Annotated in this window: 44 protein-coding genes (1 of these 44 running past the window's edge); 20 read left to right on the top strand and 24 right to left on the bottom strand. The window is 40.0% G+C overall.

The annotated features are described in order from the left end of the window. On the bottom strand, nucleotides 1-1,795 hold the 5' portion of the coding sequence (gene typA / locus HC728_RS16440; protein WP_026029355.1) for a translational GTPase TypA. It extends 38 nt beyond the left edge of the window; only the first 1,795 of its 1,833 coding nucleotides appear in the window; it begins with the start codon at nucleotides 1,793-1,795; the stop codon falls past the left edge of the window. A 537-nt stretch (nucleotides 1,796-2,332) separates the two neighbouring features. On the opposite strand from typA, the gene glnA reads away from it, so the two are divergent. From glnA to HC728_RS16405, 7 genes are all read left to right on the top strand, one after another. Then, complete coding sequence (gene glnA / locus HC728_RS16435; RefSeq protein WP_011260968.1) at nucleotides 2,333-3,742, top strand: glutamate--ammonia ligase; 1,410 nt, start codon at nucleotides 2,333-2,335, stop codon at nucleotides 3,740-3,742. A 249-nt stretch (nucleotides 3,743-3,991) separates the two neighbouring features. After that, nucleotides 3,992-4,528, top strand: a complete 537-nt coding sequence (locus HC728_RS16430; RefSeq protein ID WP_017019537.1) for a DUF4124 domain-containing protein — start codon at nucleotides 3,992-3,994, stop codon at nucleotides 4,526-4,528. Nucleotides 4,529-4,607: 79 nt separating this feature from the next. Further along, nucleotides 4,608-5,663 carry a nitrogen regulation protein NR(II) gene (gene glnL, locus HC728_RS16425; protein ID WP_041941289.1) on the top strand — a complete coding sequence of 352 codons (1,056 nt, stop codon included), beginning with the start codon at nucleotides 4,608-4,610 and terminating at the stop codon, nucleotides 5,661-5,663. Nucleotides 5,664-5,701: 38 nt separating this feature from the next. Further along, nucleotides 5,702-7,102: a nitrogen regulation protein NR(I) gene (glnG, locus tag HC728_RS16420; RefSeq protein ID WP_012532770.1), complete on the top strand. Its 1,401-nt coding sequence runs from the start codon at nucleotides 5,702-5,704 to the stop codon at nucleotides 7,100-7,102. A gap of 116 nt (nucleotides 7,103-7,218) precedes the next feature. After that, nucleotides 7,219-9,774 (top strand): EAL domain-containing protein, encoded by a 2,556-nt coding sequence (locus HC728_RS16415; RefSeq protein WP_017019539.1) that lies wholly within the window; start codon nucleotides 7,219-7,221, stop codon nucleotides 9,772-9,774. 164 nt (nucleotides 9,775-9,938) lie between these two features. Continuing rightward, the gene (add, locus tag HC728_RS16410; protein WP_017019540.1) at nucleotides 9,939-10,940 is read left to right on the top strand and encodes an adenosine deaminase; all 1,002 of its coding nucleotides are present in this window, start codon (nucleotides 9,939-9,941) and stop codon (nucleotides 10,938-10,940) included. 303 nt (nucleotides 10,941-11,243) lie between these two features. Continuing rightward, the gene (locus tag HC728_RS16405) at nucleotides 11,244-13,736 is read left to right on the top strand and encodes an EAL domain-containing protein (RefSeq protein WP_238933819.1); all 2,493 of its coding nucleotides are present in this window, start codon (nucleotides 11,244-11,246) and stop codon (nucleotides 13,734-13,736) included. A 15-nt stretch (nucleotides 13,737-13,751) separates the two neighbouring features. On the opposite strand, the gene HC728_RS16400 is transcribed toward HC728_RS16405, so the two are convergent. Then, entirely contained in the window at nucleotides 13,752-14,387 is a 636-nt protein-coding gene (locus HC728_RS16400) for a bifunctional 4-hydroxy-2-oxoglutarate aldolase/2-dehydro-3-deoxy-phosphogluconate aldolase (protein ID WP_005416953.1), read from the bottom strand. Between the two features lie 155 nt (nucleotides 14,388-14,542). On the opposite strand from HC728_RS16400, the gene HC728_RS16395 reads away from it, so the two are divergent. Both HC728_RS16395 and HC728_RS16390 read left to right on the top strand, forming a co-directional pair. Beyond that, on the top strand, nucleotides 14,543-15,553 hold the full coding sequence (locus HC728_RS16395; RefSeq protein WP_190395763.1) for a hypothetical protein: 1,011 nt from the start codon (nucleotides 14,543-14,545) through the stop codon (nucleotides 15,551-15,553). 11 nt (nucleotides 15,554-15,564) lie between these two features. Continuing rightward, nucleotides 15,565-16,152: a tRNA-uridine aminocarboxypropyltransferase gene (locus HC728_RS16390; RefSeq protein ID WP_017019544.1), complete on the top strand. Its 588-nt coding sequence runs from the start codon at nucleotides 15,565-15,567 to the stop codon at nucleotides 16,150-16,152. Here HC728_RS16390 and HC728_RS16385 read toward each other — a convergent pair. The 4 genes from HC728_RS16385 to ftnA form a co-directional block, all read right to left on the bottom strand. Then, entirely contained in the window at nucleotides 16,142-18,637 is a 2,496-nt protein-coding gene (locus HC728_RS16385) for an EAL domain-containing protein (protein ID WP_026029356.1), read from the bottom strand. The two genes, HC728_RS16390 and HC728_RS16385, sit on opposite strands and share 11 nt — an antisense overlap. Before the next feature lie 116 nt (nucleotides 18,638-18,753). Next, a complete protein-coding gene (locus HC728_RS16380; protein ID WP_190395762.1) occupies nucleotides 18,754-19,938 on the bottom strand; it encodes an NAD(P)/FAD-dependent oxidoreductase in 1,185 nt (394 codons plus the stop codon). A gap of 48 nt (nucleotides 19,939-19,986) precedes the next feature. After that, a complete protein-coding gene (gene uspB / locus HC728_RS16375; protein WP_190395761.1) occupies nucleotides 19,987-20,325 on the bottom strand; it encodes a universal stress protein UspB in 339 nt (112 codons plus the stop codon). A gap of 106 nt (nucleotides 20,326-20,431) precedes the next feature. Continuing rightward, the gene (gene ftnA / locus HC728_RS16370; protein ID WP_012532788.1) at nucleotides 20,432-20,959 is read right to left on the bottom strand and encodes a non-heme ferritin; all 528 of its coding nucleotides are present in this window, start codon (nucleotides 20,957-20,959) and stop codon (nucleotides 20,432-20,434) included. Between the two features lie 182 nt (nucleotides 20,960-21,141). Here ftnA and HC728_RS16365 point away from each other — a divergent pair, with 182 nt between their 5' ends. Next, a complete protein-coding gene (locus tag HC728_RS16365) occupies nucleotides 21,142-21,567 on the top strand; it encodes a universal stress protein (RefSeq protein WP_190395760.1) in 426 nt (141 codons plus the stop codon). Here the strand turns inward: HC728_RS16365 and HC728_RS16360 are convergent. Further along, entirely contained in the window at nucleotides 21,564-22,343 is a 780-nt protein-coding gene (locus HC728_RS16360; protein WP_012532851.1) for a class I SAM-dependent methyltransferase, read from the bottom strand. The two genes, HC728_RS16365 and HC728_RS16360, sit on opposite strands and share 4 nt — an antisense overlap. Nucleotides 22,344-22,483: 140 nt before the next feature. Here HC728_RS16360 and asnC point away from each other — a divergent pair, with 140 nt between their 5' ends. After that, the gene (gene asnC / locus HC728_RS16355; RefSeq protein WP_012532760.1) at nucleotides 22,484-22,945 is read left to right on the top strand and encodes a transcriptional regulator AsnC; all 462 of its coding nucleotides are present in this window, start codon (nucleotides 22,484-22,486) and stop codon (nucleotides 22,943-22,945) included. Nucleotides 22,946-23,903: 958 nt separating this feature from the next. Here the strand turns inward: asnC and hemN are convergent. The 5 genes from hemN to HC728_RS16330 all read right to left on the bottom strand — a co-directional run bounded on the left by hemN (nucleotide 23,904) and on the right by HC728_RS16330 (nucleotide 27,838). Further along, nucleotides 23,904-25,277 carry an oxygen-independent coproporphyrinogen III oxidase gene (gene hemN / locus HC728_RS16350; RefSeq protein ID WP_017018902.1) on the bottom strand — a complete coding sequence of 458 codons (1,374 nt, stop codon included), beginning with the start codon at nucleotides 25,275-25,277 and terminating at the stop codon, nucleotides 23,904-23,906. A 108-nt stretch (nucleotides 25,278-25,385) separates the two neighbouring features. After that, nucleotides 25,386-25,877: a DUF2489 domain-containing protein gene (locus HC728_RS16345; protein WP_012532708.1), complete on the bottom strand. Its 492-nt coding sequence runs from the start codon at nucleotides 25,875-25,877 to the stop codon at nucleotides 25,386-25,388. A 2-nt stretch (nucleotides 25,878-25,879) separates the two neighbouring features. Then, nucleotides 25,880-26,425 (bottom strand): Der GTPase-activating protein YihI, encoded by a 546-nt coding sequence (gene yihI, locus HC728_RS16340; RefSeq protein WP_005416931.1) that lies wholly within the window; start codon nucleotides 26,423-26,425, stop codon nucleotides 25,880-25,882. After that, nucleotides 26,425-27,066 (bottom strand): class I SAM-dependent methyltransferase, encoded by a 642-nt coding sequence (locus HC728_RS16335; protein WP_011260949.1) that lies wholly within the window; start codon nucleotides 27,064-27,066, stop codon nucleotides 26,425-26,427. The genes yihI and HC728_RS16335 overlap by 1 nt, the downstream gene beginning before the upstream one ends. 154 nt (nucleotides 27,067-27,220) lie before the next feature. Next, nucleotides 27,221-27,838 (bottom strand): cytochrome c, encoded by a 618-nt coding sequence (locus tag HC728_RS16330; protein ID WP_011260948.1) that lies wholly within the window; start codon nucleotides 27,836-27,838, stop codon nucleotides 27,221-27,223. Nucleotides 27,839-28,126: 288 nt separating this feature from the next. On the opposite strand from HC728_RS16330, the gene yihA reads away from it, so the two are divergent. Next, complete coding sequence (gene yihA, locus HC728_RS16325) at nucleotides 28,127-28,774, top strand: ribosome biogenesis GTP-binding protein YihA/YsxC (RefSeq protein WP_190395759.1); 648 nt, start codon at nucleotides 28,127-28,129, stop codon at nucleotides 28,772-28,774. A gap of 719 nt (nucleotides 28,775-29,493) precedes the next feature. On the opposite strand, the gene polA is transcribed toward yihA, so the two are convergent. After that, nucleotides 29,494-32,292: a DNA polymerase I gene (gene polA, locus HC728_RS16320; protein ID WP_017018903.1), complete on the bottom strand. Its 2,799-nt coding sequence runs from the start codon at nucleotides 32,290-32,292 to the stop codon at nucleotides 29,494-29,496. A 700-nt stretch (nucleotides 32,293-32,992) separates the two neighbouring features. Continuing rightward, nucleotides 32,993-33,664 (bottom strand): 7-cyano-7-deazaguanine/7-aminomethyl-7-deazaguanine transporter, encoded by a 672-nt coding sequence (locus tag HC728_RS16315; protein WP_017018904.1) that lies wholly within the window; start codon nucleotides 33,662-33,664, stop codon nucleotides 32,993-32,995. A gap of 343 nt (nucleotides 33,665-34,007) precedes the next feature. Between HC728_RS16315 and glpT the strand changes: the two genes are divergently transcribed. Next, on the top strand, nucleotides 34,008-35,372 hold the full coding sequence (glpT, locus tag HC728_RS16310; RefSeq protein ID WP_005416914.1) for a glycerol-3-phosphate transporter: 1,365 nt from the start codon (nucleotides 34,008-34,010) through the stop codon (nucleotides 35,370-35,372). Between the two features lie 54 nt (nucleotides 35,373-35,426). Here glpT and HC728_RS16305 read toward each other — a convergent pair whose 3' ends face one another. Then, entirely contained in the window at nucleotides 35,427-35,717 is a 291-nt protein-coding gene (locus HC728_RS16305; protein WP_005416912.1) for a DUF3630 family protein, read from the bottom strand. 3 nt (nucleotides 35,718-35,720) lie between these two features. Next, a complete protein-coding gene (gene recQ, locus HC728_RS16300; protein ID WP_065597126.1) occupies nucleotides 35,721-37,556 on the bottom strand; it encodes an ATP-dependent DNA helicase RecQ in 1,836 nt (611 codons plus the stop codon). Between the two features lie 226 nt (nucleotides 37,557-37,782). On the opposite strand from recQ, the gene rarD reads away from it, so the two are divergent. Further along, nucleotides 37,783-38,688 (top strand): EamA family transporter RarD, encoded by a 906-nt coding sequence (gene rarD / locus HC728_RS16295; RefSeq protein ID WP_017018905.1) that lies wholly within the window; start codon nucleotides 37,783-37,785, stop codon nucleotides 38,686-38,688. A 418-nt stretch (nucleotides 38,689-39,106) separates the two neighbouring features. Here rarD and uvrD read toward each other — a convergent pair whose 3' ends face one another. Both uvrD and HC728_RS16285 read right to left on the bottom strand, forming a co-directional pair. Beyond that, nucleotides 39,107-41,308 (bottom strand): DNA helicase II, encoded by a 2,202-nt coding sequence (uvrD, locus tag HC728_RS16290; protein WP_011260941.1) that lies wholly within the window; start codon nucleotides 41,306-41,308, stop codon nucleotides 39,107-39,109. Nucleotides 41,309-41,392: 84 nt separating this feature from the next. Further along, nucleotides 41,393-43,918: a class I adenylate cyclase gene (locus tag HC728_RS16285; protein WP_012532668.1), complete on the bottom strand. Its 2,526-nt coding sequence runs from the start codon at nucleotides 43,916-43,918 to the stop codon at nucleotides 41,393-41,395. 257 nt (nucleotides 43,919-44,175) lie between these two features. On the opposite strand from HC728_RS16285, the gene hemC reads away from it, so the two are divergent. From hemC to HC728_RS16265, 4 genes are read left to right on the top strand one after another with little or no spacing between them, the layout of a single operon-like run. After that, on the top strand, nucleotides 44,176-45,111 hold the full coding sequence (hemC, locus tag HC728_RS16280; protein WP_190395758.1) for a hydroxymethylbilane synthase: 936 nt from the start codon (nucleotides 44,176-44,178) through the stop codon (nucleotides 45,109-45,111). A gap of 2 nt (nucleotides 45,112-45,113) precedes the next feature. Beyond that, nucleotides 45,114-45,875, top strand: coding sequence for a uroporphyrinogen-III synthase (locus tag HC728_RS16275; protein WP_065595628.1), 762 nt, complete (start codon nucleotides 45,114-45,116; stop codon nucleotides 45,873-45,875). Continuing rightward, the gene (locus HC728_RS16270; RefSeq protein WP_065595627.1) at nucleotides 45,872-47,065 is read left to right on the top strand and encodes a uroporphyrinogen-III C-methyltransferase; all 1,194 of its coding nucleotides are present in this window, start codon (nucleotides 45,872-45,874) and stop codon (nucleotides 47,063-47,065) included. Before HC728_RS16275 ends, HC728_RS16270 begins: the two co-directional genes overlap by 4 nt. Then, on the top strand, nucleotides 47,062-48,246 hold the full coding sequence (locus tag HC728_RS16265; protein WP_065597131.1) for a heme biosynthesis HemY N-terminal domain-containing protein: 1,185 nt from the start codon (nucleotides 47,062-47,064) through the stop codon (nucleotides 48,244-48,246). The genes HC728_RS16270 and HC728_RS16265 overlap by 4 nt, the downstream gene beginning before the upstream one ends. Before the next feature lie 79 nt (nucleotides 48,247-48,325). On the opposite strand, the gene fre is transcribed toward HC728_RS16265, so the two are convergent. The 6 genes from fre to trxA all read right to left on the bottom strand — a co-directional run bounded on the left by fre (nucleotide 48,326) and on the right by trxA (nucleotide 54,529). Continuing rightward, a complete protein-coding gene (gene fre, locus HC728_RS16260) occupies nucleotides 48,326-49,036 on the bottom strand; it encodes an NAD(P)H-flavin reductase (protein ID WP_012532698.1) in 711 nt (236 codons plus the stop codon). Nucleotides 49,037-49,133: 97 nt separating this feature from the next. Then, nucleotides 49,134-49,397 carry a 2Fe-2S iron-sulfur cluster-binding protein gene (locus HC728_RS16255; RefSeq protein WP_005416876.1) on the bottom strand — a complete coding sequence of 88 codons (264 nt, stop codon included), beginning with the start codon at nucleotides 49,395-49,397 and terminating at the stop codon, nucleotides 49,134-49,136. 166 nt (nucleotides 49,398-49,563) lie between these two features. After that, complete coding sequence (gene ubiD, locus HC728_RS16250) at nucleotides 49,564-51,408, bottom strand: 4-hydroxy-3-polyprenylbenzoate decarboxylase (protein ID WP_065597132.1); 1,845 nt, start codon at nucleotides 51,406-51,408, stop codon at nucleotides 49,564-49,566. 141 nt (nucleotides 51,409-51,549) lie between these two features. After that, nucleotides 51,550-52,545 carry a hypothetical protein gene (locus HC728_RS16245; RefSeq protein WP_065597133.1) on the bottom strand — a complete coding sequence of 332 codons (996 nt, stop codon included), beginning with the start codon at nucleotides 52,543-52,545 and terminating at the stop codon, nucleotides 51,550-51,552. Nucleotides 52,546-52,703: 158 nt separating this feature from the next. After that, on the bottom strand, nucleotides 52,704-53,963 hold the full coding sequence (rho, locus tag HC728_RS16240) for a transcription termination factor Rho (RefSeq protein WP_005416872.1): 1,260 nt from the start codon (nucleotides 53,961-53,963) through the stop codon (nucleotides 52,704-52,706). A gap of 239 nt (nucleotides 53,964-54,202) precedes the next feature. Continuing rightward, nucleotides 54,203-54,529: a thioredoxin TrxA gene (gene trxA, locus HC728_RS16235; protein WP_005416871.1), complete on the bottom strand. Its 327-nt coding sequence runs from the start codon at nucleotides 54,527-54,529 to the stop codon at nucleotides 54,203-54,205. Nucleotides 54,530-54,641: 112 nt separating this feature from the next. Here trxA and rhlB point away from each other — a divergent pair, with 112 nt between their 5' ends. Together rhlB and gppA are read left to right on the top strand one after the other, a co-directional pair. Next, nucleotides 54,642-55,940, top strand: coding sequence for an ATP-dependent RNA helicase RhlB (rhlB, locus tag HC728_RS16230; protein ID WP_012532773.1), 1,299 nt, complete (start codon nucleotides 54,642-54,644; stop codon nucleotides 55,938-55,940). Between the two features lie 33 nt (nucleotides 55,941-55,973). Then, on the top strand, nucleotides 55,974-57,467 hold the full coding sequence (gppA, locus tag HC728_RS16225) for a guanosine-5'-triphosphate,3'-diphosphate diphosphatase (protein ID WP_065641488.1): 1,494 nt from the start codon (nucleotides 55,974-55,976) through the stop codon (nucleotides 57,465-57,467). The last annotated feature ends 204 nt before the right edge of the window (nucleotides 57,468-57,671 follow it).

The raw sequence follows: 57,671 nt of genomic DNA, 5'->3' as shown, positions 1-57,671 counted from the left end.
CTGTAAGGTGACGCTTACGGATACGGATGCTTGCAGGTGTTACTTCTACTAGTTCGTCATCATCGATGAACTCTAGAGCTTGCTCAAGTGTGTACTTGATAGCAGGAGAAAGCGTTTGAGCTTCATCAGTACCAGATGCACGAACGTTAGTTAGTTGCTTACCTTTCAGACAGTTAACTGTAAGGTCGTTAGAGCGGTTATGAATACCGATAACTTGACCTTCGTATACTTCATCAGCGTGCTCTGTAAATAGACGACCACGTTCTTGTAGGTTAAACAGTGCATAAGTCAGTGCTTTACCTGTTGCGTTCGAAATTAGAACACCGTTGCTACGTTGACCGATAGTACCGCCTTTATGAGGACCGTAGTGATCAAACGTATGGTAAAGAAGACCAGAACCTGAAGTCAGAGTCATGAACTCAGTTTGGAAACCGATAAGACCACGAGAAGGCATCATAAAGTCCATACGAACACGGCCTTTACCATCTGGTGCCATATCAGTTAGCTCACCTTTACGGATACCGATGTTTTCCATGATACCGCCTTGGTGCTCTTCAAGAACATCGATAGTTACGGTTTCAAATGGTTCTGTTAGGTTGCCGTTTTCATCTTTTTTGATGATAACTTCTGGACGAGATACTGCTAGCTCGAAACCTTCACGACGCATGTTTTCGATCAGGATAGATAGGTGAAGTTCACCACGGCCTGATACGCGGAATTTGTCTGGATCTTCAGTTTGCTCAACACGTAGTGCTACGTTGTGAACAAGTTCTTTTTCTAGACGTTCAAGGATGTTACGTGAAGTAACGAACTTACCTTCTTTACCAGCAAACGGAGATGTGTTTACTTGGAAAGTCATTGTTACTGTTGGTTCATCAACAGAAAGTGGAGTCATCGCTTCAACGTTGTTTACGTCACAGATAGTGTCAGAGATTTTAAGCTCGCCAAGACCTGTAATTGCAATGATGTCACCAGCGTTAGCTTGTTCAACTTCGTGACGCTCAAGACCTAGGTAACCTAATACTGTACCTACTTTACCGTTACGTTTAGAACCATCAGCACCTACAACAGTTACTTGTTGGTTTGGTTTAACAGAACCACGAGTAACACGTGCAACACCGATAACACCTACGTAAGAGTTGTAATCTAGTTGAGAAACTTGCATTTGTAGTGCGCCGTCAACGTCAACGTTTGGAGCATCTACGTTATCAACGATAGCTTGGAACAGTGGTTCCATGTTTTCGCCAGTTTCACCTTCTTCTAGTGTAGCCCAACCGTTAAGAGCTGAAGCGTAAACTACTTGGAAGTCTAGTTGTTCGTCAGTTGCACCTAAGTTATCGAATAGGTCGAATACTTGGTCCATAACCCAATCAGGGCGAGCACCTGGGCGGTCAATCTTGTTGATTACAACGATTGGCTTAAGACCGTGTGCGAAAGCTTTTTGCGTAACGAAACGAGTTTGAGGCATTGGACCGTCAACTGCGTCAACGATAAGAAGAACAGAGTCAACCATTGACATGATACGTTCAACTTCACCACCGAAATCGGCGTGTCCAGGGGTATCTACGATGTTGATACGGTGATCGTTCCAGTTAATCGCTGTATTTTTTGCAAGGATCGTAATACCACGCTCTTTCTCGATGTCGTTCGAGTCCATTACGCGTTCTTCAGTCTCACCACGAGATTCTAGTGTGCCTGATTGTTGTAATAGCTTATCAACCAGTGTTGTTTTACCGTGGTCAACGTGCGCAATAATTGCGATATTTCTTAGTTTATCAATCTGTGGAGTAGACATGGATTCAAATTCACTCAGAGCGTGTAGAGCCACCATTGGCACTACTTGGTTTAAAAACGGTCAATAATTTAACAGATTTTAGAGCAAAACCCACGAAATATGTGATTAAAGACACAATTATTTTTAAATTAATTTAATACAGCACACAAAAACGATGAAAAAACAGCCAATTTACGTTCTATTTTTCCCTTCTAGGATTTTACTTCCGTCTTAAAATGAAAAAATAAAAGAACTTTAAGATCAGATAATTAAGTAAAACGAATACATTTCATTACGCTCTTTTCAAATCAATCGTATTGACAAATTTTTGATTTAACTGCTGAATAGCATCTAGAAGTAATTAATAACTTGAACTCACCTCGCACCAATATGGTGCAACTAAAGATCAAAATGGTGCAAACTGCATTGAAATACATGCACCAAATAAAACAAGTTATTGATATTAATGGATTATTACTTTTGGCATGCTTCTAGCAATGTAGTTTATAACAGCTAAGCTGACCAATATTTATATTATAACACCGGAGGTTATCCTACATGTCAGTAGAAAACGTACTAGCTCTGATTCAAGAGAACGAAGTTAAATTTATCGATTTGCGCTTTACCGATACAAAAGGTAAAGAGCAACATATCTCAATCCCTTCTCACCAAATTGATGCGGACTTCTTTGAAGAAGGCAAAATGTTTGATGGTTCTTCAGTTGCAGGTTGGAAAGGCATTAACGAATCTGACATGGTAATGATGCCAGATCCAGCAAGTGCAGTGCTTGACCCATTCACAGAAGACTCAACACTAAACATTCGTTGTGACATCCTAGAGCCAGCAACACTTCAAGGTTACGATCGCGATCCACGTTCAATCGCTAAACGTTCTGAAGAATACATGCGCTCTACTGGTATTGCTGACACGGTTCTAATCGGTCCTGAGCCAGAATTCTTCCTATTTGATGATGTACGTTTTAACACAGACATGTCTGGTTCTTTCTTCAAGATTGACGACATCGAAGCGGCTTGGAACTCAGGTACAGAATACGAAGGCGGTAACAAAGGTCACCGTCCTGGTGTTAAAGGCGGTTACTTCCCAGTAGCACCTGTTGATTCATCTCAAGACATCCGTTCAGCTATGTGTTTAATCATGGAAGAAATGGGCCTTGTTGTTGAAGCACACCACCACGAAGTTGCTACTGCGGGCCAAAATGAGATCGCAACGCGCTTCAATACGCTAACAACAAAAGCAGATGAAACTCAAATCTACAAATACGTTGTACATAACGTTGCACACGCATTTGGTAAAACAGCGACATTCATGCCTAAGCCACTTGTTGGTGATAACGGTTCTGGTATGCACGTTCACCAATCTCTAGCAAAAGATGGCGTTAACCTATTTGCTGGCGATAAGTACGGCGGCCTATCTGAACTGGCTATCTACTACATTGGCGGCATCATCAAACACGCTCGTGCAATCAACGCATTTGCTAACCCATCAACTAACTCATACAAGCGTCTTGTACCTGGTTTTGAAGCACCTGTTATGCTTGCATACTCTGCACGTAACCGTTCAGCATCTATCCGTATCCCAGTAGTACCAAGCCCGAAAGCTCGTCGTATCGAAGTTCGTTTTGGTGACCCAGCAGCGAACCCATACCTATGTTACTCAGCAATGCTAATGGCTGGTCTTGACGGTATTAAGAACAAGATCCACCCAGGTGAAGCAATGGATAAAGATCTGTATGACCTTCCAGCGGAAGAAGCAGCAGAAATCCCAACAGTTGCAGAATCTCTAGATATCGCACTTAAAGCACTAGATGAGGATCGTGAGTTCTTAACTGCTGGTGGCGTATTCTCTGATGACTTTATCGATTCTTACATCGGTCTTAAATCTCAAGATGTGGAAGCAATCAATACAGCAGTTCACCCACTTGAGTTTGAAATGTACTACTCAGTTTAATATTCACAATTTATTGCTGATTAAAGTAAAGAATTGATTAATTTTTAGGCTCGCCTCACAGGCGGGCCTTTTTTATATTGGCAAAAAAGGATTTAAAGGCAACACTCTGTTTTGGTTCGTTTTCTTTACAGAGCCGTTCGAGATTTCATCTCTGTAGTATCGTATGAAGTCATAAGATAATGGCAATCCAATTAACTGAATAACCAAGACAGTTAATTCGATCAGCAACGCATCATCCATGGTGGTAATATGTCTTATAAACAGCTTATATTTCTTATCTTATTCTCTACATCTGCCTTCGCTGGTACGGTGTACACGTGGGAAGACAGTGATGGGACAAGGCATTTCAGTGATTCTCCACCACCAACAAACATCAAATCGAAACAACTCTCTTTATCTACTAGCGTGCCTTTAGAGGAATCTTATGATGATACGGCTACATCCGTAGAACCTGTCGCAAAGAAAACCAAATCAAAAGCACCTGAGAAAAAAGACAAAAAGCTTGAGATTTCATTTAGCAATTTACAACAAGAAGAAACCATTCGAAGCTCTCGTGGACACATCACCGTACTAACGGATTTAAACCGTAAGTTATCCATCGATGAAAAACTGCAGCTTATGCTTGATGGCTCCCCTTACGGTCTACCTCAAGCATCAACTGAGTGGAAGCTAACAGGCATAGATCGAGGTACTCACCTTATTACTGTTGTTGCTATCAAAGACGGCAAGAGAATTGCATCATCACCTATTATCACCGTGTATCTACACCGACCGTCTGCAAACTAGAGGAATTCATATAGTTCCATTCTAAAAAGCAAGGTATGATGCACCATGATGGTGCATTTATTAATTTGCTATAAGGATGATGGCGTTAACGATGGATTTCTCAACTCAATTACTTGAACACCAAGTCACAGCAATTTTATTGCTCGATGATCAACGCCAAATTCATTATGCCAATCCTGCGGCTGAGCAACTGTTCTCTCAGAGTGCTCAGCGTATGGCTCAACACGCCTTTGATGATTTATTTCACTCTCCGCAATTTGATTTATCCACTCTCATGCTGCCATTAAACACTGGACAAAGTGTGACTGACAGTGATGTTCGTATCATGATTGATGAACAACCACTTTATATCGAGCTAACTTCTAGCCCAGTTGCTATCAATAAATCACTCTATTTATTAGTTGAAATTCGTCAAATAGAGCAGCAAAGACGCCTATCTCAAGAGATTAATCAACACGCACAGCAACAAGCTGCAAAGGTTCTTGTTCGTAGCTTAGCGCATGAAATTAAAAATCCATTGGGTGGATTACGTGGAGCAGCACAATTACTAGAACGCATGCTGCCTGAACGTGAACTTCATGAATATACCCAGATCATTATTGAACAAGCCGATCGTCTACGAAATTTAGTGGACCGTTTACTGGGTCCTCAAAAGCTCGGAACAAAACAGCCAGAAAACTTGCATGCTATCATTGAAAAAGTTCGCCAACTCATTGAATTGAACTCATCTTATCAAGTAAAAATCATTCGAGATTATGACCCAAGCCTGCCCGATTTTGACGTAGATGCGGAGCAAATAGAACAAGCTATTCTCAATATCGTAAGTAATGCAGCAGAAGTTCTTAAAGACCAACCTGACGGTACGATCACTTTAAAAACCAGAACCGATTTCCAAACCAACATCTATGGTCAACGTCATAAACTCGCAGCAAAAATAGACATTATTGATAATGGCCCAGGGATCCCTAGCCACATCCAAGATACGCTTTTTTATCCTATGGTTAGTGCCCGTGAAGGTGGTACAGGGTTGGGATTATCTATCTCGCAAAATTTAATTGATCAGCATAATGGGAAAATAGATGTCTCTAGCTGGCCAGGAAAAACCATTTTCACCATTTACCTCCCTCTCAAATAAAAATAACCTCACAAAAGGGATAACGGAGAAGCAAAATTATGAGTAAAGGATTTATCTGGGTTGTTGATGATGACAGCTCCATTCGCTGGGTATTAGAAAAGACCTTAACCAGCACCAATATGATGTGTGAAAGTTTTGGTGATGCTGAAAGTGTCATTCAAGCACTAGAGCGCAATGTCCCTGATGTGATTATCTCTGATATTCGTATGCCGGGAATGGATGGCTTATCGCTTCTTCATCATATCCAAGAAAATTACCCAGAGTTACCCGTGATTATCATGACGGCACACTCAGATTTAGATGCTGCGGTCAGTGCATATCAAAAAGGGGCGTTTGAATATCTACCGAAACCTTTTGATATTGATGAAACCCTAACCTTAGTGGAGCGTGCTTTAGCACATAGCCAAGAACAAAAAAAACAGAGCACCAATACCCCTAAAAAGGAGCATCATGTTCCTGAGATCATCGGTGAAGCGCCCGCTATGCAAGAAGTGTTTCGAGCTATCGGACGCTTATCTCGCTCATCAATATCCGTTTTAATTAATGGTGAATCTGGTACCGGTAAAGAATTGGTTGCCCACGCCCTACACCGACACAGCCCAAGAGCAAATAATGAGTTTATCGCTCTTAACATGGCGGCAATTCCTAAAGATTTAATTGAATCGGAACTATTTGGTCATGAGAAAGGCGCATTTACAGGCGCAAACTCCGTTCGAAAAGGTCGCTTTGAGCAAGCTAATGGCGGTACGCTATTTTTAGATGAAATTGGAGATATGCCATTAGATATTCAAACTAGATTACTGCGTGTTCTTGCTGATGGGCAATTTTATCGTGTTGGTGGGCACTCTCCTGTTCAAGTGGATGTTCGTATCATTGCAGCCACTCACCAAAACCTTGAAAAACTAGTGACTGATGGTGAATTTAGAGAAGACTTATTTCATCGCCTAAACGTAATTAGAGTTCACATTCCCGCCTTAAGAGAAAGACGTGAAGACATAAAGAAACTCGCAGAGCATTTCTTACGCTTAGCCGCAAAAGAGCTGGCAGTCGAGTGTAAAACACTAAGTCAAAGTGCCAGTGATAAATTAAGCCAGTGCGATTGGCCTGGTAATGTCCGTCAACTGGAAAATACCTGTCGTTGGCTAACAGTAATGGCAAGCAGTCAAGAAGTGTTGCCTTCTGATTTACCGTCAGAATTATTCTCAACACCAGCACCTCAACAACACCAAACCACTGATTGGCAAGAACAACTCAGTTCATGGGTAGAAAATCAATTGAATCAAGGTGAAGAAGAGATTCTAAATAAAGTGATACCTAATGTTGAACGTATCTTATTAGATAAAGCACTGCATCATACGCATGGGCATAAACAAGAGGCCGCAAAACTTCTTGGTTGGGGAAGAAATACACTCACAAGAAAGTTAAAAGAGTTGGAATAAAACTGAAGATTCTGTCATGGCTGCCGATATATCTATAATAAGCAAATTGAGTTTTTTAGATAATATCGGTCACACCATTTATCCAAAAAAACACAGAACAATGCAGTGTATAGCCCATGACAGAACCAACAAATAAAAAACAGTTTTCCTTACGAACGGCAGTAATGCTTCCATTCATTGCCGTTTTGCTGATCACGCTAAGTATTGTTTTTTACACTCAAAATAATAGCTACGAAAAGCTAGTTGGTGATGTAAGTGAGAAAGTACTCACTTCTTACACTCAAAATACCCATGCTGACCTTAACATCTTTTTGAACGCTCCGAACTTTGCAGTAAAAAGCATGGTTGATCAAATTCAGCGCTATCAAATGTATCACCCTAACGATACTAAACAGCTACAACAATTCTTAAAAGATAGCCTTGAGGGCATCTATACTAGTCTTGAACAAATGGATGTTCTCTCTTTTGGTGGAGAGCAAAAAGAGTACATAGGTTTTCGTCGAGAGCCTAATGCAGATCTATCTCTTATGCTTCAAGATAAAAGAACAGATGACGATCTCATCATTTATCGTGGAAGCGAAATCTCTGATGATATTCGCACAGTCATTGCAAACTATGACCCTCGCTCTCGCCCTTGGTATAAACCCACGGCAACAACATTAAAACCCTCTTGGTCTAAAATCTATACTAATGCTGATGAGAAAAAAGAAATCACCATTTCAACCATGCACCCTGTATTCTATGATGATGACTTTATTGGTGTTTTTGCCGCAGATGTAAAACTGGATTCATTCAACAAATTCTTATCTCAAGAAACAGAGCAGACCAAAGGCGTTATTTACTTAATTGACGAACAACAACGTTTAATCGCTCACTCAAGTGTCGGAAGTGTATTGTCCATCGGCACTCCAAATAGCCCTGTAGGCTCTCGCTTACTTGCTACTGAAAGCTGCGATGAGACCATTCAACAAAGTGCCACTTACATTAAAACCAATCAGTTAATTAATAAAAATAATCACGCTGAAGTTTTCTCTTTCTACTACAAAGGCGAGCGTTATTTCAGCCAAATCACCCCTTATGTTGATGGTAACAATTTAAATTGGTACATCGTTATTTCAATATCGGAAAGCGACTTACTTGGACACCTTCAAGAAGAACAACGTCGTGGTTTATTTTTTGGCATCGTACTCGCTGCTATTGGTTTAATTGTGGGTGTTTATCTAGTTACTCAAGTGACTAAACCCATTTTTACTACCGCAAATGCAGCACGCAATATCGCAAGTGGTAATTGGAATAATAACGTTGAGGCTCAAGGAAGCATTTACGAAACAACACTATTAATGAATGCATTTAATGACATGACCAATAAGCTCCAATCGTCATTTGATGCTATGCGTCAACAAATTACCTTTGACTCTTTAACTCAAGTGCTTAGTCGACAAGGCCTTATAGAGCAATGTCGAATCATGCTTGATAAAAAAGAGAATCATGAACAAGGATTACTTGTTATCGGTATTAATAATTTTAGAGATATCAATGACAGTTTTGGTATTTTAGAAGGCGACCAATTACTCAAGAACATCAGCGACCGCTTACAATGCAGCTTTACTCAGGACAACATTGCCATTGCTCGAGTTGGAGGAGATGAGTTCGCTCTATTCTTCTCAAAACTCAATGATGTCGAACAACTAAAACAATATGCACGAGATATGGAAGGCTGTTTTATGACTCCATTTAGAGTGGCATCAAATAACTCTCTTTTGAGTATATCAACAGGTTTGGTTTATGGTGATTTAAGCTGTGACTCCATGACACTTTGGTTAAGAAATGTCAGCATAGCTCTAGGACAAGCGAAAAAGAACAACCTTAATATGTCGCTGTACACTCCTGAAATGGCAGAAGCTTCATTACATAAAGCAAATATGACCGCTGAACTGTCTTTGGCCATTAAAAACAAAGAGCTTGTCCCTTTTTATCAGCCAATAATTGATATTAAGAGTGGAAAAACCATAGGTGCAGAAGCGTTGATTCGCTGGCTAAGTCCATTAAGAGGAATGGTTTCACCATTAGACTTTATTCCGTTAGCTGAAGAAAACGGTATGATAATTCCTATGGGGTCTCAGGTATTAACTCAAGCTTGCTTGGATACCGTTGAGCGTATTAATCAAGGTCTGTGGCCTGCTGACTTTCATATGCACGTAAACTTATCGGTTTGCCAATTAACCCAAAATAACTTTTTGGATGAACTAAAATCAGTATTACACAACACAAGAATGGCTCCAGAAAACCTCACTCTAGAAATTACGGAATCGCGCTTAGTAAATCATGATAATTCGACTATTAATACCATGCAGAAAATTCGTGATTTAGGTGTTCAAATTGCTATTGATGACTTTGGTACGGGTTACTCATCTCTTGCTTATATTCATAAACTGCCATTTGATGTATTAAAAGTCGACCGTTCGTTTATCAAAGATTTGACGGCTGAAAATATCGATTCATCCATTGCAGCGGCCGTATGCAATATGACTCAAGGATTTGATATTACTCTGGTTGCTGAAGGTATTGAAACACAAGAACAAGCGAAATTGTTGGCTTCACTCAATTACCACCACGCTCAAGGTTTCCTCTACAGTCGCCCTATTCCTTTGGAAGATTGGCCAACAGAATAAGTTAACATGACAACGCAATCGTTCAGATTGCGTTGTTTTTAACCGATTTGCTACTGACACATTCGACACTTGTCTCTATACTCTGCTGTAATATCTACTTATATTCAGTTTTATACCAATGCCGATGCACCAATGGAATTGGGACACTTTTTAGGAAAATAATAATGATCATTAAACAACTTCCTTTAACGGATCTACACCGTCACCTTGATGGAAATATTCGCATTGAAACCATTTTGGATTTAGGTCAAAAGTTCGGTTTAGATCTACCTGCGTATGATATCGAAGCACTTCGCCCTCACGTACAAATTGTGGAAGCCGAGCCAAGTCTTGTGGCTTTCTTATCGAAACTTGATTGGGGTGTTGCTGTTCTTGGTGATTTAGATGCCTGTCGTCGTGTGGCATATGAAAATGTTCAAGACGCAATGAACGCTCAAATTGATTACGCTGAATTACGCTTTTCACCATACTACATGGCAATGAAACACAATTTACCTATTGCTGGTGTTGTTGAAGCGGTTGTTGATGGTGTAGAAGCCGGTTGTCGTGATTTTGGTATTAAGGCTAACTTAATCGGTATTATGAGTCGTACCTTTGGTCAAGATGCTTGCCAACAAGAATTAGATGGCCTACTGACTCAAAAAAACAAATTAGTTGCAATCGACCTTGCTGGTGATGAGTTAGGCCAACCAGGTGACCTTTTTGTGAATCACTTTAAACAAGTGAAAGACGCAGATCTTCGTGTCACTGTACACGCAGGTGAAGCAGCAGGTGCTGCAAGTATGTGGCAAGCAATTAATGAGCTTGGCGCTGTACGAATTGGTCATGGTGTTAAAGCCATTGAAGATCCAAAACTGATGGAATATCTAGCTAAAAACAACATTGGTATTGAGTCTTGCTTAACCTCTAACATCCAAACGAGTACGGTTGCTTCATTTGAATCTCACCCAATTAAGACATTCTTAGAGTACGGTGTTAAAGCGTGTCTTAATACCGATGACCCAGCGGTTGAGGGAATTGAGTTACCTCATGAGTATGAAGTTGCGGCACCAAAAGTTGGCTTAACGCCAGAGCAACTTAAACAAATTCAAATTAATGGTTTAGACTTAGCTTTCTTAAGCGAGGCTGAGAAACAAGCATTGCGAGATATCGCAGCTAAGCGCTAGAAACTATAGGGTCTAGGGTCTAGGGTCTAGGGTCTAGGGTCTAAAAAATAATATAACTGGTGTTGTAATACCAACACCAGTCCTCTCACTTTTGCTTATTCCTTTAACAAAGCGCACTCAACTCTCGTCCCTACTTTAAACGTCAAACTGAACAATCTCTCGCCATCCAACAATTGAGACATATTTCTCTTTTCTATTGCTGATAGCATACGCGACTCCATTCTATTAAATGTGATTCTGGTCGCTATTTTTATGTCATGTAAAAACAACATATCTCTAAGGTTTGCTATTACTGTCCCATTTATGATCATTTTTACTTTGATCATGACAGTGGTACTTAACAGCCAAGCAAGCATTTATAGAGACATGATCAGTCACATCAGTGAAAAGTTATTAGATTCTTCCTCTCGTAGTATCGATGCGGCTCTTTACCATCAATTAGAAGACCCATTAAACGCCAATATCAATATGCGCAATACGATTGAGCGTAATGAGCTTTATTTGCCAGAAAACGCTAAGAAGCTACAGCGTTACCTAAATCAAAACTTAAAAAAAGAAGTCAGTACTCTGAACCAAGTTGATATTATTGGTTACGGAAGTCAACAAGGCGATTACATTGGTTTTAGAAAAAATAGAAGTGATAACACCATATCTTTATTTTTAAAAAAACAAAATATAGACAATCATTTATATATTTATAATGGGGATAACTCAAATACCCCAATACTTAACATAATCAAAAATTATGACCCTAGACTTCGACCTTGGTATCAAAAATCACTCGAAAACCCGAAAGCTCGATGGAGTGATATTTATTCTAACGTAGAAGAACATGCGTCCTCGCTATTGTCAGCTATAACCCCTGTTTATAATAAAAACAAAGGGTTAGAGGGGGTCATTACAACGGATGTTTTACTTTCCTCTTTCAATAAGTTTTTAGATAAAGAAGCCAATGAAATCAACGGAAACATCTCTATTGTTGATAGTAATGGAACCGTCTGGCTACATTCAGATCATACGCCTAATGCGCCAATGCATCATGATATCTCGCGCATAGACACCATTGAGAACACAATAGTTAAAGAGACAATTCTATATATTGAAAAAGTAGGATTTGATAATGCATTACAAGAAAAAATAATTTCACTAAATATTGATGGCCAAAAACACTTTATGATGATCAGCCCTTTCAGGCAACGTATTCCTGTTGAAGGCTATATCATTGCATCAATACCAGAATCAACTCTACTTGGGGCATTGCCACAGCGCCGACAGTTCACCATTATTATTACCGTTATCGCCTGCCTTATCGCTTTTGTACTTGCGGTTTATGTCATTCGAAAATTAATAAAGCCGATTATTGATACCGCCAATTCAGCAAAGGAGCTAGCTCAAGGAAATTGGGATACGCCTTTGCCAATTAATTGCACAACTCAAGAAGTCATGGTTCTAACTCGCTCGTTTAAATTTATGGCAAACAACCTAAAACGATCATTTCAAGAGTTACAAGATAAAGTAACCTACGACTCACTGACTCATTTATACAGTCGAACAGGTCTCGATAACGTTATTTCTCCTGCCATTACTGATAATTCAGGACTCATTTCTTTTACCATTAATGGTTTTCGAGACATCAATGACTCTGTTGGACACTTAAGTGGTGACCATCTTCTTATTGATATTTCAGAGCGATTAAAAACGCACTATCAAGATCAAAATATAGAAATGGCCCGCATTGGTGGCGCTGAGTTTGCTCTTTTCTTTTATCATATTGATGATATTCAAGAGTTAATTAATTACGCCCAGCAGCTGCAGTCTATATTTAATACTCCTATACAATCCGCCTCTGGTGAGGTTGTTATCCAATTATCTACGGGGTTGGTTTATCAATTAAATAACCACAATGCGATGCACTGGCTACGTAGCGCGAGTCTGGCTCTTGCTTATGCACAAAGCAAATCAAGCAAACTGGCTGTGTTTGAACCTTATATGGCCGACATCTCTCAGAAAAAAACCAAGTTAGCTGCAGAGTTATCGCACGCAATAAAAAATGAAGAGCTACTCCCTTACTATCAACCATTAGTGAACTTTGAAGACGGTAAAATTCATGGTGCAGAAGCGTTAATTCGTTGGAATTCACCACAACGAGGAATCGTATCACCAAATGAATTTATTCCTCTTGCTGAGGATAACGGCATGATAATCAATATTGGTCGTATGGTATTAAGACAAGCGTGCATCGACACTGCACAGAAAATTGCATCAGGTGAATGGCCAGAAGACTTTGTTATGCATGTAAATGTATCAACAGAGCAACTGCATGATGGAAATAGCTTTCAACGCTTACAAGATGCGTTAATAGAATCCGGTCTTAAACCTAAAAACTTAAGTTTAGAAATCATTGAATCTCGTTTATTAAATAACGATATTTTTATTATTGAATTGTTAAATAAGGTTCGAGCGCTTGGTGTGCATATTGCAATTGATGATTTTGGTACAGGCTACTCGTCACTTTCATACTTACACACACTGCCCTTTGATTGCTTGAAAATCGACCGCTCATTTGTGAAAAGCTTAACTCGTGAAAATGCCGACACATCAATAACGAGTGCGATTATTCATATGGCAAAGGGGTTTAATGTATCCATTGTAGCGGAAGGAATTGAAACAAAAGAACAAGCAGAGATATTGCGTTCATTAGGCTGTGATATTGCACAAGGTTACTTATACAGTAAACCATTACCAATAGAACAATGGGAAGAGTTGTCACACCTGATGCATCATACTCAGGCGTGACAAAAATAAGGGCGGTTACTTAATTAGCTCAACCGCTTCTTTTGCTAATAACGTTACTTTATTCCAATCTTTTGCCGCTACTGCATCTTTTGGTAGCATCCAAGAACCACCCACTGTGGCCACACAATCTAATGCTGTGTAGTCATTTACGTTTTGTGGATTAATACCGCCAGTTGGACAGAATTGAACTTGTGGTAATGGTGCAGCCATCGCTTTTAATACTGATGGACCACCAAATGCACTTGCAGGGAAAAACTTAAGATGAGAGTAACCTAATTCAATTGCTCGAATAACCTCAGAAGGCGTTGCAACACCAGGGATTAGTGGAACATCCGCAGTTTTTGCATGGGCTAACAAACTTGGTGTAAATCCTGGAGAAATAATAAATTGAGCACCCGCTTCAACAGCTTGGTCATACTGATGCGTACTAATAACAGTACCAGCGCCTACCAATGCTTTTGGCATCGCTTTACGAATTGCAGTAATTGCCTCTAAAGCAACCGCTGTTCGAAGCGTAATTTCGAACACATTAATTCCACCAGCTGCAAGTGCTTGAGCCATTGGTACAGCGTCTTCCAATTGTTCGATAACCATAACAGGAACAACTGGTGATGCACTAAATACGTCTGAAGGCGAAAGGTTCCAACTCATATTTTTCTTAGCTCTCTTTACTCATTTAAAATAACCCCGGCATTTTACGCTAAAATCCTACTAATAGCTCTGACAAAGGTGAATTTTCACGCATTTATCATGTCCTATGGCATACTCACTCCCAGAGTTAAACCAACCATGTTGAGAATCCTATAATGAAAACATCATTAACCACTCTAATTAGTGCCACATTGCTATTATTGACTGGGTGCAGCCAAGAAACATCAGCACCTAAAAATAATATGGTAGCTCAACAAGATGAGATTAACTCACCTCATACTTTTATGTTGAGAGGTACAGTAATCATTGGTCATGAGTCTCAAAGTATTCAGCCTTGTAATAGTGATCAACAGTACTGGATAAACCTATCTCCAAGACAATGGAAAGCGGGAACAGACATTCAATCAACGCCTTACCAAGCAATGTATGGTGAATTTATTGGTCATTTTGAAGCGCCACCAAAAGGCGGTTTTTCTAGCGACTACCCTGCTCGATTTGTTGTGTCGCATATTAATCGCTTAGTTGCAGGCGAAGGTCCAAGTTGTGCTCAACCACCACAACCAACCAAAGCATTTGGTAATGAACCTTTTTGGAATATGCAGGTAAAAGATGGAGAATTAATCTTTTCTCAAATGGGAAATCAAACCCAAAAACAGCCTATCACCAAACAGGAATTTACTCCGACAAGACGAGAATACCAAAGCGAAAATTTCTCATTAATCATGACAAAAGGTCTATGCAACGACAGTATGGTTGAATCTATTTATGGTTGGAATTCAGAAATCACGGTTAATGATACGACCTATAAGGGTTGTGGGACATTAGCACCCAAAGATACTACGCTTAATTGGGTTGGTACTTACCAAGGAACCAGCACGCTAACAACACCAGGATTAAACATTAATCTGGTTTTAAACCCTGATCACTCAGCAATCACTACCTATGATAATCAAACGGGTGAAGACCCATTAGTTGAGACGGGAGTATGGCAGGCAACTCGTGATGATCATGTACACGTATTAATGAGCCGTCATCAACGCCAATATTTAATTGCTGAACGAACATTCACTAAAAAAGGGAAACAAATCCATACGGATAAGGAGACAGTGAATGGCGTTACCTTTCCAATAAAATCAGGGTTAACTCTATTCTCAACGGCTCAATAATGGATGTATTCATGACCTGCTCTACTTGTGGATTTACTCATAATTGTATTTGCGCACATCAACCAAATTTAAACTCAAATATTGAGTTTGCGTTGCTCTATCATGAAAACGAACGCCACAAACTCACTAATACAGGTAAGCTGATCCTCAATAGTTTATCGAATACAACGGAATATACATGGCAACGAAAAGAGCCACCTCAAGCGCTTATTAATAAAATAAACCAAGCAGACACTGAAACCTGGTTACTCTTCCCAAGTACAGAACCAGTACTCAGTGGTGATTTTTACCATCGACATGATTCAACCAAAAAACAACTTTTTGTACTACTCGATGCGACATGGCAAGAAGCAAAGAAAATGGTCAATAAAAGTCCTTGGTTAAAGGCATTACCTTGTTTGGAGATTCAAACTGACGAAGCATCTCGCTATCACTTACGTAGAAATCAAAGTGAAGGTAACCTATGTACGTGCGAAGCCGGAATTGAAGTGTTAGAAATGGTAAAAGAGCCTGAAAATGCTCAAGCTCTTTCGTGTTATTACGATCAGTTTTTAACTGTGTTTCAAGCTGAACGAAGTGGACATAAATTTACTTCTTAATGTGTAGCGGTTTGGGCTCACCTAAAAAGTAACCTTGTAAATAATCCACACCCATGTCTTCAACAATTGAACACACCTCTTGGTTATGAACAAACTCGGCCACAGCTTTGGCATCTAATACATGACAAAGCTGTACCATTTGCTGAGAGATCAAACGCTGTCTCTTATCTTGATGCACATTTTTGATAATTGAACCATCAAGCTTAATAACCTGAGGCTCTAATTTCATGATCGCATCAATATTGGAATAACCTGAACCGAAATCATCAATAATAATTCGCGCACCTAAGCGTCTGAAATGATTACATACTTCAATGATATGCCCATAATCTTGAATTTGTTCCGTTTCTAACACTTCAAATCCCACTCGCATTGGGTTATCTAAACGGATCATGGATGACTCTAATAAATCTAGTGTTCTATCACTTAATAAATCTTGAGGAGATAAATTAATCGAGAATGTCAGATCATTCGATTGCATGATCTCAAAGATACTCGAAATCATTTCTCGGCTTAAGCGAGTATAAAGATGCGTCCCCTCAACAGCCGGTAAAAACTGTCCCGGAGCAAATATTTGGTCGTCTTCTTGAATTCGCATTAAACATTCTGTTGATGCCAACTCATGTGTATGCGCTTTAAAAATAGGTTGACCATAAACCAGTACGCCTTTTTGAGAAATCGCTCGGTTAACACAAGTAAGCCAATCCAATTGATTTTGACGGGAACGCTCTTCTTTCATTAACTCTCTGGCATTGCACAAATGACGATTACGACGCATAGCAATTCGTCTTGCCTCTACGGTTTTTAGAATTAAGTCTTCAGAAGCAATGGTTGGAAAATCACGTCGACTAATAAGACCACCAGAGATAGAAACACTTAAATAATCCACATCATCTAAACCATAAGGTTCAAAATTTTCATGCTCTAGTTTTTCAATAAAACCAGTAATCTGCTTACGTAATACCTCACTGGCAGTATCACTATTAAATATGACACCCCACTCAGCAATACCAATACTGTAGAGCTCAATTTCAGACTCAATCGCTAAGCCTAGATGCTCTTTCATATAATAACTAATATCTTGCAGTAACTTATCACCAACATGGTAACCATACTTTTCATTCACTTGGCTTAAATTAGTTAATTTAAAAGAGAGTAAATGATCCGTTAGCGCTATATGGGAAAGTCGCTCTTTCAATACCGTGCGATTAAGTAATCCCGTTCTTCTATCTGTACGGTAGGTTTGAATTAAACGCAATGACTGCTCTCTAATTTTATCTTCCAATTCAGAAGTCATATGATCCAAATCTTGAATTGAATTTTTAATTAATGAAAACAGAGGCGTTAAATTATGAACACGTGGCGCACGAGAAAAAGTATCGTATTCTGATGCGACGTCTTCTGATTCACTTAACGCAAGATAGGTTAAACTGTGGTGTAAAATCTGCTGATTATGAGATCGGAAAAACTCTCCCATTCCATAAACACCCTGGCATAAACCAACATCAGAAAACGCCTGTAATTCTGTTGATTCAGTACTATTTTCAATCCGCGATTCACAGTTATAAATAAAAATAGATTCAGGTCGTCGATTCGCCAAACGAGCCGCACCTTGGTTCACTTGCTCTTGCGTTAATGACGGATGGTAATACGATAATCTAACCTCATCACCAACAGGCACTTCAGCAGAAAACAATAAATGCCCTTCTTTGGTTATTGATTCAACCGTATTAATAATGCGTGCCGTGTCTTCCTCTAGCATTAAAGGAAAAGCTTGAATCTGGCTAAGCGCAAGTGGTTTGTTGTCAGCTAAGTACTTACAATAAAAATCGTACGCAGGAATATGGTCAATCGCTTTAACCACTCGACCTTCAGAAGCAGTAACTCGAAAATATTTACCAATCGGATTCCATTCAACAAAAGCTTCATACCAAGCCTGTAATTTCTCACCATGTAAAGCAACCGCAACGATTTGGTCTTGATAAAATTCACCATTAAACAGAACCCAAGCTCCTTCACCTGTATTCGTCGCTACACAGCCCGATACAGGAACAATGTAAGCTTGCTCAGAAAAAGCTTCAAAGAGTTTGTAATTACTTGCAGAGCCATAACAACTAAAGGCAATAACGCTTTTTGTCGTCTGATTAACGGATAATTTTCTTAATAATTGATGACCAACAAGTGGTTCATTTTCACCATGGACAATTGACGCTGATGTCACGGTTGAAGAATCAAAAGTAGAGATAGATACAATGGTTGATTGAGTGAATACCGAGGAATTGATACTGGTATGAATCGCGCTGAGACCGACGATCTCAGCGTGAGGAAATAAGCACTGTAAAAAGGAATGATAAGTAGAGACTTCTTCCATCGATTGAGAAGAGAATATCTGAATTAAACATCCTGATGCCCTCTCTATTAATAGTGAATCACACTCTTCTTTAAGATGCGTAATACTTTGAACACTAAATGAGAGAGTTTGCATTATTTATTAAGCCCTTATAAAAATAAAATTAACAACATGTCATCCATAACTGAAACGGTAGAAACGTATGCGTTTTATAAAATTAAGGCGAACAAAGGTGTAAAAAATGGAACTAACTACACATTAATTCCTGCTACATATCCGCTAGACCATGCCCATTGGAAATTATAGCCACCAAGCCAACCACTCACATCCATGACTTCACCGACAAAATACAAGCCAGGCACTTTCTTAGACTCCATTGTTTTTGAAGACAATTCGTCTGTATTTACCCCACCTAATGTCACCTCAGCTGTTCTGTAGCCTTCTGTTCCATTTGGTAAAACTTGCCATTTGTGAAGTAAAGAGCATAACTCTTGTTGCTCTTTTGGATTGACTTGTTTTAGAGATCGCTCATTAAAAATAGTCTTATTTAGCAAAGTTTCAACTACTCTTTTGGGTAATAATTTTGCAAGTGAATTCTTGATGCTTTGATTTGGGTTGCTCTCTCGCATTTTGTCTAGTTCTTCACTTAAATCGTCATTAGGAAGAAGGTCAATCGTTACCCTTTGTCCTGCTTTCCAATAAGACGAAATTTGTAAAATAGACGGGCCAGATAAACCACGATGAGTAAACAATAAGTTTTCTTTAAAGCTGCTACCGTTCTCTGATTCCACAACAACAGGAATCGCAATACCAGACAGTTCAGAAAATGCTTCTTTATCTTCTTTATGCAGTGTGAATGGCACTAAGCCCGCAGTCGTTGGTATCATAGAAAGTCCAAACTGCTCAGCAATCTGATAACCAAATGGCGTTGCACCTAATTTTGGCATCGATAAACCACCCGTTGCGACCACCAGAGACTCACACGCTAACTCATCTGAATCAAGCATGAGCGTAAAGCCTGTGTCCGTTTTTTCAATGTCAGAGATTTCACAGCGATAACGGTAATTAACACCAACTAATTCACACTCTTTAAGCAACATATCGACAATATCTTTTGCTGAATCAACACAGAAAAGTTGCCCATGATCGCGCTCTTCAAATTCAATTCCGTATTTAGAGATCAAAGAGATAAAGTCCCAGTTGGTGTACTGAGATAAAGCCGATTTTACAAAGTGAGGGTTTTGACAGACATAGTTACTCGCAGTCACATCGCAATTAGTGAAATTACAGCGACCACCACCTGAAATAAGGATTTTACGCCCCGGTTTTTTTGCATGATCAACAACTAATACTGAACGACCACGCTTAGCGGCTTCTGCTGCACACATTAATCCGGCAGCACCGGCACCGATAACGACTACGTCTACTTTTTTCATGACACTCTCACCCAAATTTAATTGGCATGGAGTGTACTATTATCAGCGCTAGATGCCCAAACTAATTACTAAGAAAAACACCGCAACACTAACAACCAGTAGCGCACTAGATAACATAAATAGATAACGAGCTTTCTCACATTTAAATACAAAGAGCGTATCATGATGATCGAGATACTCTTCTTGCCATAAATAATGAAGTAATTTGGTCTGCTTACTAAAATTTCCATGAGTGGTGAAAAAACCACGTCCATCAACCTGCTGATACAGCAATGGATGTGCCTCTCTCATAACAAAAAGAAGGGTTTTTAATGTACTTAGGTATCGAATTATATTAATACCTGTCACTGTAAATAACGCTAATAAAATTAGGTCGCCACTGATCATACTCACCTCCGACATACTTGTCTAAAGTGCTAGATAAGCAACAACCTATATTTACTGCCTCATCTACTTTTTATCATAGTTGGCATACGACTTTCTGGTGTATAGCTTACCCAGCAGTACTATCCATGATAGATGAAGATCCAGATTTAGCTAAAACAGCGAGGTCTTTATCAATAAAGAACAGCGCTTTACCATCTTCACCTACTAGGTCAATTTTATCTAAAATTCCTTTGAATAATTTTTCTTCTTCATGCTGCTCAGCAACATACCATTGAAGGAAATTAAACGTTGAGTAGTCTTGAGAAGTAAAAGCTACATGAGCTAATTTGTTGATCTCTTGAGTGATCATTTGCTCATGCTCTAACGTTGTACGAAATACATCACCAAGGCCAGAGAATTCCGATTGTGGTGCTTCAATTGCACCTAAAATTGGCATTGCACCGGTTTCGCTAACATAAGTAAACAGACGTTGCATATGTTCCATTTCTTCCGCTGCGTGAGCTCGGAAAAACTCAGCCGCGCCATCAAAACCTTTATCTTCACACCAAGCACTCATCTGTAAGTATAGATTAGATGAGAAAAATTCTAGATTAATTTGTGCATTTAGGTGATCAACCATAGTTTGAGCTAACATTTTTAGATTCCTTTATGAGCTATTTTCATCTGAAATTTTAACAATTATATCATATATCCCTCGTTCTTTGATTAATCAATAACTATCAATCAGAACGAGATCTAAACGACAAAAAAAGAACAATTCTGGTGCTAATCTATAGTTATCAAATAATTCAATTTTGAATTTAAAGGAGATATATCATGAGTTACCAACACATTCTTGTTGCTGTTGATTTAACAGAAGAGAGCAAGGCACTAGTAAGTAAAGCCGTTGGTCTTGCAAAAGCGTTAGATGCTAAAGTTTCTTTTATTCATATTGATGTTAGCTATGCAGAGCTTTATACCGGTCTGATTGATATCAACCTAGCAGAAACACAACACCAAGCAATGGAAGCCTCAAAAGAAGCGATGAAACATCTGGTGGAATTTTCGGATTATCCTATCCATAAAACATTGGTAAGTAGTGGTGATTTAAGCAATGAATTGACTGAAGCCATTGAAAATCTTGATGTGAACTTAGTGGTCTGTGGGCACCACCAAGACTTCTGGAGTAAATTACTATCATCAACCAGACAAGTGATTAATACCTGTCCGATTGATGTATTAGTGGTTCCATTTAAAGATTAAGCCATCGCGGCATTAACGTAAACATCGAAACGGTTCTTTTTCGTTTCAATCGCCATTGATGGTTTTTGATTATCTAACCACTCTGCGTAATCAGGGCGCTTAACGACCACTCGTTTTGTCGCCATCAATAATGCCGGTGCCAACAGTGCATCGGCATCATTATCTGCACCAACTAAAGATTGGAAGACTCGCATTTCTTTTTTCACTAACGCGCTTTTCTTTTTATTCACTGGGTGTGGATACATAGGATCTAAATACACAACATCCGGCTGCACAAAATCATCTTGAGCCATCAATTGCTCTAATGCGTCATGACTTGAAGCGTGTAATAACGACATGCGCTCAGCAACCCACACACCTATCTCAGCGTCTTGTTTTGCTCGAGCTAATCCATCATCAAGTAATGCGGCAACAACTGGATGACGCTCAACCATTTGAACTTTACAGCCAAGAGAAGCTAATACAAACGCATCTCGACCTAACCCTGCCGTTCCATCAAGTACAATCGGTGTCGCACCTTTGTTTAAGCCCACCGCTTTCGCAATAGATTGCCCTTTACCACCACCAAATTTACGACGATGAGCAACCGCACCTGATACCAAATCAACAAAAATAGCACCAAGCTTTGGTTCATCACGTTTACGTAATTCTAGCTGTTGCTCAGTTAACACCAACGCAAATACATTATCTTCATCATGCTTTAATCCCCAGCGAGCGGCAATGGCCTCTAACTCAGATTGACGATTTGGATCTTCAGACAATAACGCTATTTGCACAGGGCACTCCAACAAGCTTAATAATTAGGAACAGTCAGTGCCTATGGTAATGGATATTAATAAAAACGACTAGATAAAGTGCTCGCCGAATCTCTTATCTTAAGGTAATTTAAAGATTGCCCATTATGTAAGGATGCATCATGAACCAAACCAGCAAAATCGATGATCTCGACCGAGATATTTTACAAGCGTTAATGAATGATGCTCGAACCCCTTACGCTGAACTGGCAAAACGCTTTGATGTCAGCCCTGCAACCATTCATGTTCGTATTGAAAAAATGAAAGCGGCTAACATTATTGAAGGTACAGAAGTGGTCGTGAACCCAAAAACCTTGGGCTACGATGTATGCTGCTTTATTGGTATTAACCTATACGCGGCACGTGACTATCATTCTGCCTTAGCGAAACTCGATGCCTTAGAGGAAGTGGTTGAAGCCTATTACACTACAGGTGCTTACAACATCTTCGTAAAGCTGATGTGTAAAAGCATTGAAGAGCTGCAATATGTGTTGATTGATAAGCTTCAAGCGATTGAAGAAGTGCAATCGACGGAGACGCTGATCTCGCTGCAGAATCCTATTAGTCGTAATGTGAAGCCTTAAGAGCAGGGTTCAGATCGGTCGCAAGCTCCCTTAAAGGGTTCAGGGGTACTCGCTGTAATCACTGCACAAAACAGAAAATAACAATATCTGAAGCCTGCAAGCAAAGCGCCTTGAAACCTTGCTCTTAAAAATAAAAAACCGTAGGTGCATTAACACCTACGGTTTCAAATTTGCAAACAAGTCACAACGCTCTTACTCCCCCCTTAAAGACGAAGCCCGTACTCGTATCTCGTCTCTAGTTATTCCTTACCAACCCCTCCTAGCCTCCCCTTATATCAACATTACTAATCTCATTAGTTTCTCTCTCAAGGGGAGGAATTGTATTGTGATCGTTGCAATTACAGCGCCAAAGGTGGCTCTCCCCCTTTAACACTGAATCATTGATATCGACCAAGCCAATATAAGGGGGAGTTAGAGGGGGTTGCTAATACCCAAAGCTAAAAATAACCAATCCTGAAACCTGCAGCGAAGCGTCCTGAAATCTTGCTCTTAAAAACAAAAAACCGCAGGTGCATTAACACCTACGGTTTCAAATTTGCAAACAAGTCACAAAGCTCTTACTCGCCCCTTAAGGACGAAGTCCGCATTCGCCTCTAGTTATTCGTTACCAACCCCTCCTAGCCTCCCCTTAATATCAACATTACTAATCTCATTAGTTTCTCTCTCAAGGGGAGGAACAGTATTGTCATCGTTGTAATTACAGCACCAAAGATGGTTCTCCCCCTTTGCTATTAAATCACTGATATCGACCAAACCAATATAAGGGGGAGTTAGAGGGGGTTGCTAGTACCAAGGCTAGAAATAACCAATCCTGAAAGCGAAGCGCTCTGAAACCTTGCTCTTAAAAACAAAAAACCGCAGGTGCATTAACACCTACGGTTTCAAATTTGCAAACAAGTCGCAATGCTCTTACTCGCCCCTTAAGGACGAAGTCCGTACTCGTATCTCGTCCCTATTATTAAATAACTCTCGAAAACTGCTGCTGACGAGCACGATCACGTAAGTACTTATCAAAACACATACAGATATTACGGATCAGAAGACGGCCACGAAGCTCAACATCAATACGACCTTCATGCATTGTCACTAACTCATCATTAATGAAAGTTTGCAGTAATTTAATGTCTTCAGCAAAGTACGTATCAAAGTCCAAATTAAACTCTGCTTCAATTGCTTTGGTATCTAGCGTGAAATTACAGATAAGCTGTTTAATCACTTCGCGGCGAATTAAATCATCATTATCTAAAGCCACACCACGCCATAACGCATGACGTTGTTCATTCACTTGTGCGTAATATTCTTTTAGGTCTTTCTTGTTCTGAGCGTAGCTATCACCAATCATTGAAATCGCTGATACGCCCATCCCCAATAAGTCACACTCACCTTGAGTGGTGTAGCCTTGGAAGTTACGGTGAAGAACCCCTTCACGCTGCGCTACCGCTAATTCATCATCAGGTAAGGCAAAGTGATCCATACCGATAAATTGATAGCCCGCACCCGTTAATGTTTCAATCGTCTCTTGAAGCATCACTAGCTTTTCAGTTGGCGCAGGCAGGTCAGCATCTTTGATCTTACGTTGAGCAGCAAACAGAGTTGGCATGTGCGCATAGTTAAATACAGATAGGCGACCCGGTTCCATTTCTAGTACACGTTTGATCGTATTAGCTAATGAATCAGCAGATTGCTTTGGTAAACCGTAGATTAAATCAAGGTTCGTTGAGCGGAAGCCAAGATCCTTAGCACGTTGTACCATCTGAATAATGAAGTCTTCATCTTGGTCGCGGTTAACCAACTGCTGTACTTCTTTATTGAAATCTTGAACACCAATACTTAAACGATTGAACCCTTCATCACGTAAGTGATCCAGCATATCCAATTCGATTTCACGAGGGTCAACTTCGATACTGATTTCAGCGCCATCTTCAAACTGGAATTCACCACGTAATAAAGTCATTAAACGAGTGAATTGAACTTTAGTTAGAAACGTTGGTGTACCGCCACCAAAGTGCAATTGCGTTACTTTACGATCCGTAAATAGTGCCGCACGTTGACGAATTTCAAGTTCTAGTGAATCAAGGTAAATATCCGCTTTATGGTGATGACGAGTGATCACCTTATTACAGCCACAGAAGTAGCACAGTTTGTGACAAAACGGGATGTGGATATAAAGAGAAAGTGGGCGCTCAGGATACTGAGTACATGCCATATCAAATTCAGCAGGAGTATACGCTTCGTGGAACTCTAAAGCTGTTGGGTAAGAGGTGTAACGCGGACCTGAGTAGTTATACTTCTCAATGATCTCTTGGTCCCATACTATTTGTTGATTTGACATGACTTACTTCCATCTCTTTATATCTGCACTGACACGATTACCCTGCATCATAAAACATCTGCTTCATAAAGCCGATGACTTCAATGCAGTAGTAAATAGAAGTGTCGATCAGATCATTTTAATATCAATATTTTGATTCAGTGGTTTAACGCGATCATGTAATTGTTGAATCTCTTCTTTAATCGCATCTTGTAGGCGAGCTTCCGCTTTAGTTCGAACCAAGTTATCTTTCATTCGATCTTTTTTTGCGAGTTCTTGTCTTTCATCGCCACGCGCCATGTCTTTAACAACATGGTATAACTCAGATAATGCTGGGTATTCTTTTTCTACATCAATACGCTCATCTTCTTGCAGATAATCCATGATGCAGTACAAACGAATAGAGAGCTCTGAGAAATCACATCGGTCTTGAAGACCGGCTTGGCAAAGTAATACCACATTCTCAAAAATATTGGCGTTACGTTTCTGTATCGCCAATTTTCTATGTTGTTCTTGCAGTTCTTTTTGCTTTTTTAACTTCATCAGTAAGCTGCCAGCATAACCGGCTAACGCAAGAATAATTGCACCACCAAGCAGTGCTAACAGGGTTACTGTAGACATAATTATTTAAAATCATCCATATTGAAGTCATCAAATTCCGCTAGAAGATCATCATCACTTTTTGCTTTACGCTCTGCGAACTCTGGGAACTCTTCAATTTCTTCAGGCTCTTCGTCATCTAATAGACCTAAACGACCCATTAGGTGTTCAATGCGAGCCAGTTTTTCATCTACATATTTCTGTAGACCAGTACCTAGGTTCTCACCACTGTCTAGACGATCTAAAAGAACCATTAGTTGCGCATCATTTTCTAACATTGCTAGTTCTTGCTCGTTAGTCAGACGACGTTCTTGCTTAGTTGTTTTTTGCTTTGCATCAACAACTAGCTGAATTGGTTTTTTACTACCAATACGTGGATCTTTTTTCTGTGCATTACGACGAGCTTGCTCTGCGTTGCTTTCTGCATTACGAGCACCGGCTTTTAAACCTTTACGTTTTCTTTTACGCTTAAGTTCACGACTTTCAACATCACGGTCTGTACGGTTACGAGTAACAACAACTGGTTGGCTCGACATTCCCGGCTTACGGGCTTTTTTAATACGGCTCATTACTGGGTTTTCCTCAGTAAAATGACATCTTTTCCAACAAACTCCAGTTCAAGTTGATATTGCTTGGCAATAAACTCAAAGGTTTCAATGCTAAAAAAGCTGACATGGGTTAAATCATTTTTGTAATGCCAAGTGGCAAACGCGCTTTCGTCCCTGGCTAGTTTCGTCATGATACCTAACCAACCTCCAGGTTTTACCAAGCTCAATAACAATTCCAGTTCGTTTTGAGGTTGATAAAAATGCTCAACAGCTTCTGTACAACTGACGAAGTCATACTGCTTATTCAGCACGCTCTTATCTGGGGCGTAATAAATATCATAAAGTTCGACGTGGTGACCGGCCTCTCTCATCATATGAGCAAGTAAAGGTCCAGGACCACACCCAAAGTCTAGTCCTTGTTGAGGTGTCTCACCAACACGTGACAACAAAGGCTCTGCAAATCGTGATAAGAAGGTTCTATACCCTTCATCGTCAAGATTATTTTCATGGAGGTCATAGTGAGCTTTTTCGTTCTCTGCATCTAAACGGTCAGACTCATCCACATAAACAAGATGACATTGCTGGCATCGATAATATCGACGTCGCTTATCTTGATGGAAATCATCAGCCTTAGAATGTTGACACAAAGGGCAAGATTGCATGTGAACCCACTCCACTACCTGAAAATTCTAGGGCGGGAAGTATACCCGATACTGGTGCAAAGATAATCGTTTTAACCGATTTTTTAATAAAAAAAACAGCTACGAGAGCTGCTTCTTTAAATTTAGACGTAATGATGATGCGAATTACATTAAATTAATGCAGTCCACCCACATATTTCGATAACGTATCAATGTCTTCATCAGTCAGTTTTTTCGCAATATCACGCATCATTGCATTCATATCATTTGCACGATCTGCTGAACGGAATTTCTCTAGTTGTGCTTTCACATAATCAGCATGTTGACCAGAGATTTTAGGGAAGCCAGATAGTGATGTACCGTTACCACGAGGACCATGACATGCAACACACGCAGTAATACCACGCTCCATATCACCCGCTAAGTACAAGGCTTTACCTTCTGGAATCACCTCTTCTGGTGTTGTATTGTCGGCCATTGGTAACGAGGCAAAATAGGCTGATAAATCCATAATATCTTGCTCTGTTAATGGCATTGCCATACCACTCATTACTGGCTCTAGACGACCTTGCTTACCTTGAGTTTCCATTCCTAACTTAAATTCTTTAAGTTGCTTCTCAAGATAGCCGGCGTGTTGGCCTGCAATATTCGGATATTGAGTCAAAGTACTGTTGCCTTCTTGACCATGACAAGCGGCACATGTTGCAGATTTTTGCTTCCCAGCTTCGATATCTCCTTGAGCCCATGTTGAGCAACTAGCTAGGAGAGTTAATATCAGCGCTAATTTTTTCATGACATTCCATTTATTATTATCGTTCCTGCACAATGAGTTACTCTTTTTAACAAGATTTATTTACATTGTGTTGGATATTAAGCTTCCAGTACCGCTCTAAATTGGCTACAGCATGATACAATGAGCGGCCTTTACCGTTTTCATTCTAAGTTTGTCACTAAAAAGTTAATAATGACTAACTTGATGCGGTTATTTTACACATTTTCACAAAAAAGTAATCAGCTGACTACAATAATCCAACTTGGATCATTATCTACAGCTTGGTTTTAGTCGAGACGGAGTTAACCAGTGAGCAAAACTATTCACTACCAAAAGACGCATTTCATTACGAGTGCACCAGATATTCGCCATCTACCTGAAGATGAAGGTATTGAAGTTGCCTTCGCTGGCCGTTCTAATGCGGGTAAATCAAGCGCATTAAATCGCTTAACCAACCAGAAAAGCCTAGCAAAGACTTCTAAAACACCTGGTCGTACTCAGCTTATTAACTTGTTTAAAGTTGAAGAAAACTGTCATATCGTTGATTTACCGGGATATGGTTTCGCTCAAGTACCACTTGAGATGAAAAAGAAATGGCAGAAATCGTTAGGTGAATACCTACAAAAACGCCAATGTTTACAAGGCTTGGTTGTGTTAATGGATATTCGTCATCCACTAAAAGACATCGACCAACAACTTGTTTTCTGGGCTGTAGACCAAAATATCCCAGTACAAATCCTATTAACGAAAGCAGACAAGCTGAAAAGCGGTGCTCGTAAAGCACAGGTGCTTAAAGTTCGTGAAGCTGCTGTTGATTTTGGTGGCGAAGTTGAAGTTGATGCGTTTTCATCTTTAAAAGGCATTGGTGTTGATAAGCTGCGCGCTAAACTAGATGAGTGGTTTGCACCTGCTTTTGAGCTAGATGATGAATTCATCGAAGATCTGGATACTGAATAACCCTATTTAGCACTATTACCCACTCCGATGAGTAATTCATTAGCTTTGGGGAAATAAAAACCCCACCTTAAGTAAGGTGGGGAAATGGGAGAGATAAAGAGGTTGTTATTATTTTTCTGCCGCGCATCATGCTACAAATCCGCTACATATCCAACCCATCAACATCTATCTATTTTTAATTAAATCAATAAGATTAAAAAGCACTCAAAAAAACACACTTAAATTGAACCAAATCAAATAAATCAATTTAAAATCAAAGTTTTAAGATAATTAAAAAAATAAATTATCAATTCAGTAACGTGTAATAAAAATTACATATTGTGGGAAAATTACAAGAAGCGAAAAACACAGATAAGAGTTTTTAGAAGGCCAGAAAGAAAAAACGCCCCAGTCAAAAAGGTTGACTGAGGCGGCTGAATTTAGCCAAATTCAATAACGTGAAACAAAAGGTCTGAAAGATAGAACATCTTTACCTCTGTACCCTACGCAGATAAATGTACAACAAACGAACAGTTTTGAAAACCTTTATTTGTAATTTTTTTTCAGTTTCGTATCAAAAAACACAACAAATACCTGACAAACTTCACTTTATTTTAGGTAAAAAAAAGCCAACGCGTGCGCTGGCTCATAGTTTTAATTTCAGTTGTAACTGAATTACAATTTAATCAGTAACGTAACTAATCGATAGATACATTTATTCAAATGATTGTGACACAAGATTAGTGCGCTTCATCCCAGTTATTACCAAAACCGGCTTCAGCAACGAGTGGAACATCAAGTTGAACAGCTTGCTCCATGAGTTCTCTTACTTTAGTCGTCACTTCATCTAATGCGTCTTCTTTTACTTCAAAAACCAATTCATCGTGCACTTGCATTAAAAGATTCACACGATCTTTTCCTTCAGTTTCAACCCATTCATCAACCAAGATCATCGCTTTCTTAATGATGTCAGCAGCAGTACCTTGCATTGGGGCATTAATCGCTGCACGTTCTGCAGCTTTACGACGCATACCATTTCGAGCATTGATTTCAGGTAAGTGCAGACGACGGCCATATAACGTCTCAACATAACCTTGTTCAGTCGCTAATAAACGCGTCTCTTCCATGTACTGCATCACTCCTGGGTAACGCTCAAAATACACATTCATGTAATCTTGTGCTTCACCACGAGGGATCCCTATTTGTTTAGCAAGACCAAACGCACTCATGCCATAGATTAAACCAAAGTTAATCGCCTTAGCACGACGACGATCTTCTGAAGTCACCTCTTCAATAGACACGCCCTTCACTTCTGCTGCTGTCGCTGCGTGAATATCTTTACCAGCCGAGAAAGCCGCTAATAGCGCTTTATCTTGAGATAAATGAGCCATAATACGCAATTCAATTTGAGAGTAATCGACTGCTAGAATTTTCCAACCATGAGGGGCAACAAACGCTTGGCGAATACGGCGACCTTCTTCGTTACGAATTGGAATATTCTGTAAGTTTGGATCGGTTGATGATAAACGACCTGTCGCTGTTACCGCTTGGTGATAAGAGGTATGTACACGGCCTGTAGATGGATTAATCATCTTAGGAAGTTTATCTGTATAGGTCGATTTTAGTTTCGCTAAGCCACGGTACTCTAAAATCAATTTAGGCAATGGGTAATCAAGCGCCAACTCTTGCAGCACTTCTTCATTTGTCGATGCCGCTCCAGAAGGTGTCTTCTTAATTACTGGCAGTTCCATTTTCTCAAATAGAATGGTTTGAAGTTGTTTTGGTGAATTCATATTGAACTCTTCACCAGCAACTTCAAATGCTGCTTTTTCTAACTCATCTAAACGCTGACCGATTTCAAGTGATTGTGCTGACAGCAACATATCATCAATATAAACGCCTTTTCTCTCCATACGAGAAAGGACAGATACCAATGGTAATTCAATATCTGTAAATACTGATTTTAGTTTTTCATCGGCTTCTAATTTCGCATTCAATACATGGTGCAGACGCAATGTGATATCCGCATCTTCAGCGGCATAAGGTGCAGCTTGCTCTAAAGCGATTTGGTTAAAGGTTAATTGCTTTTTACCTTTACCTGCAATTTCTTCAAATGAAATGGTGTTATGTTGAAGGTAACGCAATGCCAAACTGTCCATATTGTGCTTACCAGCAACGCTGTTATACACATAAGACTCAAGCATAGTATCGAATTTAATGCCTTTCATTTCGATATCATAGCGCGCCAAAACACTCGCATCGTACTTTAAGTTTTGACCAACTTTTGCTTTATTGTCATCTTCTAAATACGGCTTTAACTGCTCAAGTACCCAATCACGATCCAATTGTTCTGGAGCATCAAGGTAATCATGTGCAACGGGAACATAAGCCGCTTCGCCTTCTTCTACAGCAAATGATAAACCAATAAGATTAGCAACCATGTAATCTAAGCTATCGGTTTCAGTATCAAAAGCCGCAACATCGGCATTGTTTAGTTTGTCTAGCCATACGCTAAACGCTTCTTTAGTTAAAATCGTTTCGTATTTTGAACGATCTACTTGAGCGGCAACAATTAGCTCTTCTTCTGCATCATCTTGCTTACTTGAAGTTGATACGCTATTAGACGATGTTTCATGTGAAACGATCTTACCGTCGCTTCCATCTAACATTTCAGTTAACCAACGCTTAAAGTTCATTTGACCAAACATTTGGATCAGTTCATCTACGTTTGGCTCTTGTTTAACAAACTCTTCTGGCGTTTTATCCAGTTCAACATCCAACTTAATCGTTGCTAATTCATAAGAAAGGTAAGCCCCTTCTTTGTTATCAATTAGCTTTTTAGCCATGGTTTTAGAACCACGGAAACCAAGAGGAGCTATATCATCAAGATGTTCATATAAAGCATCTAAACCACCAATGCCTTGCAATAATGCTTTAGCGGTTTTATCACCAACACCTGGAACACCAGGAATGTTATCCACCTTATCGCCCATTAATGCTAAGTAATCAATAATAAGCTCTGGACCAATACCAAACTTCTCAACCACACCTTCAGGATCCATGATCACATTAGTCATGGTATTAATCAGAGTGACATTTTCATCAACTAATTGTGCCATATCCTTATCACCAGTACTGATAAGAACTGGGATCCCAGCTTTTGATGCTTGAGAAGCTAACGTACCGATTACATCATCCGCTTCTACGCCTGGAATAGAAACTAAAGGCAAACCCATCGCTTTAATTAGCTTGTGTAGTGGCTCAATCTGACAACGCAGATCATCAGGCATTGGTGGACGATTTGCTTTGTACTCTGGGTACATATCGTTACGGAACGTTTTGCCCTTTGCATCGAAGATAACCGCAATACGATCAGTTTCAAATTGCTTTAACAGACTACGAAGCATGTTAATTACGCCATATACCGCACCTGTTGGTTGTCCATCACCATTAGTGAAGTTAGGTGCAGCATGATATGCGCGGAAAAGATAAGAAGAGCCGTCTACTAAAATAAACGGATTATCAGGAATTCTTGCCATAGTCTGTAATATCCAGAGGGTTGATGATCAGTGAATTTCATTCTATACCATGACTCAATAACAACAAAATACTGTCCTTCGTTGCTTTGCTCATTAATTCACATAAAAAAAGAGTTATTCAGACAACCTCCACTTCTGTGGATAACTCTGTTTGTAATTATTTTTTGCTTAATTAATAACTTATTTATCAATCAAGAAAAAAGAAATTAAAAACTAAAAAATCAAAAACTTAGACCAATAAAAACGATCCACAAAGAGATCCTTTCTTGATCATGCTTTGTGGACAATAATATTAAACACACCTTTTTATTGCTAAATTTTTCACCAAACCCGATCGGATTTTTTATAAAATTTCTTGCTGTCAGTTCAAAAAACGGACAAAAAAAAGCGGCGTCTTCTTAAATGAAGCGCCGCTCAGCAAAAAGAGAACAATGGTAATACGTTTGTACGTCCACCACTGCTCATGTAGCTGATTTACACTGGAAGCAATGTGAGCAATGTCGTGCCTTCTTGAAATAGTGCGGATAACTCCGTGTGCGTATTCCCTGAAGACAAGTTAATAATAACCATTCTCATTTAGAATGCAATAAGTAAATGAGAAAAGATCTCAACTAATTTCAATATCCCTTTTATTTCAATAGTATAGGTAATAAAAAAGGCTAACATAATGTTAGCCTTTTCTTCTTTGGATCATTTTCGCTTACACCTGTGAAGGCTGCGTCGCTAATTGATGACCTTCAGAAGTTAACTTACGAGTTAGATAATTCAATAACACACCATACATTGGTACAAACAAGCCTAAACTGATCACCAGTTTGAAACCATAATCAACCAATGCAATTTCTGTCCAATGCTCTGCCATAAAGGCATCAGGGCTTTGGTAGAAAGCAATGCTAAAGAAAGCCAGTGTATCTAATGCGTTACCAAACAATGTTGAGCATGTTGGTGCTACCCACCACTGCTTTAATTGACGTAGACGATTAAATACATGTACATCTAATATTTGACCCAGTAAATAAGCCATAAAGCTTGCTACTGCAATACGTGCAACGAATAAATTAAACTCGCCAAGTTGAGAAAAACCTTGGTACTGACCTTCAAAAAATACCACCGATAAAAAATACGATACCGCTAATGCTGGCAACATAACAAAGAAGATAATACTTCTTGCCATTTTGGCACCAAAAATACGAACCGTTAAATCAGTAGCGAGAAAAATGAATGGAAAGGTAAACGCACCCCAAGTGGTATGAAACCCAAAAATAGTAAAGGGTAACTGAACCAAATAGTTGCTTGATGCGATAATTACAAGGTGGAATACAACAAGGAAAGATAAAGCGTTGCGCTGTTGCGCGGGCGTAAATGTACTCATATAAGTACCTTTTTGTCATTGGGGGCGAGGGAACCCAAATTAAACACAAAGCTAAAATCACCGTTTATTTACGTAATGACTCTAGCCAATTTTTAGGGCGGTGATTATACATTAACCGATTTTGATCACAAGATTTAAAAACAACCAAAATGAGCAAGGCGTTAACCAAATCAGGGGATAGTCTAAGCGTACTCACAAACTTCAAAACATCTCTTCTTTATTTATACAAATCGACCATCTGACACAGTTTTCTAAACCAATCATTATAATAATAGCCAAAATTTCGAACGAACCTAAAAATAGGTTCGATAATGAAAATTAATAATAAAATAAGAGGTCGGCTATGTTTGGTGTTTTTAAACCTAAAGCACATATCGCACAACTCCCAACGGGAGAAATCAGTAGCACTTATAAGCGGTTACGATGGCAACTTTTTCTCGGCATTTTCTTTGGTTATGCTGGATACTATCTTGTTCGAAAAAACTTCAGTTTAGCAATGCCTTACCTTATCGAACAAGGATACAGTCGAGGCGATTTAGGGGTTGCTCTGGCTGCGGTATCTATCGCTTATGGTTTATCTAAATTCTTAATGGGAAGTGTTTCTGACCGTTCCAATCCTAGATATTTTCTCAGTGCTGGTTTGGTCATGTCTGCCCTCGTTATGTTTTGTTTTGGCTTTATGCCTTGGGCAACTGGCAGCATTACTGCCATGTTTATCTTATTGTTTTTAAATGGTTGGTTCCAAGGGATGGGATGGCCAGCCTGTGGTAGAACCATGGTGCACTGGTGGTCAAGAAAAGAGCGTGGTGAAATAGTTTCGGTATGGAACGTTGCACACAACGTCGGAGGTGGATTAATTGGCCCACTATTCCTTCTTGGTTTATGGGCATTTAATGATGATTGGCGAACTGCGTTCTACGTCCCTGCTTTCTTTGCTCTTCTTGTTGCTTTTTTTGTTTGGTTAACAGTAAGAGATACACCTCAATCATGTGGTCTTCCGCCAATTGAAGAATTTAAAAACGACTATCCAGATGATTATGATTCGGCATATGAAACAGAAATGACGGCGAAAGAAATCTTCTTTAAATACGTTTTTTCAAATAAATTGTTGTGGTCAATTGCAATTGCTAACGCCTTTGTTTACTTGATCCGTTATGGCGTTTTAGATTGGGCACCAGTTTACTTAAAAGAAGCCAAAGAATTCACTGTTGATAAATCTTCTTGGGCATATTTCCTATATGAGTGGGCAGGTATTCCTGGCACCCTTCTATGTGGTTGGATTTCTGATAAGTTGTTCAAAGGAAAACGAGCTCCTGCAGGGATTCTATTTATGGCGTTAGTGACTATTGCGGTATTGGTTTACTGGTTTAACCCAGCAGGAAACCCAACCGTTGATATGATCGCATTGGTTGCTATTGGTTTCTTAATCTATGGTCCGGTAATGCTCATTGGTTTATATGCGCTGGAATTAGCACCTAAAAAAGCGGCGGGTACAGCGGCAGGATTAACAGGATTATTTGGTTACCTTGGCGGAGCTGTTGCAGCGAATGCACTGCTTGGTTATACCGTTGACCACTTTGGTTGGGATGGTGGCTTTATGATCTTAGTTGCCTCTTGTGTCATCTCTATTGTTTGCTTAACTTACGCACTAATTGGTGAGCAAAAGCATCATAAAGAAAAGATTAAGAAAGAAAGCCACATGGCTTAATCCAAAAAAAACGGCTGTATATCTACAGCCGTTTTCTTTTAAAAATTAAGCCAATTAAAACAAACCGACAATAAAGTTCAGCTCATCAATCGCCTCTCCTGAAGATAAGCTTTCTAACCATACGGAGTTTGAATAGTGCTCTGCTCGCAGCAGTAAATGCGTTCCTTCAAAATCAATGAGCCATGAATGCAAGTCCGCATCCACTTGTTGCTCTATCACCTTTGCATCCATTGCTGAAACCAATTGTTTTCCCACGTCATTGAAGGTATCAAAATCGAACTCAGGAATGGCAAAAATAATGCGTCCAACTTCTTTATCAAATTCAATAACTGAAAATAAACTCATGACTTATCCTTGTCCTGTTAAGTGCATTTCAATTAAATCTAAAAATGGATCAGCATATTTTTCAAGCTTCTTCTGCCCTACGCCATTTACCGCTAACATCTCTCCATAAGAGGTCGGTAAAATGTCAGCCATATCCATTAAGGTTGCATCACTGAATACCACATAAGGCGGTAAGTCATCTCGATCTGCAATAGATTTACGTAACTTACGCAATTTAGCAAATAGCTGTTTATCGTAATTACGATTATTCAATTTCTCTGATTTTGCCGTTTTTGCTGCAATATCCAATCGCGGTACTGCTAATTCTAACGGTTCTTGCCCTTTTAAGATTGGGCGAGCTTCTTCTGTTAGCTGTAATGTAGAGTTTCGAGTGATATTTTGAACTAATAATCCTTTATGGATTAATTGTCGAATAATACTCACCCAATATTCATGACTGTGCTCTTTACCGATACCATAGGTCGATAACTTATCATGTCCATGCTCACGAATACGGGCAATTTTAAGCCCACGAAGTACTTCCACTACATAACCAACGCCAAAGCCTTGATTAACTCGATAAACACAAGAAAGTGCTTTTTGTGCCGCCTCTGTCCCATCAAATTGCTTTGGCGGATCTAAACACACATCACAGTTACCACAGGGCTTTGCACTGTATTCACCAAAGTAGTTAAGTAATACTTGGCGACGACAGGTTTGTGCTTCAGCAAAGGCTGTCATCGCATTTAATTTATGGCTTTCTACAAGCTTTTGAGGGCCTTCAGGCTTCTCTTCAACCAGTTTTCTTAACCAAACTATATCGGCAGGATCATAAAGCATGACCGCTTCTGCTGGCAGACCATCACGCCCCGCTCGACCTGTCTCTTGGTAATAAGATTCGATGTTCTTTGGAATATCAAAGTGAGCAACAAAACGTACGTTGGATTTATTGATCCCCATACCAAAGGCAACCGTCGCAACGACGATTTGAATATCATCTCGTTGAAAGGCTTCTTGAACGTAATTACGCTCATCCAAATCTAAACCTGCGTGATAAGACGCCGCACGAATATGGTTGTTGCAGAGCTTCTCAGTCAGCATTTCAACTTTCTTACGACTACCACAATAAATCACACCACATTGATTTTTTTGCGTCGCAAGATAGCGAACAATCTGGCTCACCGGTTTATGCTTTTCTAATACCGTATAACGAATATTTGGGCGATCAAAACTGCCCAAGTATTGATGCGGATCAGGCAAAGAAAGACGATGTAGAATATCTTTACGAGTGGCTTCATCAGCAGTCGCGGTGAGAGCCATAATCGGAACACTAGGAAAACGCTGTTTAATCTGTCCTAATGATGCATATTCAGGACGGAAATCGTGACCCCACTGCGAAATACAATGCGCTTCATCAACAGCGATCATACACAAGTTTAGAGACTCTAAACGATCCATAAAGTCACGCATCATCACACGCTCAGGCGACACATAAAGCATTTTCACCTGACCAGCATTCACTCGATTCCAAATCGCTATTTGCTCTTCACGCTCAATGGTTGAGTTTAAGCACTCTGCTTTTACCCCATTCGCTTTAAGTTGATCAACTTGGTCTTTCATTAAGGATATTAACGGTGAAATCACCAGTGTTAGCCCTTCAAAAACCAACGCTGGGATCTGATAACAAAGCGACTTACCACCACCAGTAGGCATGATGACAAGACTATCCTTACCTTCTAAGACAGCATTGATGACTTCTTCTTGTCCAACACGGAATTCTTGGTAGCCAAACACGTCTTTTAAAACCGTGTAACTTGGCGACACCTCTTCCATTGGTTGTTCTGCGATCATGCTGGACATAAAAAACTCATCAATAATATGGGAGGCTCATTCTACCCATGCTTATCGGTGAGTAAAAGAGCAATAGGAAAAAACACGGCATATTCGACACTGTATTATCTTCAATACACGATTAAAAAAGCATCTTTTTCTAACGTCATATATACTAGCGAAAATAATAATATCTTTAGAGTGTCACTCCAGACATTCTCTTTTCTATTTTACTCGCAGTGTTAAGAACTCACATATGCCAACAACAACTCTCGAACAACAACGCACTCGTCAGGGTGTCTTATTTGCTCTTGGTGCTTACACCATATGGGGCATTGCACCAATTTATTTTAAAACCATCAGCGAAGTCTCTCCTTTAGAGATTTTAAGTCACCGTGTTATTTGGTCTTTCTTCTTTTTGGCGGCATTACTCTCTTTTTCCAAAGGCTGGACAACGGTTATCAATACACTAAAAGATAAGAAAAAAATGACTTATCTAATTACAACCAGTGTATTAATTGGTGCTAATTGGCTGATATTTATCTGGGCTGTGAATGCCGGACATATGTTGGACGCGAGCTTAGGTTATTACATTAATCCACTGCTCAACGTTGTTCTCGGAATGATTTTTCTTGGGGAGCGATTAAGACGACTTCAATGGATCGCGGTTCTATTTGCAAGTGCCGGAGTACTAATCCAACTAATTACCTTTGGCTCAATTCCAGTTGTCGCCATTGCGCTTGCGTGTAGTTTTGGATTTTATGGATTACTTCGTAAAAAAGTCGCAATGGATGCACAAACTGGATTATTCATAGAAACCTTAGTGATGTTACCACTTACCCTAATTTATCTGCTGTTTATTGCTGATACTGCGACATCAAATTTTAGTGAAAATACGCTGAACTTAAATCTGTTGCTGATCGCTGCCGGCATCATTACTACCGTTCCATTACTCTGTTTTACTGGAGCAGCGACTCGACTAAAACTGTCTACACTAGGCTTTTTCCAGTATATAGGCCCAAGCTTAATGTTTTTGCTAGCGGTCGGATTATATGGTGAAGAATTTAGTGCTGATAAAGCAATTACTTTTGGTTTTATTTGGGCTGCTTTACTTATCTTTACCACAGATGCTTTCATGGCTAGAAACAAAAAGAATAAATAACACTAAAGAGCTAGGTATAATTTTGTAACATTAAAATGTATACCTAATTTTTATATTTAGATCTACACCTATTTATTGCACTTTTTTATACTCAATTAGCAATATATCCGTGAAATTTATTTCTCAATATGTGACACTGGTTTAATAAAAATATCATAAACTATTGATAACATTGTAAATAGGTTCAATATATGGCTAGGTGTAAAAACTGTAAAGCGGAACTACCGCTATTACCATCTAAACGAAGTTTTGTTGAAAGATACATCACTCAACGTAATACAAAGAAATTTAAATGTCACAATTGTAATGAATTACAATTTTTAAGTCCTTTTACGATGAATTCAGATGTGGCTAAATAATAGATAAAAAAAGAGAGCATATTTGCTCTCTTTTTTTATTTTATTAATTAAAAACCAACCTACATTGATTCTAGCTTAGCGTACTGAGTCACCAACCATTTAATCCCTTCACCATTAAACGCAACTTGTACACGACCTTGTGGGCCAGCACCTTCAAAATTGATAATGGTTCCTTCACCAAACTTTGGATGTTTCACTCGCTGCCCTAATGCATAACCCGTTTCATTGAAATTATTATTCACCGCTTTTTGGCCAAAACGACTGTCTGATGAAGCGCTTTGTCCATAACTGCCATATGACCCTGTACGACTCACTTTCGCCTTCATACGTACTTCTTCTACGCATTCCGTTGGGATCTCTTTAATAAAACGAGACGGTTTATGGTATTTATCTTGGCCATACAAACGACGCATTTCTGCATACGTAATATAAAGTTTCTCCATCGCACGAGTCATACCAACATAACAAAGACGACGCTCTTCTTCTAAACGTCCGGCTTCTTCTGCTGACATTTGGCTCGGGAACATGCCTTCTTCAACACCCACCATAAACACAAGTGGGAACTCTAGTCCTTTAGCACTATGCAATGTCATTAATTGAACGGCATCTTCAAACTCATCAGCCTGCCCCTCACCCGCCTCTAATGCAGCATGAGTTAAGAAAGCCGTCAGATCGGTCATCTCTTCTGCTTCTTCAGGTTTTTCAAACTGTCGAGTTGCAGTTACCAGCTCTTCCAAGTTCTCAATACGTGCTTTTGATTTTTCGCCTTTCTCTTGTTCATACATAGCAAACAAACCTGAGCTTTTAATCACTTGGTCAGTTTGTTCATGCAGACGACAATCACGAGTGTCGTCTTCTAGTGCATTAATTAGCTCGATAAAACGGCTTAATGCCCCAGCAGCACGACCCGGTAATACTTGCTCTTCAATTAAAGCGATACTCGCTTGCCACATGGTTGCTCCACGCTCACGAGCAGCAAAACGTACTGTCTCTAACGTTTTGTCACCTAAGCCACGAGTAGGCGTATTAACAACACGTTCAAATGCAGCATCATCATTACGGTTATTCATTAAACGTAAGTAAGACAAAGCATCTTTGATCTCTTGTCGTTCGAAGAATCGCATACCACCATAAATTCGGTACGGTAAGCCCGCTTGAATTAAAGCTTCTTCAAGCACACGAGATTGGGCGTTATTACGGTATAAAAATGCTGAGTCTTCAAGTGCGCCACCATTATCACGCCACTCTTTAATCTTACCGACAGCAAAGCGTGCTTCATCTAATTCGTTATACGCCGAATAAATGGAGATTAAGTCGCCTTCAACGCCTTCAGTCCATAGCTTCTTGCCCATACGCTCAGTGTTGTTACTGATCAATTCGTTGGCTGCATTTAGAATATTGGCCGTTGAACGGTAGTTTTGTTCTAGACGAATGGTTTTTGCACCAACAAATTCATCTAAGAATTTTTGAATATTTTCAATCTGAGCACCACGCCAACCATAAATGGATTGGTCATCATCACCTACGATCATCACATCACAATCAGACCCTGCCATCATGCGTAGCCAAGCGTATTGGATGTTGTTGGTATCTTGGAATTCGTCCACCAAAATATGCTTAAAACGCGCTTGGTAATGCTCTCGGATATGCTTGTGATCACGAAGTAACTCATGTGCACGCAGTAAGATTTCAGCAAAATCCACTAAGCCAGCACGATCACAAGCCTCTTGGTAAGCACTATAGACTTTCAACCATGTTTGAGTAATTGGATCGTTAAAAGAGTTAATTTGGTGAGGACGTAAGCCTTCATCTTTTTTACCATTAATAAACCAAGCCGCTTGACGAGCTGGCCAGTTTTTATCATCTAAATTCTGAGCTTTGATCAGACGTTTTAATAAACGTTGTTGATCATCAGAATCAATAATTTGGAAACCTTCAGGCAGTTTTGCATCAAGATAATGAGCACGAAGAATACGATGACAGATACCGTGGAAAGTACCATTCCACATACCACCTGCACTACCATGCATTAGCTCTTCAATACGACCACGCATTTCAGCTGCCGCTTTATTGGTAAAGGTCACTGACATGATAGAGAAAGGAGACGCTTGCTCAATTTGCATTAACCATGCGATACGATGAACAAGTACTCGAGTTTTACCACTACCGGCACCCGCAAGTACAAGCATGTTTTCTAACGGAGCGGCTACGGCTTCGCGCTGTTTGTCATTAAGACCATCAAGAAGAAAAGAAACGTCCATCACATCACACTGGTTATTTATACATGTAGACGGAGTATATACTGAAATGAAGTGAGACCCAAATCTCGGGTCTCTTTTTGCTTTTTAGATGGCTTGTTTTACTTTCGCGTGTTGCTGTCCACTACGATATGAATGAATCGACGCCTCTTGTGTATCACCATATACCACCTCATAAAACTGAGGTAAGTTAAAGTTCACCTTATCTGGATTGGACAAATCTTCGTTATTACGACTTGAAGTGTAATAGTGATTAATGCTGTTCACCATATCATCTTTACTGCCATAACATTGGTGATAGATTTCAATCTTATTCTCTTCATCTAAGACATAAATATTAAAACCATCGTCATCATTTTGCGAATCATCAAAGAAGAATTGGATCAAACCTTCACTCGCAAATGAGTCCACCGCATCAGGGATAACCACACCACTGTTATCACCCAAAGGTATGGTGGTTGAACCAATCGCCTTATTGGTAGAGATACTCGAATAAAACTGAACGGAATCTTCCAGTTTTTGGATCGATACACCACGACGCTCAAAGAACAATCCATACATGGTTGAACCAATTTTGATGCCCTTGAAACGACGACGTTTTTCGTTATTTTCAACAGGTTTTAAACGAAGCTCAATACACTCAGCCAGCAATTGATAAATGTTATTACGAATGATGCCACGCATCTGTTTGCTGTAACAAAACACATCTACAGATTCTGGACGAGCAGCATCTTGGTGCATTTTGCACAATACGGTTTTTAACGCATCAAGAATAGCGGTTTCACCACTAAAGTTTAGTGTTCTTACTTCATGCCATGAATTTCGATACACTAAATCAACGCTACCAATTAGGTTGTTTTGCTCACTGCCACAACTGAAAATATCTGCATCCGCCTGATTCATACGCTCAGGTTTCAGTTTCAATCGTTCTGTCGGATCATTTTCTAAATTAATAAAAATAGAAAGTTGTCGAACTTCACAAGGACTGCCTAATTCTTCTTTGGTTGGCTGCGGTAAGTACACAGAGAAAGTGTTTCTTAAATCACTCACCATTTGATAGAACTTATCGATATTCAAGTCTGCATCACGAACCACAGCATCCAAGCGTGTTGATTCCGTCAGTAGGCCATTAAAGAACGCCCATGCAACTAACTTACTTAAATATCGGTTATGCTCTAAGAACTTGGCTCCCATTAATTCTTTGGCAATTAATGGTTTTTTATAGACGTACCAACCTGCTTTATTAACACTGTTTTCTGGCACTTCTACAAAACTTAAATCTGCCTCGTGTAAATCTGGTGAGATCTGAGGATTAAGTAGCGTCACCTTACCTGGAAGTTCTTCAAATGCAGCATAAAGCTTACGAGCAAGAATACTGATATCTTCAGGGCTGATCGACGACGTTATATCATTATTACGCGCAAAACGGATCAAATTTCGGTAACTTTGCATCAAGGCTTCAAGCAGATCGTGGTGTGATTTCTTCACCTGTTCTACTTTCCAAGTACGACGAGAGTCTAACTCTGTAATGTATTCAGAGCTCCATCCCCATTGCGTCGTTAACTCACTTAACGCCTTGCGACGCCATTCAACAGAGCCTTGACCTTGTCTTCTTGAAAGCTTCTCATGTGTTTTCAAATAGAAACTACGACGAACCAACTCTAAACGAGACATATCATTAGTTCGTTCAAGATAACGAGTCACTTTCTCAAGCATCAGGTAGTACGCATCCATCCCATAAAGATCAGGATCATCGGCAAAAAATCGGCGTTTACTATCAATGCTTAATAGTTGTGTATGCGGGTACTCCCAAGAATAAGCTTCCAATAAGATCGCTTTTAACACCGATTTAAACGGCGAATCGATACTTTTATATAGTTGCCATAAACTTGAGCCAAAATACTCTTCAGCAGGAATATGGTTAAGGCGACCAAAATCAATCCATTGGTCACGCTGAATAATCCCTTGCTCACACAACTGATCGACATAATCATCATAACTTTCTTCCATTTCTGGAGGGATGATTTGCCATAGCAATTGCTGTCCACCTAGACATACGGCGGTACGATAAAACTCATCAAGCAAAAGAAGATGTTGTGAAGAACCACAGTTATCACCTGTCATCTCTTCAGAATACGCATCTCTAAAACGGTTCTGTTCCATTAAGAAGAAGTTAGCTTCAATATAAAACTGCAATGCCCACTCGGTGAGTGCATCACATTTTTGTTGTAGAAGTGCTTTTTTCTCGGCAGGAAGATTTTCAGGAATACAAACCCAAATATCGAGATCACTGGCAACGGTTTGGCCAATAGAAGAAGTACTACCCATTGAATACAAACCAAGAATATTACCTTGATTTGAAGTAGATAGAGGATAACGAAGCGTAAGTTGAGCCATCCACTCACGCTGCTTTTTATTTGCATGAAATTGTTTAATACCACTAGGTGCACCTTCAACAAAACCCGGAAGCTCCGAATGATTGAAATGCAATAGCAATGGCAATTGATGGAAGATCTCTTGCCCAAGTGGTTTCATTAGTGCTAAAGCTCGCTCTACACGTTGCTCCGTGAGGCGTTGCTGTCGAGCAATTAATGTTTCAATATAGGTTTGCAAATAGAAAGCCTAGCTAATCTTTGTCATCTAAGATGATGGTGAATATTGAACAGCATTCGTTCAATACCGACTATAAAACGTGATCAAGATAACACTTTTAACTTTAGACGTAAAGTTTAGCGCATCACTACAAAAAGTAATACCCTTACCTTTTGCGCTGATGTTTTTAACCCATAATCACACTGTTGTCATCCTGTATTTTCACCTCACCCTCAAGTAATGGTAGGATAAGGTAATTATTTTGATCGGATACTACTATGTCACAGCAATTACCTGTTCGTATCGCCACTCGTAAAAGCCCTTTGGCTCTATGGCAAGCCCACTTTGTTAAAGATGCACTACAAGCCGCTCACCCAGGTTTGGAAGTTGAATTGGTTACTATGGTAACGAAAGGCGACATTATTCTTGATACGCCATTAGCAAAAGTTGGCGGAAAAGGCTTATTCGTTAAAGAACTTGAAGTTGCGATGCTAGAAGGCCGCGCAGACCTTGCTGTTCACTCAATGAAAGACGTGCCAGTTGAATTTCCTGAAGGTTTAGGTCTTGTTACGATTTGTGAACGTGAAGACCCACGTGACGCATTTGTATCGAACACTTACAACAATATTGATGAGTTACCTCAAGGCGCCGTTGTTGGTACTTGTAGCCTACGTCGTCAATGCCAGCTTAAAGAAGCTCGTCCTGATCTTATTATCAAAGAATTACGCGGTAATGTGGGCACTCGTCTACAAAAACTGGATGATGGTAACTACGATGCGATCATTCTTGCTTGTGCTGGTTTAATCCGTTTAGGTCTAGAAGACCGAATCAAAAGTGCAATCGAACCTGAGAAATCATTACCTGCTGTAGGTCAAGGAGCTGTTGGTATTGAAGCTCGCTTAGATGACGATCGTCTTCGTGCTTTACTTGAACCTCTAAATCACCCAGAAACAGCAAACCGAGTTCTGTGTGAGCGTGCGATGAATAATCGCTTAGAAGGTGGTTGCCAAGTGCCAATCGGTAGCTACTCACTCATTGATGGTGACCAAATTTGGTTACGTGCTCTTGTTGGTGAACCTGATGGCTCAGTGATGATCCGTGGTGAAGTGTCTGGACCGGTTTCTGACGCGGAAGCTTTAGGTACTCAACTTGCCGATCAACTTTTAAACGATGGCGCGAAAGAAATTTTAGAACGCCTATACGCAGAAGCGTAACTATGACGATTTTGGTGACTCGCCCTGAGCAAGAGAGCCAAGCTTTATGTGATGCCTTGAATCAATCAGGGCATCCAGCTATTTCTCATCCTCTTATCACCATTCACCCCGGCAATGAACTGTCTCAACTCCCTAGGCTATTTTCTTCACTTAATGATGGTGATTTTATTATCGCTGTCAGTCAGCACGCTGTTGAATACACCCAAAAGTATTTAAAACAGCTACAATTAGAGTGGAAACAGGGGGTTAATTATATTGCGGTCGGTCAAAAGAGCGCTCAACACCTCAAAAAGTATATTTCAGATCCAGTACACTACCCAACCCATAGCGACAGTGAACATTTATTAGCCCTTCCTGTCTTACAAAACGCGACAGGGAAAAAAGCCATTATTCTTCGAGGAAATGGCGGACGAGATCTGATTTATCAAGTTCTGAACGATCTCAATGTGGATGTGACATATTGCGAGGCTTACCAACGTCAAGCCATCGCATTTGATGCATCTATCAAAACTCGAGAGTGGCAAGAAAAGAACGTAAACACATTGATTGTAACCAGTGGTGAACAACTCTCTTTTTTCACCTCTCAATTTACAGGTACAGATTTAAATTGGGTACTGAAGCTTAGATTATTGGTACCAAGTGAGCGCATTAACCAATTTGCAAAAGAACTTGGTTATCAACATATTGAAACGGTTGGCGGAGCCTCTAATTCCGACTTGCTGCACTATATCAGTGAGCATCATTATGATGGGATTTTCAAATGACAAAAAATAATAATACAACACAGCCAACCGAAGATAAGCCGGTTGTGACTACAGCCCCTGATATAAAAAAAGAGCCAGAGAAAACCACCACACACTCTGCTTCTAACACAGAAAATATTGTCGATAAAAAAGGCCGTCGCTTAGGGACTGTTGCCATTATTATCTCTATTTTATTCAGTGGCGGTGCCTTCTTAGCATCGCAACAACAAGTTACCCAACAACAAATCCAAATCGCTCAACTTGAGCAAAAATTAAAAACAGCAGATACCACGCTTGATGCAAAACTGGTTGCAGCAGAGCAGCGCATTACCGATAAAGCAGATGAGATTGTACGTAAGGCGACGGTTCTAATGCAGCAACAAGATAAGAGCATTGCGAGCCTTCAATTGGCAATTGCTGATATCAAAGGTCGTCGTCCAAATGACTGGTTACTTGCAGAAGCGGATTACTTAGTAAAAATGGCGGGTCGTAAATTATGGTTGGAACATGATGTGGTCAGTGCAACGCGTTTAATGGAAAACGCAGACCAACGAATTTCTGCATTAAACGATCCAAGCCTTACACCGCTACGTCGCGCAATGGCTGATGACATTGCGACATTAAAAGCGATCCCATTAATTGACCGTGATGGCTTAGTATTAAAACTAAATAGCCTAGAACAACAAATTAATAAACTGCCATTGGCAAGCGCCGTTCTTCCAGAAGCCGATGCTGTCGAAGAAAAACACGTTTCAACCAACATTAATGATTGGCAATCAAACCTAAAACAATCTCTTAATGATTTTGCTGGCCACTTCATTACATATAGAGTTCGTGAAGGTAACGTTATTCCACTACTTAGCCCTGAGCAGCATTTTTACTTAAAAGAGAACATTAAAGGCAAATTGCTACTGGCATCTAAAGCACTTTATCGTGAGCAAAGTGAGGTTTATGCAACATCACTAGAAAGCGCAAAACTGTGGTCTTCTCAGTACTTCCAACAAGATGACCCTGCAGTGAAAAGCTTTATGGCTCAGCTAGACTCTTTAGCAAAATACAAAGTAGACGTTCGTTATCCAAAGAAAATGAAGACTCAAGCGCTATTGTCGGACTTCATTTCAGAGCGACTTCGCCGTAATGTTCAAGCGATTGGTGAAACCCCAAAAGCAACAGTAAAACAGACTGAAACAACTGAAGGAGGTAAATCATGATCCGATTACTTCTTCTGGCGATTGTCTTAGTCGGTGGATTAATCGTGGGAACAACCTTTGCTGATCAACAAGGCTATGTATTGATATCCGTTGCTAATACGACCATAGAGATGAGCTTAACGACCTTAGTGCTCTTTATTGGTGCTTTGATTGCTGGCTTGTTCTTACTTGAAATGATCATGAAGCGCATTCTATCTGTGAGTAATTATACTCGTGGTTGGTTTAGTGCTCGTCATTTGCGTAAAGCTCGTTACAACACCTTTAAAGGTATGATTAAACTGCACGAAGGTGAATGGAAAGAGGCTGAGCGTCTAATAACTAAAGGTGGGCGTCATAATGATTTCCCACTATTAAATTATTTGGCTGCTGCGGAAGCGGCTCAAGGTCGTCAGCAAATTGATCTGAGAGATAAATACCTACAATTAGCATCAGAGCAAGATGACAGTACATTAGCGGTTGCATTAACCAGTGCAAAACTGCAAATGCGCCAAAAACAGTATGAACTGGCATTAGCGACCTTACAGTTTGTTAAGGTTGATTACCCTCGTAATCCGGTTTTATTAGAACTACTAAAAGAGTGTTACCTTGCATTAAATGAATGGCAAGCACTGAAAAACATCATTCATCCTTTAAGTAAAGCGAATCTAATTACCGACCAACAAGCCTTAGAGTTAGAAGAAAAAGCAGAATGTGGGTTAATGGCCGTTATTGCGACCAATAAGGGAACCGCTGGTTTACTAGAGCATTGGGATGCCTTACCAAAGAAACTTAAAAAACATGTTCCAATTCTGATTTGTCTCATTCAACAATTACAAATACGTAAAGCAGATTCAGAAGCGTATATTATCTTGCGAGATAACCTAAAGAAACGTGCGGATGATCGTCTCGTTGCTCTACTGCCTACACTAAATCTTGCTGATTATCACCCAGTAACCGTGTTGCTTGAAAGCATGGCAGATTACGATGTTCGTAACCCAGTAATTCAAAGTACATTGGCGCAGCTTTATATGCGAACACAAAAATGGCAGCCAGCGCGTGAACATTTTGAGGCTGCATTAGCGATTCGTGAAGATATGTCTGATTACGCCTATCTTGCGCGAGTATTAGATAAGCAAAACCGCAAACAAGCGGCAGCAGATCTTTCTCGTAAAGCACTGACTATGGTTGATGATAAAGGCTAATTCATTTTTTATAACATCCATAAAAAAATGCCACTCATTATTGAGTGGCATTTTTATTGATATTTTTTAGAAAGCTCGATTAAATAAATGCGAATGCATCACCAAACAGCTGCTCTTTCTTCGCTTGTTTTTCAGTGGTGAACTGCTCACGTGCTGCACCAGCCATTTCAAAGCGACCTGCGATGTAAATATCCATATCTGCTAGTGAGTTAAAATCGGCTTTTACCGCTTCTAACACATTACCCGTTTTACCTGTCCAGCCTTCACTTTTCTCAACCACTGGCACAAACGTAATATGGCTATGCGCTTGAGCAATAGTCTCTAATTCTGCTTTTGCATACAGCTGGCATTCATCACGACCACCCCAGTATAGGTAAATTGGTTTTTGAATCTTTTGGCTAATGCAGTGATCAAGAATTGAGCGTACGTAACTAAAACCTGTACCGCCAGCAATCAATAACATTGAACGATCGCTGTCTTCACGGATCCACGCTTCACCATGAGGCGCATCAATTAAAATATCACCACCCGTTTCTAGTGCCGATTTCATTGATTCAACCACTTCTCCGGCATAAGCATTGTGCTCTGCGGCACCAATATGTAACTCAATTTCACCTTCGTGGCGACAAGGACTACTTGCGATTGAGAATGGGCGTTTGTCTTTTTCACCCATAACAACCGTTAGGTATTGGCCTGCTTTAAAAGCAACAGGCTGTTCTGGGTGAAGTAAAATTCGAAAAGTATTACAAGCCAATGGCTCGATAGACTTTACTTTGCAATTGATTGGCATGACTTTCCTTTTTCAGCTGATGCCTTTTTAATATGGCATTTGTACGCTGTCATTATTATGTGTATTGAGCATTAAACTCTAATTATACGGGGAGGATTTATTCTAACAACAGCACTAAATCACTTTTTGCTGTTGCCTGACACGCAAATACCCACCCTTCTTGTTGTTCTTTATCGGTAAGAAGAGGCTCTAAATCGTATTCAATTTCACCCTCTAATTTTTTGCATAAGCACATAGCGCATGCGCCGACTTGGCATCGGTTTGGATAATTAATTCCCGCCTCGAGTGCCGCATCAAGAATGGTTTGCCCTTCTTCGATGCTAAATTCTTTTTGCTGTGGTAGTAGTGTTATTTTTTTCATCACACTTTATCTTTTTCAGATCTTAATGAAATACCTTTTCGTTTACTTTATTCAGTGAAATGAAATGTCTTTCCGCAAAAACAGAATGGATTTAATTGGTGTTGATAGCTTATCGATAGCAACAGCTGTTTTGCTACAAGACATTACACTTCACTAAAACCAATACTTATTTGAAAATCCCTAATTCATTCCAAATGGCATCGATTTTCGCAACAACTTCTGGGTCTTTCTTGATTGGTGTTCCCCACTCACGAAGACATTCACCTTCCCATTTATTGGTGGCATCTAACCCCATTTTTGAGGTTTCACCTTCGCTTTGTAAAAATAAGGTATCTCTCGCCGGATCCATTCGTGTTGTTACCGCCCAAATGATGTCATTCCAATCACTCACATTGACATCATCGTCACACACTATAACAAATTTGTTCTCTTCAAATTGAGCCCAAATAGCATCCATGATTTTCTTAGCATTACCTGCTGCCTGTTTATTGATGGATACAACCACCATATTGGCATTGTCATTCTGCAAATGAATTTCAATAATCTCAGGACACATTTTGGTTATTTCAGCGATACACCCTTCAATCTGCTCACTGCTTGTTAATGAACATTCCACGTTTGGTGATAATGCTAATTCTGCATCCCATTTTTTGGTGATATCTAAGCCCATTTTTGAACCTAATCCCACCACAGGTGAAGCAAAATCTAATGAATCTATCGGCGTATTTTCTATCATCAAGCTGTCACGAGCTGGATCCATATGCTGAGACATTGCCGCCGTTACTTGTGACCAATCTCGAGCATTCACCTCTTCATCGCAAACCAATACAAACTTGGTGTACATAAACTGACGTAAGAATGACCATACTCCCATCATCACACGTTTAGCATGACCTGGATATTGCTTCTTCATTGTCACAACCGCCATGCGGTACGAACACCCTTCTGGTGGAAGATAAAAATCAATAATTTCAGGAAACTGCTTTTGTAAAATAGGCACAAATACTTCATTTAATGCCACACCTAATACCGCAGGCTCATCAGGCGGACGGCCCGTATACGTACTGTGATAAATCGGCTCTTTACGCATGGTAATGTGCGTAACCGTAAACACATGGTGCTTTTCAACTTCATTGTAATAACCGGTATGGTCCCCATAAGGGCCTTCATCGGCAAATTCAGTTGGATCAATATAACCCTCAAGGACAATCTCAGCGCTGGCTGGTACTTCTAAATCATTACTGATGGATTTGGTTATTTCAGTTCTGCTACCTCGCAGAAGGCCTGCAAACGCATATTCAGATAAAGTATCAGGCACAGGCGTTACTGCACCTAAAATCGTTGCTGGATCGGCACCAAACGCCACAGAGACAGGAAAAGGTTCCCCTGGATGTGTTTCCATCCAGTCACGCAAATCTAATGCACCACCACGGTGAGCAAGCCAACGCATGATCACTTTGTTTTTACTCAGCTTCTGCTGGCGATAAATACCTAAGTTTTGGCGTTTTTTATGCGGACCTTTAGTAATGGTTAGACCCCACGTTAATAACGGAGCAACATCATCAGCCCAACAACTCATTACAGGAATTTTATCAAGATCAACGTCATCGCCCTGCCAAACAATCTGTTGGCATGCCGCTTTGCGAATATTCTTAGTTGGCATATTCAACACTTGCTTAAAGACTGGCAGTTTATCTAACGCATCTTTAAAACCTTTTGGTGGCTCAGGCTCTTTTAGGTACGCAAGTAATTTACCTACTTCACGCAACTCCAAAACGTCTTGGCGTCCCATGCCAATAGCGACACGCTCTGGTGTACCAAATAAGTTGGTTAACACCGGAATATCATAACCAACTGGATTTTCAAATAGCAAAGCAGGACCACCCGCTCGTAAAGTACGATCGCTGATCTCTGTCATTTCATAATGAGGGTCAATGGGGTGTGAAATGCGTTTTAGCTGACCAATATCTTCCAAATGGTCGATAAAATCACGTAAATCCTTATATTGCATCGCTATCTACATCTAATGAGTTTGAGTAGATTATACCCAAACAAATGAATATCCCCAACCCTACTTAACACTCATCACCTAGAGCGAAAACGTATCTCATTAGGCAATGAATATATAAATATTTGTGGAATTAAAATCTTATTAATTTTGTGATAAAGCAAACTTTACGTGCTGCTTACGAACATTATTGCTGCCGCTTACCAAGCTTTCTAGCCAAGATACATGCCCGTAATTAGCTAAATGCATTGCGACTGCACCGCCATCTTGAATATGATCAAGCTTCGCTAATAAGAAATGCTGAACCTCTTGTGGCAACGGATGAAGTTGAGCAAGTGAGGCAAAAGCTCTCTGTTTCAATGATGGATTTTTAGTCGCTGCTATTAATTGCTCAGTTGCAAAAGCATCAGGGGTCAATGTAGACAGGCGATCAAGCTCACCAAGACTGTACTGATCCGTTCGCATACGCCATAAAATTTTATATATTCCAGGGTCTTTAGATACTTGAGCTAAACGAACCATTACTTCCGTTGTTGGCAACCATACAGATACAGCGTCATCCGTAAGTTGTTTAACAAGATAGTCTAACGCTTCTGGCGTAAGGCTATCTAATTCAGCTAACACAATAGATTGGCGCACTCGTACTTGGTGAGGTTCACCCGTTAACCATTCAGACAATATGAGACGCTTTTCTTCTGCTGCGAGAATAAAATCCAATACTTGCTGATTTTTTTTCATCTCATTTAATACGCGTGCTGCAATACTTGAATAATCAAACGCTAACTTTGTCACTACATAGCCATCACCTTGTTCTTTGATGGTATAAGTTGGGTGCAGAGTTAATTGTTCTTTTAGCCAAATACTGACTGCTGGAGATAAGATTAATCTGTCTTTTTCAATGTTTTGAAGCAACATAAAGCGTACCGCTTCTTGCTGTGGCATAGAAAGACGATTAAGAGAAAAGTTTAATGTTGTGGTGTCATCATCAATAATATATTGATGGAGCTTTTCCACCTTCTTCTTGAGTTGCTGATCATTCAATAAACTATTCTTAAAGTTTGGTTGAATCTCAGAGGCAGATACTTGCCCAAACAGCAAACTAATAAAAAGGAGGATTGATGCTAACAGTCCTTGTTGCATATGTTACTCCTTGAAATGAACTAAGTTAGATTTCCTTTACCAAGCTTAGTGCAAATCATAGTGCGATCAAATTAACATTTAATCAACAAAAAACGCTACCAAATTGGCAGCGTTTCATTATTTTTGAGCTCTACATCAATAAATGAGTTTTATATCAATTATTGGCGACGCATTGCGTCAAAGAACTCATCATTTGTTTTCGTCATTGATAGCTTATCAATTAGGAATTCCATTGCATCGATTTCGCCCATTGGGTGAACAATCTTACGCAGGATCCACATTTTCTGTAGCTCATCCGCTTTAGTCAGCAACTCTTCACGACGAGTACCTGAACGGTTAAAGTCGATAGCTGGGAATACACGTTTTTCCGCAATCTTACGGTTTAAGTGTAATTCCATGTTACCTGTACCTTTAAACTCTTCGTAGATAACTTCATCCATTTTAGAGCCAGTATCAACAAGTGCTGTTGCGATGATAGTTAAACTACCACCTTCTTCAACGTTACGTGCCGCACCGAAGAAACGCTTAGGACGGTGAAGTGCGTTAGCATCCACACCACCAGTAAGAACTTTACCAGATGATGGGATCACTGTGTTGTATGCACGAGCTAGACGAGTAATAGAGTCAAGTAAGATAACAACGTCTTTCTTATGCTCAACAAGACGTTTTGCTTTCTCGATAACCATTTCAGCAACTTGAACGTGACGAGACGCTGGCTCATCAAACGTTGATGCAACTACTTCACCTTTAACTAGGCGTTGCATCTCTGTTACTTCTTCTGGACGTTCATCGATAAGTAGAACCATCAACTCACACTCAGGGTGGTTATGCGCAATACTTTGAGCAATGTTTTGAAGTAGCATAGTTTTACCCGCTTTTGGCGGAGCAACAATCAGACCACGTTGGCCACGGCCAATTGGTGATGCTAAATCAAGAACACGTGCTGTAATGTCTTCTGTTGAACCATTACCACGTTCCATGCGTAAACGATCGTTAGCATGCAGAGGAGTAAGGTTTTCAAAAAGGATTTTATTACGTGCGTTATCAGGACGGTCGTGGTTTACAGCGTTTACTTTAAGAAGTGCAAAGTAACGTTCGCCATCTTTTGGTGGACGAATCTTTCCGGCAATGGTATCACCAGTACGCAAGTTAAAACGACGAATTTGGCTTGGTGATACATAAATATCATCAGGACCCGCCAAGTAAGAACTGTCTGCCGAGCGAAGGAAACCAAAGCCATCTTGCAGAATCTCTAGAACACCGTCACCAAATATATCTTCGCCACTCTTAGCGTGTTGCTTAAGAATAGAAAAAATAATGTCTTGTTTTCTTAGACGAGCTAAGTTTTCTAGGCCTAGTGTTTCGCCAAGAGCAACAAGGTCCGATACAGGTCGGTTTTTAAGTTCAGTAAGATTCATAGTGGTAGGTAGTTGTTTAGTCAAAATCAGATTCTATCTTTAGTTGATTTAAGAATGGATGACCTTCGAGCTCGGTCAAGAAATGAAATCGTATAAATTACGCGCGATAAATTATCACTTATTCGGTTTTTAGTCTAGGGGGTTAACCCTATTTATGGGCTTAGCTTAGCTCAGATAAAACAAAACCGCACATAATTTTTCATTATATGCGGTTCTATCTGACTTAATACCATCCTAAATTATAGGTTTGCATCAAGAAACTCTTTAAGTTGAGTCTTTGAAAGTGCACCCACTTTCGTTGCAGCTACGCCGCCATCTTTAAAAAGAAGTAGCGTTGGAATGCCACGAATACCAAATTTTGGTGGTGTACCAGCATTTTGATCGATATTTAATTTACCAATCGTTAGTTTGCCTTCGTACTCATCAGCAATCTCATCCAGAATCGGGGCAATCATTTTACAAGGACCACACCATTCTGCCCAGAAATCTACTAGTACAGGGCCTGCAGCGTTGATTACACTTTCTTCAAAACCGCCATCTGTAAGCTGCAAAATTTTGTCGCTCATCGTCAACTCCAACGTTAAATTTAAAGGCTGATTTGATGATAACCAGCAAATTGATTCTCTATTTGAATGGAATCCGTTTCGTATTGCAAGCTTTAACTGATATTCTATAGCTATGAAAAAGACGCACATCACAGAGCAAAACTTTGCCGACCTAGGTTTACAGCCTCAGGTTATCGATGGTTTGAATGCAAAAGGGTTCATTAAATGTACCCCAATTCAAGCTAAGGCATTGCCGGTACTGCTCGCCGGCCAAGACATTGCAGGCCAGGCCCAAACGGGTACAGGTAAGACGTTAGCGTTCCTTACTGCTACTTTTAATCACCTATTAACGACACCAGCACCTGAAGGTCGTAAAATCACACAACCGCGTGCCATTATCATGGCTCCGACACGTGAATTAGCGATTCAAATCTTCAATGATGCTGAATCACTTATCGCAAGCACAGGCCTAAAAGCGGCACTGGCTTACGGTGGTGAGCGTTATGAAAAACAGCAACAAGTGATTGAGCAAGGCGTTGATATTTTGATCGGTACAACCGGTCGTATCATTGACTTCTACAAGCAAGGTCACATCGACTTTAAAATGATTCAAGCTGTTGTTCTTGATGAAGCCGATCGCATGTTCGATTTAGGTTTTATTAAAGATATTCGCTTTATCTTCCGTCGTATGCCTGCGCCAACAGAACGCTTAAACATGCTGTTCTCTGCGACGCTATCTTACCGTGTGCAAGAGCTTGCTTTTGAACACATGCAAGAGCCAGAGCACGTTGTTGTTGAACCAGAGCAAAAAACAGGTCATCGCATTAAGGAAGAACTTTTCTATCCTTCAAATGATCATAAAATGGCATTGCTTCAAACACTTATTGAAGAAGAATGGCCAGATCGTGCGATTATCTTTGCAAACACAAAACACAAATGTGAATCAGTTTGGGGTCACTTAGCCGCTGATAAACACCGTGTTGGCCTTCTTACAGGTGACGTTCCACAGAAAAAACGTGAGCGCATTTTAGAAGAATTTACACAGGGTAATGTTGATATCTTAGTTGCTACCGATGTAGCTGCTCGTGGTCTACATATTCCACAAGTAACACACGTATTTAACTTTGATTTACCAAACGAAGCTGAAGATTACGTTCACCGTATTGGCCGTACAGGTCGTGCAGGTGCAAGCGGTAACTCTATTAGCTTTGCATGTGAAGAATACGCAATTAATCTTCCTGCTATCGAAGAGTACATTGAGCATTCAATCCCACAATCTGATTACGATGCTTCTGCATTATTAGAAGATTTGCCTGCACCATTACGTCTTCAACGTCGTCCGCAGCAAAATCGTCGTAACAACAATGGTCAACGTCAAGGCGGCAACCGTAAGCATTCTCGCCCACGTCAACCACGCAATACTCAATCGTAAGTTGAGAGCTCAGTAAAAAAGTAAAAGGATGTTATGAAAAGTTCAACAATATCACCTATGTATGCCGCCATCGATTTAGGCTCCAATAGCTTCCATATGCTTGTTGTGCGTCATATAAATGGTAGTGTGCAAACCATGGCTAAAATTAAACGTAAAGTTCGTTTAGCTGCGGGATTAAATGAAAATAACACACTCAGCCATGAAGCTATGCAACGTGGGTGGGATTGTTTGAGCTTATTTGCAGAACGTCTGCAAGACATCCCTGTAGAAAATATTCGCATTGTCGGTACAGCAACGCTGCGTGTCGCTAGCAATGTGGATATCTTCTTAGAAAAAGCCAATCAAATCTTAGGTCACAACATTAACGTGATCGAAGGCGAAGAAGAAGCTCGTATGATTTACCAAGGAGTTGCGCACACTTCAGGTGGTAATGGCCGTCGTTTAGTCGTTGATATCGGCGGAGCAAGTACAGAGCTAATTATTGGCGAAGGCTTTGAAGCACAAGCACTCACAAGCTTAAAAATGGGTTGTGTAACTTGGCTAGAAGGCTACTTTAAAGATCGTGCCCTAACCCAAAAGAACTTCGATGCGGCAATTGCCGGCGCTAAAGAGACGTTAGCTCCAATTTTACAGCAATATACTGACTTAGGTTGGCAGACCTGTGTTGGAGCCAGTGGTACGGTACAAGCATTGCAAGAAATTATGTTGGCGCAAGGCATGGATGAGGTCATCACCTTAGCCAAGCTAAAGCGCCTTCAAAAGCAAGCAATGCAATATGAACACTTAGAAGAGTTAGATATTGATGGGTTAACACTTGAGCGAGCATTAGTGTTCCCAAGCGGTTTATCCATCCTTATTGCTATTTTTGAATTATTGAACATCGATTCTATGACTCTAGCTGGCGGCGCGTTACGTGAAGGCCTATGCTACGGAATGATCGATGAACTGCAACACGATGAAGTGTGTCAACGCACAATAAAGAGCACCCAACAGCGTTATCAATTAGACGTTGACTACGCTCAACAAGTCACCGACCTCTCAATTCAACTTGTGCAGCAATGTGGTAACGACTGGCTTACTGAGCCACAAGCATTGTCATTGCTTACTGCGGCAACTCAGCTTCATGAAATTGGTATGTGTATTGATTATAAAAAAGGTGGAGAGCACTCAGCCTATTTAATTAACGCACTGGATTTACCTGGTTTCACTCGCGCTCAAAAACACTTAATTGGTGAGTTATTACGCCGTTACCGCGAATATTTCTCAGCCATGCCAACTCAACATGCAGTTTCTGATATCTCCGCTCAACGCATGCTACGTATTTTACGTTTAGCGATTATTCTCACTCATCGTCGTGATGTAAATTTAGCACCTACTGTAACGCTATCAGAAAAAAATGATGTTTTGTCATTGTCGATTGATGGGGCTTGGTTGGCGGCGAATCCTCTAACGAGATCGGAGTTAGAGATTGAAGCGGATAAGCAGACGAATATTGGTTGGGATTTGGTTATAGATGCTAAGGACTAGGGACTAGGGACTAGGGACTAGGGACTAGAACGCTTCGCTTCTATAAGAGCAAAAGCAAGAGCCTTACTGGTACTAATTTTCAGGTTTCAGGTTTCAGGTTTCAGGTTTCAGGTTTCAGGTTGATATGACCCCTTAAAAGTAGACACGGGGTTTTAGTTACTTAACTCAAAATCTATGGGGCTCTTTCCTCCTAGAGTCCCATGC

This window comes from Aliivibrio sp. S10_S31, from assembly GCF_014694495.1.
Lineage (GTDB): Bacteria > Pseudomonadota > Gammaproteobacteria > Enterobacterales > Vibrionaceae > Aliivibrio > Aliivibrio fischeri.
This window is presented reverse-complemented; position numbering and strand designations above follow the sequence as displayed.

Coding starts and splice junctions, on each gene's coding strand:
- glnA (WP_011260968.1), top strand. CDS start 2,333: ATGTCAGTAGAAAACGTACTAGCTCTGATTCAAGAGAACGAAGTTAAA.
- HC728_RS16430 (WP_017019537.1), top strand. CDS start 3,992: ATGTCTTATAAACAGCTTATATTTCTTATCTTATTCTCTACATCTGCC.
- glnL (WP_041941289.1), top strand. CDS start 4,608: ATGGCGTTAACGATGGATTTCTCAACTCAATTACTTGAACACCAAGTC.
- glnG (WP_012532770.1), top strand. CDS start 5,702: ATGAGTAAAGGATTTATCTGGGTTGTTGATGATGACAGCTCCATTCGC.
- HC728_RS16415 (WP_017019539.1), top strand. CDS start 7,219: ATGACAGAACCAACAAATAAAAAACAGTTTTCCTTACGAACGGCAGTA.
- add (WP_017019540.1), top strand. CDS start 9,939: ATGATCATTAAACAACTTCCTTTAACGGATCTACACCGTCACCTTGAT.
- HC728_RS16405 (WP_238933819.1), top strand. CDS start 11,244: ATGATCATTTTTACTTTGATCATGACAGTGGTACTTAACAGCCAAGCA.
- HC728_RS16400 (WP_005416953.1), bottom strand. CDS start 14,387: ATGAGTTGGAACCTTTCGCCTTCAGACGTATTTAGTGCATCACCAGTT.
- HC728_RS16395 (WP_190395763.1), top strand. CDS start 14,543: ATGAAAACATCATTAACCACTCTAATTAGTGCCACATTGCTATTATTG.
- HC728_RS16390 (WP_017019544.1), top strand. CDS start 15,565: ATGACCTGCTCTACTTGTGGATTTACTCATAATTGTATTTGCGCACAT.
- HC728_RS16385 (WP_026029356.1), bottom strand. CDS start 18,637: ATGCAAACTCTCTCATTTAGTGTTCAAAGTATTACGCATCTTAAAGAA.
- HC728_RS16380 (WP_190395762.1), bottom strand. CDS start 19,938: ATGAAAAAAGTAGACGTAGTCGTTATCGGTGCCGGTGCTGCCGGATTA.
- uspB (WP_190395761.1), bottom strand. CDS start 20,325: ATGATCAGTGGCGACCTAATTTTATTAGCGTTATTTACAGTGACAGGT.
- ftnA (WP_012532788.1), bottom strand. CDS start 20,959: ATGTTAGCTCAAACTATGGTTGATCACCTAAATGCACAAATTAATCTA.
- HC728_RS16365 (WP_190395760.1), top strand. CDS start 21,142: ATGAGTTACCAACACATTCTTGTTGCTGTTGATTTAACAGAAGAGAGC.
- asnC (WP_012532760.1), top strand. CDS start 22,484: ATGAACCAAACCAGCAAAATCGATGATCTCGACCGAGATATTTTACAA.
- hemN (WP_017018902.1), bottom strand. CDS start 25,277: ATGTCAAATCAACAAATAGTATGGGACCAAGAGATCATTGAGAAGTAT.
- HC728_RS16345 (WP_012532708.1), bottom strand. CDS start 25,877: ATGTCTACAGTAACCCTGTTAGCACTGCTTGGTGGTGCAATTATTCTT.
- yihI (WP_005416931.1), bottom strand. CDS start 26,425: ATGAGCCGTATTAAAAAAGCCCGTAAGCCGGGAATGTCGAGCCAACCA.
- HC728_RS16335 (WP_011260949.1), bottom strand. CDS start 27,066: ATGCAATCTTGCCCTTTGTGTCAACATTCTAAGGCTGATGATTTCCAT.
- HC728_RS16330 (WP_011260948.1), bottom strand. CDS start 27,838: ATGAAAAAATTAGCGCTGATATTAACTCTCCTAGCTAGTTGCTCAACA.
- polA (WP_017018903.1), bottom strand. CDS start 32,292: ATGGCAAGAATTCCTGATAATCCGTTTATTTTAGTAGACGGCTCTTCT.
- HC728_RS16315 (WP_017018904.1), bottom strand. CDS start 33,664: ATGAGTACATTTACGCCCGCGCAACAGCGCAACGCTTTATCTTTCCTT.
- glpT (WP_005416914.1), top strand. CDS start 34,008: ATGTTTGGTGTTTTTAAACCTAAAGCACATATCGCACAACTCCCAACG.
- HC728_RS16305 (WP_005416912.1), bottom strand. CDS start 35,717: ATGAGTTTATTTTCAGTTATTGAATTTGATAAAGAAGTTGGACGCATT.
- recQ (WP_065597126.1), bottom strand. CDS start 37,556: ATGTCCAGCATGATCGCAGAACAACCAATGGAAGAGGTGTCGCCAAGT.
- rarD (WP_017018905.1), top strand. CDS start 37,783: ATGCCAACAACAACTCTCGAACAACAACGCACTCGTCAGGGTGTCTTA.
- uvrD (WP_011260941.1), bottom strand. CDS start 41,308: ATGGACGTTTCTTTTCTTCTTGATGGTCTTAATGACAAACAGCGCGAA.
- hemC (WP_190395758.1), top strand. CDS start 44,176: ATGTCACAGCAATTACCTGTTCGTATCGCCACTCGTAAAAGCCCTTTG.
- HC728_RS16275 (WP_065595628.1), top strand. CDS start 45,114: ATGACGATTTTGGTGACTCGCCCTGAGCAAGAGAGCCAAGCTTTATGT.
- HC728_RS16270 (WP_065595627.1), top strand. CDS start 45,872: ATGACAAAAAATAATAATACAACACAGCCAACCGAAGATAAGCCGGTT.
- HC728_RS16265 (WP_065597131.1), top strand. CDS start 47,062: ATGATCCGATTACTTCTTCTGGCGATTGTCTTAGTCGGTGGATTAATC.
- fre (WP_012532698.1), bottom strand. CDS start 49,036: ATGCCAATCAATTGCAAAGTAAAGTCTATCGAGCCATTGGCTTGTAAT.
- HC728_RS16255 (WP_005416876.1), bottom strand. CDS start 49,397: ATGAAAAAAATAACACTACTACCACAGCAAAAAGAATTTAGCATCGAA.
- ubiD (WP_065597132.1), bottom strand. CDS start 51,408: ATGCAATATAAGGATTTACGTGATTTTATCGACCATTTGGAAGATATT.
- HC728_RS16245 (WP_065597133.1), bottom strand. CDS start 52,545: ATGCAACAAGGACTGTTAGCATCAATCCTCCTTTTTATTAGTTTGCTG.
- rho (WP_005416872.1), bottom strand. CDS start 53,963: ATGAATCTTACTGAACTTAAAAACCGACCTGTATCGGACCTTGTTGCT.
- trxA (WP_005416871.1), bottom strand. CDS start 54,529: ATGAGCGACAAAATTTTGCAGCTTACAGATGGCGGTTTTGAAGAAAGT.
- rhlB (WP_012532773.1), top strand. CDS start 54,642: ATGAAAAAGACGCACATCACAGAGCAAAACTTTGCCGACCTAGGTTTA.
- gppA (WP_065641488.1), top strand. CDS start 55,974: ATGAAAAGTTCAACAATATCACCTATGTATGCCGCCATCGATTTAGGC.